The organism is Sporosarcina beigongshangi, from assembly GCF_033485195.1.
GTDB lineage: Bacteria > Bacillota > Bacilli > Bacillales_A > Planococcaceae > Sporosarcina > Sporosarcina beigongshangi.
Genome location: NZ_JAWLIR010000008.1, coordinates 1 through 57,671, shown reverse-complemented (window position 1 = coordinate 57,671; position 57,671 = coordinate 1). Strand labels below are relative to the sequence as shown.

62 protein-coding genes, 1 pseudogene, 1 riboswitch and 1 other annotated feature (1 of these 65 running past the window's edge) are annotated in these 57,671 nt (G+C 40.3%); of the genes and pseudogenes, 36 read left to right on the top strand and 27 right to left on the bottom strand.

Translation table 11 applies throughout. The annotated features are described in order from the left end of the window. Positions 1 to 81, top strand: the end of a protein-coding gene (locus tag R2B77_RS06090; protein WP_203247203.1) for a hypothetical protein. The gene continues 252 nt to the left of window position 1, outside the view; the window shows 81 of its 333 coding nt (coding positions 253-333); its start codon lies off the left edge, out of view; the stop codon is at positions 79 to 81. A gap of 100 nt (positions 82 to 181) precedes the next feature. Here the strand turns inward: R2B77_RS06090 and R2B77_RS06085 are convergent, their stop codons facing one another. From R2B77_RS06085 to R2B77_RS06070, 4 genes are all read right to left on the bottom strand, one after another. Further along, positions 182 to 1,345 (bottom strand): pyridoxal phosphate-dependent aminotransferase, encoded by a 1,164-nt coding sequence (locus tag R2B77_RS06085; RefSeq protein ID WP_203247204.1) that lies wholly within the window; start codon positions 1,343 to 1,345, stop codon positions 182 to 184. Between the two features lie 140 nt (positions 1,346 to 1,485). After that, on the bottom strand, positions 1,486 to 3,300 hold the full coding sequence (gene pepF, locus R2B77_RS06080) for an oligoendopeptidase F (protein ID WP_203247205.1): 1,815 nt from the start codon (positions 3,298 to 3,300) through the stop codon (positions 1,486 to 1,488). An 89-nt stretch (positions 3,301 to 3,389) separates the two neighbouring features. After that, a complete protein-coding gene (locus R2B77_RS06075; protein WP_203247206.1) occupies positions 3,390 to 3,695 on the bottom strand; it encodes a hypothetical protein in 306 nt (101 codons plus the stop codon). 65 nt (positions 3,696 to 3,760) lie between these two features. Next, positions 3,761 to 4,204: a hypothetical protein gene (locus R2B77_RS06070; protein ID WP_203247207.1), complete on the bottom strand. Its 444-nt coding sequence runs from the start codon at positions 4,202 to 4,204 to the stop codon at positions 3,761 to 3,763. Positions 4,205 to 4,304: 100 nt separating this feature from the next. Between R2B77_RS06070 and R2B77_RS06065 the strand changes: the two genes are divergently transcribed. The 6 genes and pseudogenes from R2B77_RS06065 (at position 4,305) to R2B77_RS06040 (ending at position 7,424) form a co-directional block, all read left to right on the top strand. Next, complete coding sequence (locus tag R2B77_RS06065; RefSeq protein ID WP_203247208.1) at positions 4,305 to 5,033, top strand: AAA family ATPase; 729 nt, start codon at positions 4,305 to 4,307, stop codon at positions 5,031 to 5,033. A gap of 50 nt (positions 5,034 to 5,083) precedes the next feature. Continuing rightward, positions 5,084 to 5,566: a PaaI family thioesterase gene (locus R2B77_RS06060; RefSeq protein ID WP_212391365.1), complete on the top strand. Its 483-nt coding sequence runs from the start codon at positions 5,084 to 5,086 to the stop codon at positions 5,564 to 5,566. Between the two features lie 207 nt (positions 5,567 to 5,773). Continuing rightward, positions 5,774 to 6,193 carry an SRPBCC family protein gene (locus tag R2B77_RS06055; RefSeq protein ID WP_203247210.1) on the top strand — a complete coding sequence of 140 codons (420 nt, stop codon included), beginning with the start codon at positions 5,774 to 5,776 and terminating at the stop codon, positions 6,191 to 6,193. Beyond that, the gene (locus tag R2B77_RS06050) at positions 6,194 to 6,526 is read left to right on the top strand and encodes an ArsR/SmtB family transcription factor (protein ID WP_203247211.1); all 333 of its coding nucleotides are present in this window, start codon (positions 6,194 to 6,196) and stop codon (positions 6,524 to 6,526) included. A gap of 45 nt (positions 6,527 to 6,571) precedes the next feature. Next, positions 6,572 to 6,759, top strand: a pseudogene (locus R2B77_RS06045) (histidine kinase dimerization/phospho-acceptor domain-containing protein); the annotation flags it as partial. Positions 6,760 to 6,803: 44 nt separating this feature from the next. Then, positions 6,804 to 7,424, top strand: a complete 621-nt coding sequence (locus R2B77_RS06040) for an NAD(P)-dependent oxidoreductase (protein WP_203247213.1) — start codon at positions 6,804 to 6,806, stop codon at positions 7,422 to 7,424. A 657-nt stretch (positions 7,425 to 8,081) separates the two neighbouring features. On the opposite strand, the gene R2B77_RS06035 is transcribed toward R2B77_RS06040, so the two are convergent. Next, a complete protein-coding gene (locus R2B77_RS06035) occupies positions 8,082 to 9,359 on the bottom strand; it encodes an erythromycin esterase family protein (protein WP_203247214.1) in 1,278 nt (425 codons plus the stop codon). A gap of 143 nt (positions 9,360 to 9,502) precedes the next feature. Between R2B77_RS06035 and R2B77_RS06030 the strand changes: the two genes are divergently transcribed. The 7 genes from R2B77_RS06030 (at position 9,503) to fabF (ending at position 15,556) form a co-directional block, all read left to right on the top strand. Next, the gene (locus tag R2B77_RS06030; protein ID WP_203247215.1) at positions 9,503 to 9,742 is read left to right on the top strand and encodes a hypothetical protein; all 240 of its coding nucleotides are present in this window, start codon (positions 9,503 to 9,505) and stop codon (positions 9,740 to 9,742) included. Between the two features lie 12 nt (positions 9,743 to 9,754). Continuing rightward, on the top strand, positions 9,755 to 10,144 hold the full coding sequence (locus R2B77_RS06025) for a DnaJ family domain-containing protein (protein WP_203247216.1): 390 nt from the start codon (positions 9,755 to 9,757) through the stop codon (positions 10,142 to 10,144). An 18-nt stretch (positions 10,145 to 10,162) separates the two neighbouring features. Continuing rightward, entirely contained in the window at positions 10,163 to 11,431 is a 1,269-nt protein-coding gene (nagZ, locus tag R2B77_RS06020; protein WP_203247217.1) for a beta-N-acetylhexosaminidase, read from the top strand. An 83-nt stretch (positions 11,432 to 11,514) separates the two neighbouring features. After that, complete coding sequence (locus R2B77_RS06015) at positions 11,515 to 11,820, top strand: DUF4870 domain-containing protein (RefSeq protein WP_212391419.1); 306 nt, start codon at positions 11,515 to 11,517, stop codon at positions 11,818 to 11,820. 119 nt (positions 11,821 to 11,939) lie between these two features. After that, on the top strand, positions 11,940 to 13,169 hold the full coding sequence (locus tag R2B77_RS06010) for a dicarboxylate/amino acid:cation symporter (protein ID WP_203247219.1): 1,230 nt from the start codon (positions 11,940 to 11,942) through the stop codon (positions 13,167 to 13,169). Positions 13,170 to 13,727: 558 nt separating this feature from the next. Continuing rightward, entirely contained in the window at positions 13,728 to 14,300 is a 573-nt protein-coding gene (locus tag R2B77_RS06005; RefSeq protein ID WP_203247220.1) for a TetR/AcrR family transcriptional regulator, read from the top strand. Between the two features lie 20 nt (positions 14,301 to 14,320). After that, complete coding sequence (fabF, locus tag R2B77_RS06000; RefSeq protein WP_203247221.1) at positions 14,321 to 15,556, top strand: beta-ketoacyl-ACP synthase II; 1,236 nt, start codon at positions 14,321 to 14,323, stop codon at positions 15,554 to 15,556. A gap of 200 nt (positions 15,557 to 15,756) precedes the next feature. Here the strand turns inward: fabF and R2B77_RS05995 are convergent, their stop codons facing one another. The 4 genes from R2B77_RS05995 to R2B77_RS05980 all read right to left on the bottom strand — a co-directional run bounded on the left by R2B77_RS05995 (position 15,757) and on the right by R2B77_RS05980 (position 19,584). Beyond that, positions 15,757 to 16,437 (bottom strand): hypothetical protein, encoded by a 681-nt coding sequence (locus R2B77_RS05995; RefSeq protein WP_212391367.1) that lies wholly within the window; start codon positions 16,435 to 16,437, stop codon positions 15,757 to 15,759. A gap of 15 nt (positions 16,438 to 16,452) precedes the next feature. Further along, entirely contained in the window at positions 16,453 to 17,469 is a 1,017-nt protein-coding gene (locus R2B77_RS05990) for an HAAS signaling domain-containing protein (RefSeq protein ID WP_203247223.1), read from the bottom strand. Beyond that, entirely contained in the window at positions 17,456 to 17,803 is a 348-nt protein-coding gene (locus tag R2B77_RS05985; protein WP_203247224.1) for a PadR family transcriptional regulator, read from the bottom strand. The genes R2B77_RS05990 and R2B77_RS05985 overlap by 14 nt, the downstream gene beginning before the upstream one ends. Positions 17,804 to 17,988: 185 nt before the next feature. Beyond that, a complete protein-coding gene (locus R2B77_RS05980) occupies positions 17,989 to 19,584 on the bottom strand; it encodes a catalase (RefSeq protein WP_203247225.1) in 1,596 nt (531 codons plus the stop codon). A gap of 161 nt (positions 19,585 to 19,745) precedes the next feature. Between R2B77_RS05980 and R2B77_RS05975 the strand changes: the two genes are divergently transcribed. Further along, complete coding sequence (locus R2B77_RS05975) at positions 19,746 to 20,360, top strand: YitT family protein (RefSeq protein ID WP_203247226.1); 615 nt, start codon at positions 19,746 to 19,748, stop codon at positions 20,358 to 20,360. A 117-nt stretch (positions 20,361 to 20,477) separates the two neighbouring features. Beyond that, positions 20,478 to 22,736, top strand: coding sequence for a putative bifunctional diguanylate cyclase/phosphodiesterase (locus R2B77_RS05970; protein WP_203247227.1), 2,259 nt, complete (start codon positions 20,478 to 20,480; stop codon positions 22,734 to 22,736). Between the two features lie 62 nt (positions 22,737 to 22,798). Here R2B77_RS05970 and R2B77_RS05965 read toward each other — a convergent pair whose 3' ends face one another. From R2B77_RS05965 to R2B77_RS05950, 4 genes are all read right to left on the bottom strand, one after another. Beyond that, positions 22,799 to 23,707 (bottom strand): ketopantoate reductase family protein, encoded by a 909-nt coding sequence (locus tag R2B77_RS05965; RefSeq protein WP_203247228.1) that lies wholly within the window; start codon positions 23,705 to 23,707, stop codon positions 22,799 to 22,801. Between the two features lie 121 nt (positions 23,708 to 23,828). Continuing rightward, positions 23,829 to 24,749: a DsbA family protein gene (locus R2B77_RS05960; protein ID WP_212391421.1), complete on the bottom strand. Its 921-nt coding sequence runs from the start codon at positions 24,747 to 24,749 to the stop codon at positions 23,829 to 23,831. A 10-nt stretch (positions 24,750 to 24,759) separates the two neighbouring features. Further along, a complete protein-coding gene (locus tag R2B77_RS05955) occupies positions 24,760 to 25,095 on the bottom strand; it encodes a winged helix-turn-helix transcriptional regulator (RefSeq protein WP_203247230.1) in 336 nt (111 codons plus the stop codon). A 112-nt stretch (positions 25,096 to 25,207) separates the two neighbouring features. Further along, a complete protein-coding gene (locus tag R2B77_RS05950) occupies positions 25,208 to 25,777 on the bottom strand; it encodes a nitroreductase family protein (RefSeq protein WP_203247231.1) in 570 nt (189 codons plus the stop codon). 137 nt (positions 25,778 to 25,914) lie between these two features. Here R2B77_RS05950 and R2B77_RS05945 point away from each other — a divergent pair, with 137 nt between their 5' ends. The 4 genes from R2B77_RS05945 to R2B77_RS05930 all read left to right on the top strand — a co-directional run bounded on the left by R2B77_RS05945 (position 25,915) and on the right by R2B77_RS05930 (position 30,141). Beyond that, a complete protein-coding gene (locus R2B77_RS05945; RefSeq protein WP_203247232.1) occupies positions 25,915 to 27,129 on the top strand; it encodes an MFS transporter in 1,215 nt (404 codons plus the stop codon). 110 nt (positions 27,130 to 27,239) lie between these two features. Next, a complete protein-coding gene (locus R2B77_RS05940; RefSeq protein ID WP_203247233.1) occupies positions 27,240 to 28,418 on the top strand; it encodes an MFS transporter in 1,179 nt (392 codons plus the stop codon). A gap of 126 nt (positions 28,419 to 28,544) precedes the next feature. Then, the gene (locus R2B77_RS05935) at positions 28,545 to 28,955 is read left to right on the top strand and encodes a MarR family winged helix-turn-helix transcriptional regulator (protein ID WP_203247234.1); all 411 of its coding nucleotides are present in this window, start codon (positions 28,545 to 28,547) and stop codon (positions 28,953 to 28,955) included. Positions 28,956 to 28,959: 4 nt separating this feature from the next. Further along, a complete protein-coding gene (locus tag R2B77_RS05930; protein ID WP_203247235.1) occupies positions 28,960 to 30,141 on the top strand; it encodes an MFS transporter in 1,182 nt (393 codons plus the stop codon). 43 nt (positions 30,142 to 30,184) lie between these two features. Here the strand turns inward: R2B77_RS05930 and R2B77_RS05925 are convergent, their stop codons facing one another. Then, positions 30,185 to 30,613 carry a protein-tyrosine phosphatase family protein gene (locus R2B77_RS05925; RefSeq protein ID WP_203247236.1) on the bottom strand — a complete coding sequence of 143 codons (429 nt, stop codon included), beginning with the start codon at positions 30,611 to 30,613 and terminating at the stop codon, positions 30,185 to 30,187. Positions 30,614 to 30,777: 164 nt separating this feature from the next. On the opposite strand from R2B77_RS05925, the gene R2B77_RS05920 reads away from it, so the two are divergent. After that, entirely contained in the window at positions 30,778 to 31,341 is a 564-nt protein-coding gene (locus tag R2B77_RS05920; protein ID WP_203247237.1) for a hypothetical protein, read from the top strand. A gap of 40 nt (positions 31,342 to 31,381) precedes the next feature. On the opposite strand, the gene R2B77_RS05915 is transcribed toward R2B77_RS05920, so the two are convergent. Continuing rightward, the gene (locus R2B77_RS05915) at positions 31,382 to 31,996 is read right to left on the bottom strand and encodes a DUF3298 and DUF4163 domain-containing protein (RefSeq protein ID WP_203247238.1); all 615 of its coding nucleotides are present in this window, start codon (positions 31,994 to 31,996) and stop codon (positions 31,382 to 31,384) included. Between the two features lie 148 nt (positions 31,997 to 32,144). Between R2B77_RS05915 and R2B77_RS05910 the strand changes: the two genes are divergently transcribed. Further along, entirely contained in the window at positions 32,145 to 32,579 is a 435-nt protein-coding gene (locus tag R2B77_RS05910) for a YkvA family protein (RefSeq protein WP_203247239.1), read from the top strand. 57 nt (positions 32,580 to 32,636) lie between these two features. Here R2B77_RS05910 and R2B77_RS05905 read toward each other — a convergent pair whose 3' ends face one another. From R2B77_RS05905 to R2B77_RS05890, 4 genes are read right to left on the bottom strand one after another with little or no spacing between them, the layout of a single operon-like run. Next, positions 32,637 to 33,467 (bottom strand): energy-coupling factor transporter transmembrane component T family protein, encoded by an 831-nt coding sequence (locus R2B77_RS05905; protein ID WP_203247240.1) that lies wholly within the window; start codon positions 33,465 to 33,467, stop codon positions 32,637 to 32,639. Beyond that, positions 33,457 to 35,172: an ABC transporter ATP-binding protein gene (locus R2B77_RS05900; protein WP_322555666.1), complete on the bottom strand. Its 1,716-nt coding sequence runs from the start codon at positions 35,170 to 35,172 to the stop codon at positions 33,457 to 33,459. Before R2B77_RS05900 ends, R2B77_RS05905 begins: the two co-directional genes overlap by 11 nt. 19 nt (positions 35,173 to 35,191) lie before the next feature. Then, positions 35,192 to 35,749: an ECF-type riboflavin transporter substrate-binding protein gene (locus R2B77_RS05895; protein ID WP_203247242.1), complete on the bottom strand. Its 558-nt coding sequence runs from the start codon at positions 35,747 to 35,749 to the stop codon at positions 35,192 to 35,194. A 36-nt stretch (positions 35,750 to 35,785) separates the two neighbouring features. Further along, a complete protein-coding gene (locus R2B77_RS05890; protein ID WP_203247243.1) occupies positions 35,786 to 36,646 on the bottom strand; it encodes an SAM hydrolase/SAM-dependent halogenase family protein in 861 nt (286 codons plus the stop codon). A gap of 84 nt (positions 36,647 to 36,730) precedes the next feature. After that, positions 36,731 to 37,008 (bottom strand) — a binding site (T-box leader). A 134-nt stretch (positions 37,009 to 37,142) separates the two neighbouring features. Between R2B77_RS05890 and R2B77_RS05885 the strand changes: the two genes are divergently transcribed. The 6 genes from R2B77_RS05885 (at position 37,143) to R2B77_RS05860 (ending at position 42,225) form a co-directional block, all read left to right on the top strand. Further along, positions 37,143 to 37,328, top strand: a complete 186-nt coding sequence (locus R2B77_RS05885) for a hypothetical protein (RefSeq protein ID WP_203247244.1) — start codon at positions 37,143 to 37,145, stop codon at positions 37,326 to 37,328. A gap of 86 nt (positions 37,329 to 37,414) precedes the next feature. After that, positions 37,415 to 37,789, top strand: a complete 375-nt coding sequence (locus R2B77_RS05880; protein WP_203247245.1) for a nucleotide excision repair endonuclease — start codon at positions 37,415 to 37,417, stop codon at positions 37,787 to 37,789. A 255-nt stretch (positions 37,790 to 38,044) separates the two neighbouring features. Next, positions 38,045 to 39,307, top strand: coding sequence for a hypothetical protein (locus R2B77_RS05875; protein WP_203247246.1), 1,263 nt, complete (start codon positions 38,045 to 38,047; stop codon positions 39,305 to 39,307). 372 nt (positions 39,308 to 39,679) lie between these two features. Then, on the top strand, positions 39,680 to 40,423 hold the full coding sequence (locus R2B77_RS05870) for a metal ABC transporter ATP-binding protein (protein ID WP_212391369.1): 744 nt from the start codon (positions 39,680 to 39,682) through the stop codon (positions 40,421 to 40,423). Then, positions 40,420 to 41,274 carry a metal ABC transporter permease gene (locus R2B77_RS05865; RefSeq protein WP_404830735.1) on the top strand — a complete coding sequence of 285 codons (855 nt, stop codon included), beginning with the start codon at positions 40,420 to 40,422 and terminating at the stop codon, positions 41,272 to 41,274. The genes R2B77_RS05870 and R2B77_RS05865 overlap by 4 nt, the downstream gene beginning before the upstream one ends. Before the next feature lie 18 nt (positions 41,275 to 41,292). Then, positions 41,293 to 42,225, top strand: a complete 933-nt coding sequence (locus tag R2B77_RS05860; RefSeq protein ID WP_203247247.1) for a metal ABC transporter substrate-binding protein — start codon at positions 41,293 to 41,295, stop codon at positions 42,223 to 42,225. Between the two features lie 83 nt (positions 42,226 to 42,308). Here the strand turns inward: R2B77_RS05860 and R2B77_RS05855 are convergent, their stop codons facing one another. The 4 genes from R2B77_RS05855 to tenA are packed head-to-tail and all read right to left on the bottom strand — an operon-like array spanning position 42,309 to position 45,445. Further along, entirely contained in the window at positions 42,309 to 43,283 is a 975-nt protein-coding gene (locus tag R2B77_RS05855; protein WP_203247248.1) for an ABC transporter substrate-binding protein, read from the bottom strand. Next, the gene (locus R2B77_RS05850; RefSeq protein WP_203247249.1) at positions 43,280 to 44,020 is read right to left on the bottom strand and encodes an ABC transporter permease; all 741 of its coding nucleotides are present in this window, start codon (positions 44,018 to 44,020) and stop codon (positions 43,280 to 43,282) included. Before R2B77_RS05850 ends, R2B77_RS05855 begins: the two co-directional genes overlap by 4 nt. Beyond that, the gene (locus R2B77_RS05845; protein WP_203247250.1) at positions 44,017 to 44,766 is read right to left on the bottom strand and encodes an ABC transporter ATP-binding protein; all 750 of its coding nucleotides are present in this window, start codon (positions 44,764 to 44,766) and stop codon (positions 44,017 to 44,019) included. Before R2B77_RS05845 ends, R2B77_RS05850 begins: the two co-directional genes overlap by 4 nt. Continuing rightward, positions 44,753 to 45,445 carry a thiaminase II gene (tenA, locus tag R2B77_RS05840; RefSeq protein WP_203247251.1) on the bottom strand — a complete coding sequence of 231 codons (693 nt, stop codon included), beginning with the start codon at positions 45,443 to 45,445 and terminating at the stop codon, positions 44,753 to 44,755. The genes R2B77_RS05845 and tenA overlap by 14 nt, the downstream gene beginning before the upstream one ends. A gap of 216 nt (positions 45,446 to 45,661) precedes the next feature. After that, positions 45,662 to 45,765: riboswitch (TPP riboswitch) on the bottom strand. 149 nt (positions 45,766 to 45,914) lie between these two features. Here tenA and R2B77_RS05835 point away from each other — a divergent pair. From R2B77_RS05835 to brnQ, 3 genes are all read left to right on the top strand, one after another. Continuing rightward, positions 45,915 to 47,072, top strand: coding sequence for an exonuclease SbcCD subunit D (locus tag R2B77_RS05835; protein WP_203247252.1), 1,158 nt, complete (start codon positions 45,915 to 45,917; stop codon positions 47,070 to 47,072). Continuing rightward, on the top strand, positions 47,069 to 50,158 hold the full coding sequence (locus R2B77_RS05830) for an AAA family ATPase (protein ID WP_203247253.1): 3,090 nt from the start codon (positions 47,069 to 47,071) through the stop codon (positions 50,156 to 50,158). The genes R2B77_RS05835 and R2B77_RS05830 overlap by 4 nt, the downstream gene beginning before the upstream one ends. Before the next feature lie 378 nt (positions 50,159 to 50,536). Further along, positions 50,537 to 51,895 (top strand): branched-chain amino acid transport system II carrier protein, encoded by a 1,359-nt coding sequence (gene brnQ, locus R2B77_RS05825; protein WP_203247254.1) that lies wholly within the window; start codon positions 50,537 to 50,539, stop codon positions 51,893 to 51,895. Positions 51,896 to 51,944: 49 nt separating this feature from the next. Here the strand turns inward: brnQ and R2B77_RS05820 are convergent, their stop codons facing one another. From R2B77_RS05820 to R2B77_RS05810, 3 genes are all read right to left on the bottom strand, one after another. Then, entirely contained in the window at positions 51,945 to 52,601 is a 657-nt protein-coding gene (locus tag R2B77_RS05820) for a GntR family transcriptional regulator (protein WP_203247255.1), read from the bottom strand. An 80-nt stretch (positions 52,602 to 52,681) separates the two neighbouring features. Further along, the gene (locus R2B77_RS05815) at positions 52,682 to 53,266 is read right to left on the bottom strand and encodes a VanZ family protein (protein ID WP_203247256.1); all 585 of its coding nucleotides are present in this window, start codon (positions 53,264 to 53,266) and stop codon (positions 52,682 to 52,684) included. A 27-nt stretch (positions 53,267 to 53,293) separates the two neighbouring features. After that, positions 53,294 to 53,809, bottom strand: coding sequence for a GNAT family N-acetyltransferase (locus R2B77_RS05810; RefSeq protein ID WP_203247257.1), 516 nt, complete (start codon positions 53,807 to 53,809; stop codon positions 53,294 to 53,296). A gap of 125 nt (positions 53,810 to 53,934) precedes the next feature. Between R2B77_RS05810 and R2B77_RS05805 the strand changes: the two genes are divergently transcribed. From R2B77_RS05805 to R2B77_RS05785, 5 genes are all read left to right on the top strand, one after another. After that, on the top strand, positions 53,935 to 54,519 hold the full coding sequence (locus R2B77_RS05805; protein ID WP_203247258.1) for a 3D domain-containing protein: 585 nt from the start codon (positions 53,935 to 53,937) through the stop codon (positions 54,517 to 54,519). Positions 54,520 to 54,640: 121 nt separating this feature from the next. Next, on the top strand, positions 54,641 to 54,994 hold the full coding sequence (locus tag R2B77_RS05800; protein WP_212391373.1) for a PadR family transcriptional regulator: 354 nt from the start codon (positions 54,641 to 54,643) through the stop codon (positions 54,992 to 54,994). Next, positions 54,987 to 55,667, top strand: coding sequence for a permease prefix domain 1-containing protein (locus R2B77_RS05795; RefSeq protein WP_203247259.1), 681 nt, complete (start codon positions 54,987 to 54,989; stop codon positions 55,665 to 55,667). Before R2B77_RS05800 ends, R2B77_RS05795 begins: the two co-directional genes overlap by 8 nt. Continuing rightward, entirely contained in the window at positions 55,657 to 56,214 is a 558-nt protein-coding gene (locus R2B77_RS05790; protein WP_203247260.1) for a DUF4825 domain-containing protein, read from the top strand. Before R2B77_RS05795 ends, R2B77_RS05790 begins: the two co-directional genes overlap by 11 nt. Continuing rightward, a complete protein-coding gene (locus R2B77_RS05785) occupies positions 56,215 to 56,937 on the top strand; it encodes an SDR family NAD(P)-dependent oxidoreductase (RefSeq protein ID WP_203247261.1) in 723 nt (240 codons plus the stop codon). A gap of 278 nt (positions 56,938 to 57,215) precedes the next feature. Here R2B77_RS05785 and R2B77_RS05780 read toward each other — a convergent pair. Further along, positions 57,216 to 57,671 (bottom strand): IS3 family transposase (locus tag R2B77_RS05780; RefSeq protein ID WP_322555661.1); only part of this gene is annotated, 456 nt, incomplete at its 5' end.

Genomic DNA, 57,671 nt, shown 5'->3' with positions numbered 1-57,671 from the left:
GATGTTAAAACGCTAGGTAAATTACTAGAGAGACTTGTAGATCGATTGGACGGAGAAGTGGATGAAAGAACGAAAAGTTAGTTCTGCAATGAACGTAGGGGCATTATTTGAATGAAAAACTGACGAACGAGTTGTGGTTCGTCAGTTTTTTATCAATTAATTTCGACTCAGTGTATTTCGTTTATGAAAATAATCCAAGTTTTTCAATACGTGCAACGGCTTCTCTCAAGCGCTCTTCCGTTTCCAATAATCCAACACGTACATAGCCTTCACCATAAGTACCAAAGGCGTGACCTGGTGAAACGGCTACATCGGCTTTATTGAGCAGGACATTTGTAAACGATTCACTTGTATAGCCCGTAGGAACGGGCAACCATGCGAAAAATGATGCGGTCGGCGCGATGACGTTCCAGCCAATTCGGTTGCACTCTGCAATTAAAACATTACGCCGACTTTCATACAGAGCGACGAGCTCATCGACACATTCTTGACTACTTGTTAACGCAACAGCGGCGGCACGTTGAATGGCTGGGAAGATGTCGATGAATAAATAATCTTGCAAGGTGCCAATGGCTTGAATCATATCGGCATTGCCAACAGCAAAACCGACACGCCAGCCGGCCATATTATACGTTTTTGACATGGTGTACATTTCAATTCCAACCTCTTTAGCACCTGTTGCCTGTAGGAAGCTGATAGGTTTTTGACCGTCGAAACCGATACCGCCGTATGCAAAGTCGTGCATAATAGCGATGTTATTTGCTTTTGCCAAGGCAACTGTTTCCTCGAAAAATGGAATGGATGCAGTAGCACTCGTAGGGTTGTTTGGATAGTTTAAATACATTAACTTAGCTTTTTTTTGTTCGTCGGATAATGTGCTGTAATCTGGTAAAAAATTATTTTCCGCCAGCAAAGGAATAGTATCGTAGCTGATATTTGCTAAGCTGACACTAGACAAATAATCTGGATAACCTGGGTCTGGTAGTAATAGCAATTCCCCTTCATTCATAAGGGCAAGAGGCAACTCGACTAAACCAGGCTTTGTGCCAAATAGGACAGCAACCTCGTTTTTTGGGTCAATATTGACATTGTACTCACGTTTGTAAAAGTCAGCAGCAGCCTGCTTGAATTCCGCGATTCCTCTGAATGGTGAGTATCCATGCGTTGCGGGGTCTTCAACAGCCTCCTGCAATGCTTTGACAATATGAGGCGGTGTTGGTTGGTCGGGATTGCCTCGACCTAAGTTAATCACATCTCGCCCCTCAGCAAGTGCTTGTTCAACATTTCGAACGAGAGAAGAAAAGAAGTGTGGCGGTAAATTTTTTAATCGATTTGACAGTGTCATAGATTAACCTCTTTCTCTTAAGTAGTCCCTATTTATACGTTAGTATACATTAATTGTCCCATTAGTAGTACTAGTCTGTTATTTTGTTCGCGCGAAAAAAGTGACCCCACTCAAGGAGTCACTTTACAATGTGAGGAAAATTAGTTGCTTGCCTCGATTTCTTCTGTTAATACAACTAATTGATCAATTAGCTCACCAATATAAGCGATTGTGTCACGTAACGGTTGCTCGGTTGTAATGTCAACGCCGGCCATTTTGGCAAGGTCGGCAGGTGATTTTGTACCACCAGTCTTCAACACTTCCAACCATTCATCGACGGCTGGCTGACCTTCTGCTAAGACACGCTTAGATACTTGTGTTGAAATCGTCAGTCCAGCACTGTATGTGTATGGATACAAGCCCATGTAGTAGTGTGGCTGACGCATCCATGTCAATTCAGCGCCTTCTGTAATGTCAACGTCGTCTCCCCAGAATTCTTCTAGTACGCCACGTTTTAAGTTATTCAACACGCCTGCATTGACACTGCCACCTGCATCGATACGCTCATAGACTTTACGCTGATAAGCGGCTTCTAGCAAATGTGTTACAAAGTTATGGTAGTACGTGCGTGCCACGATAGAAGAAATAACCCAACGTTTAAACTTCGGATCATCCGAGTTTTTTAACAGATGATTGGCGACTAGCATTTCATTCATCGTTGAAGGTGCCTCAATGAAGTATAAAGATGGACGCGCATTGAAAATATTTTGCTTGCGATTGGCATTATAGAAATGTCCAGCATGCCCAAGCTCATGTGCTAGGACGAAGACGTCTTCCATGCTACCTGTCCATGAAATCAGGATATACGGGTGATTGCCGTAAGGGCTTGAACAGAAAGCACCTGTGGATTTGCCTTTATTTTGCGCAAAATCTATCCAGCGTTCGTCGTAAGAACGTTGCACCATGTTCAAGTAATCATCACCCATAATCGCAAGAGCATCGTCAATATACTTTTTCGATTCCTCCACAGTGATTGTCGGCTCATACGTAGGATCAAGCGGGATTTTCAAGTCAGCGAACGTCATTTTATCCAAGCCATGCACTTTTTGAAGCAGTTTCGCATATTTACGCATATGCGGTGCGAGTTCTGTCGTGATCAAATCGATCTGACGGTCATACATAGATTTATCGACTTCCTGATTAAACAATAAATAATCAAAAATCGTGTTGTAACCACGTAAATCAGAGGTTGTCTTTTCAATTTGCAGGTGCATATCGTACGTTTTTGCAGTTGTATGTTGATAATCCTTCAATTTAGTAGAGAAGGCTTCAAATGCTGCACGGCGCTTGGCAGTATTTGCTTCAGACTCCCAGTCACCTTCGAATGATACATAGCTTAGCGGATACTTTTGCCCCTCTGCTTCAAAATCATCGAATGACATATCGACCATTTTTGTTGTGTTATACAAGCCATATGGTCCATTGAATGTTGAAGAAAATGCGGCAAGTGTTTTCTCGACTTCAGGATGCAGCTGATAATCTTTTTGGCGAATTAATTTTTCTAAGTAATTCTGGTAATCAGCGGATTGTTGCATTGCTTCTTTTAGAATGTCAACAGGCAATTCAGCCAGTTCGCTGTCGACAAAAGACAGTTTGCTATTAATTTTTGCAGCAATCGAACCGAATTTACTGGAACGCATTTGTGCTGTATCATCCGTTTGGTCTGTACTGGATGATAGGCTTGTATACGTGCCGATAGGAACTATTTTTTCGTAAAGTGTCGCATAGCCTTTTAATGCTTCAATGACTGTTATTGGATTAGATATGTTGCCAGCGAATTTCTCGACAAATACATCTACGGCAGTTTCGAGCTCTGCGATGGCTGCATTGTAGTCTTCCTCAGTTTTGAAAAGATCTTGTAAATTCCACGTTTCTTCTAGATTAACTTCCGAACGCAGTGGTAAACTTTTAACCAAATCTCATCTCTCCCTTTTATTACGGATTTCGAACTAATTAATAGTATATAGTAAAATAGAGGGAAAGTAAAAAGAATATAAATATTCAGTTATTGGTGTTTTTTTGCAAGCAGTTCAATTTCATTGGCAACGATAAAAGCCAGCTCTTCATTACCGAAGAGCTGGAGCACATCGAGCATTGTTTCGTTATCGATGTTGATGTCATCTTCGGCATCAGCTTGTTCGATGATGTTCTTCATGGCTGCATTTTCCTGTTGGTTTGGATAGGCACGTTTGTATAACTCGTGGGGGTCCAACTGATGATTAGCACACCATTGCACGAATAGACGAATCATTAACTGTTCATCTTCCTGATATTTTTGAATGACTTGTTCTTCGATATTTTTAAAATCCATAATTATGCGCTCCTTTTTTTAACGCTTATGACTAGTATATAGGATGAAGCACATTTTGGAGGAAATCAAAGTTTATTGCTAATAAAAAAATGAACCAACCACTCCGCATCAAGTGGACCATCAACAACTTCGTAGTAGAGTAAAGAGTTTTGGATAATTAGATTTTCATTGATGATGATGCTTAAAGTATTTCCGTCCTCGTCTTGCAACTGAATACTGAATTGCATGGTTTCGTCACTCGTATTTATTTCTTCGGGCTTTAATTTCCGGATATGGTAATCTTGAAGGAAGTCCAGTAAGCTGTTAATTTCGGAATGCTCATCGACATGCCATGTTTCACTGGTGTTTCCCGAAGTGGATGGTTTTGTAAAGAGTGCTGTGATGAATGATGGATTCATGGTATTAAGAAGGTCTGTGAACTGTTTTTCGTTGTAGTCGTTGAACGACTGTATCATCGTATAGCAACCGCCAATGAGAATGACAATGAGTAGGAATGCTCTCATTTTCATATTGAATACCCCCTGCATTTCGTTTCTGTAGTATACGCAGACGACGGTGGTTAGTATCGTACTTGTGACCATAAAGGTGTAAGACTGGAGGGATGAACGATTGGTTTTGAGAAGAATAACGCTGCTTCATGAGGAAACTGCAGGGAATGAGGAGTATCCTTTCTCGATTCCTTCTATTCAATCCATGACGGAATTGGATTTAACAAAGAGAGTAACATTTTTTGTAGGGGAAAATGGTTCTGGGAAGTCAACATTGCTAGAGGGAATTGCAGATCTATGTGGGTTTAATCCAGCGGGTGGGGGTAGGAATAATACGTATGACGTCGATGCGTCGGAAAGCGCATTGAGTGAACATCTACGATTGTCATGGATGCCGAAAGTGACTAATGGCTTCTTTTTACGTGCCGAATCCTTTTATCATTTTGCGTCCCATGTCGATGATATGGCGAGACAACCTTACGGCTCTTATCAAGCTTACGGCGGAAAATCACTACACGAGCAATCTCACGGTGAATCATTTTTGTCTTTATTTTTAAATCGATTTGGAGGAAAAGCCATCTACTTACTCGATGAGCCGGAAGCTGCATTATCACCCCAAAGACAATTAGCATTTTTACGCGTTATGCATGATCTTGTTCAGGAGGAAGATTGTCAATTCATCATCGCCACACATTCACCAATTATTTTAGGTTATCCAGATGCGACAATCCTAAGTTTTGATGATGGGGAAATTAAAGAAACGGACTATGAATCAACAGAACACTATCAGATTACAAAATATTTTTTGGATCACCGAGAAAAGTTTTTGAAAGATATTTTGGGTAATTAATTTAATGTTATAATTGTTTTGATAGACTGTAGAATGGGAGGATGATGACGATGCCGAAAGAAGTTTTGCATGCCATTCAAGACGAATACCCAGATGATTTTGCCTGGTGCTTTGGCTGTGGACGATTGAATGAGGATGGCTATCATTTTCGGACAGGCTGGCAAGGTGAAGAAACGGTGACGTTTTACGAGCCATCATCGAAGCATATTGCCATTCCAGGTTTTGTTTATGGGGGACTAATTGCTTCACTTGTTGACTGCCATGGAACAGGTTCTTGTGCACTGGCACTTCATCGGAAAAATGGACACGAGCCCGGGAATGGCGAGGAAGTACCGCGTTTTGTGACAGCATCATTGAATGTTAATTATTTGAAACCAACACCCCATGGTACTTTGTTAAAAGCGGTTGGGAAAGTGGAAGAAATTCATCCGAAGAAATTTAAAGTGCAGGTGGAAGTATTTGCAGATGATTTGCTTTGTGCAACTGGTGAAGTCGTAGGAGTCGTAATGCCAGCATCATTTGCAAGTAAATAATAATTGAGTTTAAAAGCTGATTGCTAGATGCAATTGGCTTTTTTCATGAATAAAAAATTGACATACAACCATTTGGTTATATATAATTTAATGTGAAACCAAATGGTTGTATTTATCAGGGGTTTTAAAGGAGAGCTTTTCAAGCGAACTCGAAAAATTTCGGATGCAATTACGCGAGGCATAATGGATTGTTTAGGAGGAATTTATATGTCAATTAATGAAAGTTTTGCAGAAGTTAGAAAAAATATTGTTATCAATGCGCCAATCGAAAAAGTATGGGGATATGTTGCAACAGCGGAAGGGATTTCTGCATGGTTCATGCCGAATGATATGCAACCGATTGAAGGAAAAGAATTCATCCTGCAAGCAGGACCATGGGGGAATTCAGCATGTAAAGTGACGGAAGTGAATCCGCCAAATCGTCTATCATTTGAGTGGGGGTCGGATTGGCTTATCACGTTTGAATTGAAGGAACGAGACGGTCAAACTGAATTGACATTGATTCATGCAGGATGGGACGAAGGAAAACAGACGGAGTTCGGTGAGTCACATACAGAGGTACGTTCACGTATGGCGGGCGGATGGGATGGACTTGTTCTAAAAATGAAAACTGTTGTTGAAGCCTAAATGACTGAAGAGTCGCAGAGATACGATGTTTTTCAAGCCATTGCTGATCCGACACGGCGCAAATTACTTGAACTACTCGCGGGCAAAGAATTACCGATTTCGACGATTAGTAGCCATTTTACAATGAGCCGAACAGCTGTAACAAAACATTTACATGTTTTAGAATCAGCGGGCCTCGTCACTACACAAAAAGTAGGACGGGAAAAGCGATATCGGTTGGAGGCTAAGCCGTTGCAAACATTACAAACCTGGCTGGACTTCTACGAACAGTATTGGGACAACAAGCTTTCTAAACTTAAGAAAATTGTTGAAGATGATCTACATGCAGAATGATAACAGTTGAGAGTCGGCTTACCACCGGCTCATTTTTGATAATCAAAATTAAAAGACGCGGCAAACTTGCAAAGCAAGTATGAACAGAATCGAAAAGAATTGATTGCAAATATTTCACATGATTTGAAGACACTTATCACATCCATCAAAGGATATGTCGAGGGGATCAGGGATGGAGTTGCAAGTACCCAAAGAAAATGGAGTGTTATCGTAAAACCATTTACGTCAAGGCAACCGACAGTGTAATGTTTGAATTCGTAAAAGGAGGTTAATTTTAATGAATATATTAATTTTAGGTGGAACTGGACGAGTTGGGAGTCAAATAGTTACTCATGCTCTTCATGACAAACATCATATTACTGTACTAGTTCGCACCCCGGAGAAGATTCAAATAATTCATGAAAACTTAACTATTATTCAAGGTAATGTTTTGAATAAAGATGATATCGTACGTGCAATGCATGGAATTGATGTCGTTATTAGTGCACTCAATACTGATGGGGCAACCACTCTATCAGAAAGTATGCCGTTTATTATCGGAGCAATGGAAATTGAAGGTGTTCAAAGAATTATCACTGTAGGAACTGCTGGAATCCTGCAAAGTAGAATTACCCCAAATTTATTACGTTATCAGTCAAGCGAATCAAAGCAAAAGTCAGTCCGTGCAGCCGAAGAACATAATAAAGTCTACGGTATGCTTAAACAATCAAAACTCGAATGGACGATTGTCTGTCCTACATATTTGCCAGATGGAGAAAGGTTAGGTAAATATCGAATAGACCGTAATTTTTTGCCTGAGGGTGGTATTAAAATTTCAGTGTCAGATACAGCGGAATTTACATTTAGCCAAATAAACAGTAGCGATTATATAAAAACGCGTGTAGGTATCGCCTACTAATAATGTCCTCTTATACTATTTACTAATCGAACTACAGAGGGCTTTATTTTATATTTTGTACCACTCAACTGAACAGGTTATCAATTGTATCTACTGTGTTTTTTTTATAAGGTTAGAAAGTATATTTTTTCAACCTTAAACAGTGTCTAGCTTCAGCACCTAGGGACTCGGGTCATAAGTTAGCCTAGCTATGCGGCAAAAGAACGCCACGTCGCTGGTCCGCCTTATGCCTGTCGTCCCTGATCAAGGCACTCGCGCTTTTCTTATTTAAGAAATTACTAATATGAAGTTTAGAATCTCAATGTATTTTATAGATAAGGTTAATGATTAGGAGTGGAATTGCATTTTCAAAGGAGTCAGAACAACTCTACAAAAACAACAGACATGATGGATAACTCCAATCATGTCTGTTGTTTTCAATATAACTTGATTCAGCAAATTCTTTTGTACTGAAAGCGAAGCGTCAGCTACAGAAGTCCCCCACTTCTATAAGTGGTGGGGGGAATGCCAGAAAAGCATTTCAATCAGAGGGAGTTCAAACTGCATGCTGATTCAAGTTAAGCCTCCGGCGGATGTTAGGGATTTTGAGGGGAGTTAATTGTGCTGTGCACAATTCAAAATCCCAACGCAATTACGCCGAGGCGTAATTGATTTACATCACATTCCGTTCGTCATTTCTTGCACAGTAATTGGTTCCACTGCATTTGTCTGATCAATAAATATAAAAGCATCGTAGCGATTGCCAATTTGGGTTGGCACGTAATTCCCATAGGCCTCAAATTCAGGATTGTACACGACCCCAATTGCTCGGTGACCAATCCACGGAGTAAAATATTTTCGGTTATCTTCATTGAAAATAAATAATTTATCGACAGCACCCGAGTTATGCAAGAGGTCTTCCCATGAATGTTCTCGGGCGGGAGGCACTACAATATTTTCGAAAGGCACACCCCATTTTTCAGCTGCGATAACAGTGCCGCGGTGTGTGCCAAATCCAACAGCATAAACCTCTTCCTGCTGAAACTGTTCGCGAAGCAGTTGACCGACATTTAGCATGCCGTCCTCTGGCATCGTCGTTGCCCGGGCATCGCCAATATGTGTATTATGCTCCCAAACGATGATTTTTGAATCTTCTCCGTAATGATTTCGTACTTCATGAATTGCCTCTACCATATGTTCGTCCCGAATATTCCAGGAACCCGCATTATCCTGAAGCATAATACGGTAGTATTGTTCAGCATTTTTAGCAACTAATGCATTCATTTTTAAATTTAGATCGGATTCCTGATCGTCTGTATAAAGATCTTTATGGGATCGGATGGATGATAATAAATGGCTAACCTCATCAATGCATACTTCTGAAAAATGTGCAGTTGAAATTGCGTAATGTTCTGGTAGGCCGTTGAAAGGCTCGAAACAGGAAAATGCTTTGCGTGCTAGTTCAAGATCTGCACCTGTCGGATTGGTTTCGGTTAAGTATTTAATAATCTCATCAATGGATTCCCATAGACTATACATATCAATCCCGTAAAATCCTACTTGCTCATTGGGGGTTTTATAATTATTGCGCATTTTCAACCAGTCGATGAATTGAGCTATTTCTTCATTAGCCCACATCCATGTAGGCCATCGATTAAAGGCTTTCAAGACTTCTGGGGCAGTTTTTGTTTCTTCACCATACCTTTTTATATACCGATTTACATGCTGGGCGGAGGGCCAATCGCCTTCAACTGCAATAGCGGAGAAACCTTTTTGCTCAATTAACATCTGAGACAGCTTTGCCCGAATGGTATAAAATTCTGAAGTTCCATGACTAGCTTCGCCTAGCAGGACAACTTTTGCATCCCCGATAGCTTCGAGTAAAGGCAGAAGATCGGCTTCTGATTCAAAAGGAAGTGCATATTTTTTTACAGCTTCTTTGAGTGTATCATTCATTAGAAAACCCCATTTCCTTCAGGTTATTGTGACAGTATGCCCAGCTATTCATTTAGTAGCCCTACGATGTGATTGAAATTCCTATGACAGACAATTGCAATAATGTACAATTGATTAGACTATAGAAATAAGGGGAGATAACTATGTTGACTGCCGTATTAATCGTTGGAATGGTCATGGCTGTGCCGATTACCGCAATTATTACAGATCATAATCGTCGAGTTGTGAAACTGAAAGCGGAATTTATTCGTGATGAAATTGAGTTGGAAAAATTAAAACAGCAGAACTTTATCGTAGAAACGGAGAAAATGAAGCTCGAATTGGAAAGAATGAAGCTAGATTATTCTGCAGAGCAAAAGCATATTTTAGAACTTAAAAAATAAGGGGGAAAAGTGATGAAGGATGATCATTTCGCTCCACCATACAATGACCTTATGGGAGATATTCTAAAAAAGCATACGGCTGAGGGCGGTATGGATAACTTGAAAGGACAAGGGAAACCGCTTCCGCAAGAGTATTTCTCTGGTGATACTTTTCAGCATTTTCAACGAATCGCCAAAGATGCGGGATATAAGCCGCAGTGGTTGAGACTGCAGCATGACATTCGTGATGAAGTGATGGCCATTGCAGAAGGTTATGTAGCTAATCCGGTGGCAGATTGGGATAATCGGATAGACGAATTAAACAGTAAGATATTCGCATACAATCAATCATGCCCACCACCACTGCAGAAAGGCTCTGTGTCGCTTACGACGATTCAATCCGCAATTGAACGGTGGAAATAAAATCGAGGGGGAGTGAGGATGAAACGTCATGGACTATTCATATTTGGGGTTATCTGTTGCTTATTGTTATTATCAGGATGTTTTCAATCAGCGCCGAAAGACAGCAGCCCAGATGAAAGTAAAACAACTCCTCCGACGGTAGGGCCTTCTGAACAAGAGCCGATTATCGTCGAGCTACCGGAAATTATTGTCTCGCCGATAGATGAGATGATTGATCAAATGACATTGGCAGAAAAGATTGGACAGCTTCTGGTGATAGGAATAGATGGAACGTCGTTTTCGGACGAAATGGACAATTTAATCCGAAATTATCATGTCGGTGGCGTAATTGTAATGGGTAAAAATGTCTCGACGACAGCCGAAATGTTACAACTCATTAATGATAGCAAACAAGCGAATGAACCGAATAAAATCCCTTTATTCATATCTGTTGACGAAGAGGGTGGAAGAGTTTCAAGGTTGCCAGCAGGGATTCCTAAACTGCCCGCAAGTGCACAAATAGGTAAAAGAAATGATAAAACAATTAGTTATCGCGCTGGTAATTATGTAGCTGAAGTTCTTCATGAATTTGGCTACAATATGAACTTCGCGCCTGTGTTAGACATCAACAACAATCCGAAAAATCCGGTGATTGGAGATCGTTCACTTGGTGCAAATCCCGAATTAGTTGGAAGGTTAGGCGTCGCCACAATGCATGGCATGATGGACGATGGCATCATTTCAGTTGTGAAGCATTTTCCTGGACATGGGGATACGGTCGTTGATTCGCATAAGGCATTGCCGAAGGTGGAAGCGACACTGGAAAAGCTACGAAACGTGGAGCTTGTCCCTTTTCAACAAGCCGTTGATGAAGGTGCTGATGCTGTTATGGTTGCTCATATTTTATTTCCAGCGCTTGACCCAAACTATCCGTCGTCTATGTCCGAGTCTATTATCACGGGCTTGCTGCGTGACGACATGCAATTTGACGGTGTTGTTATTACCGATGATTTAACAATGGGCGCCATCGTGAATGACTATACGGTACCTGAAGCGGCCGTTCAATCCTTCATTGCAGGAAGTGATTTGTTACTCATTGTCAATGGCTATGATAATCAAATCAATACGATCAATGCGCTTGTAACAGCTATTGAAGCCGGAGAAATTACAGAAGAACGGCTGAATGAAAGTGTTAAACGAATTTTGACTCTTAAAGAGAAATATGATGTGTCGGATGAGGTCAAGGAGTCCGTAGATGTAGAAAAACTGAATAAGCTTTATCAGGAATTCATCATCCGTTTGAAATAAATGAAACTTCCTTTTCACTCATCCGTATAATAAGATACTAGAAAGAGTAGGAGGTTTTTTATATGGAAAGTAAGAATGATTCTTTGGATAATAAAGGATTAAAAATATTGGTACATGCTAGTGCATTTTTCATGCCCTTTTTAGTACCATTTATTATTTACCTAGTCGTTGCGGATGCAGCGGTGAAAAGAGTGGCGATCCAAGCGATTTTGTTTCAAGTTGTAATGGGGATATTGATTACGATTTCAATTGTGTTGAGTTTCATCCTCATAGGTATTCCGTTCCTCATTATCTTTGGTTTGATGACGATTATCATTCCAATCTTGGGGATTATCAAGACACTTAGTGGCGAAACGTATAATTACCCGATTGTCGGAAGATGGATTTAATTGAATAAATAGACGCCCACCGCGAAGTGTGATTCATGCGGGGGGCGTTTTTTGTTTAGGCATGTTCCAGCTCTGATTTGTATAGGATGAATGAAGTAGAAAAAAGAAGGGAGAGGAACATGAAGGTAAAGCTCAATCTTGTGACGCAAATTTTTATTGCATTTGTCTTAGCTATTATTTTAGGGAGTCTTTTCGGTAGTTCGATTGATTTTTTGAAACCGTTTGGGGATTTGTTTTTAAGATTAATTAAATTTATTATTGCACCACTTATTTTATCGACATTGGTCGTTGGAGTTGCGGGAACTTCTGATGCAAAACAGCTAGGAAGAATCGGAATTAAAACCGTTGCTTACTATTTGGCGACAACCGCAGTAGCAATTGTCATTGGTCTTGTGGTTGCATTTATGATCTCCCCAGGTAAGGGTGTCACGGTTTCGACGGAGGGATTGGCTATTCCGGAAGCAGCCGCACAAGAACCACAAAGTGCGATTACAACAATCTTGAACATAATTCCAGAAAACCCGTTTACGGCATTAGCAGCAGGAAATGTATTGCAAATTATTTTTTTCGCGTTATTCATCGGCTTGGCTATCACCTTAGTTGGAGAAAAAGCACAGCCGGTCTATCGGTTTTTTGAAGGTTTTGCAGAGGTCATGTACAAAATTACCGGCATCGTCATGAAAGTGGCACCCATCGGTGTTTTAGGCTTACTTGCGCCAGTTGTAGGTCAGTATGGTCTTTCCGTATTATTACCTCTCGTAAAAGTGATACTAGCAGTTTACATTGCGTGTATCCTACATGCTACTATTGTGTACTCGGCAGCTGTGAAAACATGGGGGAAAATGAGTCCTCTTAAATTCTTCAAAGGAATTTCACCTGCAGCCCTTGTCGCTTTTAGTACAGCAAGCAGTTCAGGTACATTGCCTGTAACGATTAAAAATACGAATGAAAATCTTGGTGTTCCTAATAAGATTTCAAGTTTTGTTCTCCCACTTGGGGCAACGGTTAACATGGACGGAACGGCTATTTATCAAGGAGTAGCAGTTATTTTTATTGCACAATTTTATAACTTGAATTTGTCTTTTGCTCAACTGTTAACGGTGGTCTTAATCACGATTTTGGCATCAATTGGAACAGCTGGCGTTCCTGGAGCCGGAATGATTATGTTGGCAATGGTGTTAACCTCTGTCAATATGCCACTCGAAGGAATCGCGCTAATTGCCGGAATTGACCGGGTTTTGGATATGATGCGTACATGTGTCAACGTTGTAGGTGATGCATCTGCCGCAGTCGTTGTGGCAGGTACGGAGAAAAAACGAAATGAAATTGAAGTAGTGCCTACAGATTAACTTACTTGCGGCATTTTCCACGCCTGTTGATTAACGAAAAAATAGCTTAATCAAATACTAGGCGCTCTATGTTCAATTGCTCTTGGGTTGCTTTGGATTGAACGACTTCTATACAATATCCGTGTTATTTTATGTCTAGGGATGCGACTTCGCCGCATCCCTAGACATTTTTTCGGTAACCGTATGGCGGCCGTTCATCCGTCGCTCACCAAAAACGCTTGTACACGGAATGTTACTGCTTTTGGTGACGAGGGAATAGAGGGCTTCTTAACTGGAGAGGGCCGCCAAAGATACAATTTTGGCGGCTGAATCCTTCGTCATAGTCTTTTCTTGATACATCCCCTCCCAAAGGAGGAATGAACGCCAATTCCTCCCCGATCATCATGTCCTAACTAGTTAGCCGAAAGCAAATCGAACATAATCAAGTAAAAAAGGTAGTTTTTCAACCTGTGTTTACCTGTTTTTTTTAGTAAATGGTTAATCAACAGGTGCGGTAATATGTATTGATAATGATTTGAAGTAATTGACACTTACCTATTAGTAAGTTAGTATGGAAATATGGAAAATAGAAAATCACAAATTATTGAGCTAGCACTCAGAAATATTCGAGAAAAGGGCTATTTATCTTTTAGTTATGATGATTTAGCGAAAGAACTTGGTGTAACGAAAGCAAGCATTCATTATCACTTCATGAAGAAAGAGGATTTAGGTTTTGCTTTGTGTACAAGAATAAAAGAAGGACTAGAAAAATCTTATTTATACATTGATCAAGCTCAAATAAATCTTGAGGATAAACCGTGGGAATTTATTTCAAGAAGAGTTAAACAAATAGGAAATAATGAGGTATGTCCTTTATCGTCTTTACAGGCTGACTTTAATTTTTTACCAGTTTCTATGCAAGAGAGTATACAACAAATAAGTCAGATGGAAATAGACTATCTCAAAAAACTACTTGAAGATATTAAAAAAGAGGGGAAGCTTCTACCGACTATTGATACAGCAGCATTAGCTACAGTGCTTATATCTAGCGTAAAAGGTGCACTACAATATAGACGTGTAGTGGAAGAAGATTTAGTTTCTACGGTATTTGATCAATTAAAACAGCTTGTTTATGGAAATAGTAAATCATGACGAATTTATTGGAGGTATATATGAAACGTCGAGTGGTTGTAACGGGTTATGGAGTCGTATCGCCATTAGGAAATGATGTTGATACGCTTTGGAATCATATTAAAGAAGGTAAATCTGGCATTAAGAAAATTGAGTCCGATGAATTCAAAGAAATTAACACGCAAATTGCTGGGATTGTAAATGATTTTGATGCAGAAAGCTACTTTGATAAAAAAGAATTAGGGAAATATGATTTGTTTGCGCAGTATGCCTATGCAGCGGCAAAACAAGCGATCGATCAATCTGGAATTGACCTTGATACTGTGAATAGGGAGCGCATCGGAGTTTATGTCGGATCAGGTATCGGTGGAATTGATACTGTAATGGACAACCATAAACTTTTATTAGAAAAAGGAGTAAGGAGAGTTTCTCCATTTATGGTACCCATGATGATCAGTAATATGGCGGCGGGTATTATCGCGATTAAAAATGGTTTTAAAGGTCCGAGCTTTGCGCCAGTTTCTGCTTGTGCAACAGGGAACCACGCTATCGGTGAAGCTTACTTAAATATTTTGCACGGCTATTCTGATGCCATTGTAGCAGGAGGGGCGGAAGCTTCAATCAATCCGTTATCTTTTGCCGGATTCTCAAGAATGAGAGCCATGTCTACGTTAAATGATGCACCCGAAAAGGCGAGTCGTCCTTTTGATGGTGAGCGCGATGGCTTCGTCATGTCAGAGGGGGCAGGTATTTTAGTACTTGAGGAATATGAACATGCTAAAAAACGAGGTGCAACCATCCTAGGTGAAATCGTAGGCTACGGTTCAACAACGGATGCCTTTCATATTACGTCTCCTGATTTTGATGGCGCGGCACGAGCCATGAAGTTAGCCTTAGAAATGGCGCAAATTGACCCTACTGCTATTGATTATATAAATGCGCATGGAACGAGCACACCTGAAGGAGATAAATCAGAAACGAAAGCCATTAAAGCTACATTTGGTGCCCATGCTTATCAATTAAAGGTCAGCTCTACTAAATCAATGACAGGACATTTATTCGGAGCAGCAGGTGGAATTGAGGCGATAATTACGCTTAATAGTATAATGGAAGATATTGCACCTGCCACGATTAATTATGAAAATCCAGATGAAGAATGTGACTTGAATTACGTTCCAAACGAAGCTATTAACTTAGAGATAAACTATGCACTTTCAAATGGTTTCGGTTTCGGTGGCCATAATGCAGTACTTGCTTTCAAGAAGTTCAAAAGTTAACTTGGAACGACGTCTATTTTACGGAGAGGCTTCACCAATGTAGTGAAAAGGTGATTGAATGGATGTGAAGTGATATTAATGTGCGATACATCCCAAATCTTTTTCAAATGTATAAAAACGAGATTCCGCTGACATGGGATCTCGTTTTTATGTAGATAAGTTTTTGTATATGGTATTACATTGAGCTGCTATTCATTTGCCTATGGAGTGTTCTTCTCTGCCTTCAGTTGGCGAACAATGGAAGTTACTAAAGGAGTCAGTGGATTCATAATAGTTGTAGCTGTCTCAGATTCAACTTGCCGAGCTGCATCCACCATTGAGAGTTGCGCCACGGACATAGCGATCATATTGTCTTGAATAATGTGCGTTAAAAATTTGACGATTTCTTGATCATATTCTTCTTTTAGCCCCTGCATGATCAAGTCAAATGTATCATCAATTACAACAATCTCTAGATCTAACGATTTTTGGAGACGATATGCATGACGATGAAGCCGCTCCATTGTGCCTTCGACAGTGGCCGGATTCGTAAAGAAGATTTTCTGGGGTTGCTGAATATGACAAATAGCATCAAAGTAAGGCTCGTCAATTTTTATAATCGGTACTGTTATCGACAGTTGGTCTTCACGTAAAAGGGCAATATAGTTTGTACACGTAATCAGGATAGCCTCCACATTCGCTTGGGCAATCCATTCAAGTTGTTCTTTGACTTTATGTTGAGCATCGGATTCCTTGAAATTGGGATCGGAAGTGACTCGATGCATGAGTCCTGGATCAACAAAGTGGATGCATTCAATATCAAATGGAGCAAGTGCCTGTTCGATATAGTCTATATTTGAATAATGGGCGTGTAAACATCCTAATCTTTTGCTCAAAGCCATCCCTCCTTTACGCCGTTATTTTATCTTTGCTTTACGAAAACCTGTATAGCAGTCTAGTAAACTCGTCACAATGACAGAAGCGACAATGATTCCGTAAATCCAGCTAAGCGCTGAAGACAAATTATCTTGTGAGTTGTCTAGTAGCTCGGAGAAGTAAGTGACGAATGCAGGATTTACTAAATTGGGATTGCTGACGATGATGATGAATCCAATGACGCCGACTAATTGGACGACTGTATTAGTTATCGCAAGTTTGAACGTCCATTGACCTAGCTTGGCTTTGTAGGCAAGTAACAGTAGCTCCAGTACGATGAGCAATGATACAAGTGGCCAATAGGAGAGAAGGATATCATGTTGGAAAACAGGCGTGACAAATTCTAACCCACTTTGACCTTCTCTTGATTCATAAATGCCTATGAGATGTGTAGCTCTGAAATAAACAACAGCCCAAATGACTGTCCAGAGGAGCCCAGCACCAATTTCACTTGTTTTAATGGCCTTTTTCAACGGGACGTTAGGAATATTTTTCAAATCATCCGGTTTCCAAGGAGTACCTGATAGCGTTAACGGAACGTGAACGGTAGGTGATATGGTGCGTTCTAAGATGATAAAAGTGATGGTTACCCAAAAGAAGGTTTGGGCAGCAGCTCCTAACAGAATTGCTATTGCTTCAACGATAAAACCAGAGACAGTGAGTAAGGATAGCGTGTCAACATTTGAAAGTGACGCGACTTTCTCGATAATAAATACCGATAAAACAACGATGGATACAATGGTCAGTGTCAGTTTTAGTATTGAAATGTAGATGTCATAAAATTTAGGTCCTATCAGATGCATCGGCCGGTCTCGATATTGGGCGGCAAGTGTTGCGGGATTGCCAAGCTTCTCAAGCGCTTGTGTCACATTGTCCTCCGTATAATCGTCTGGAAGCATGTCTTCGATTGTCGAGCGCAATTCCAATGCGATATCATTACGCATTTTTTCGGGCAACCTACGCGTCACCTCTCGTACATAGACCTCAATCAGTTCCATTTGTGTCAGCTCCTTTTAACACGATTGTCAGTTCCTTCGTCATTTTTTCCCATTCTGCTTGTAGCTGTTCAAAAACCTCAATGCCAACATCGCTAATCAAGTAATATTTTCGCGGTCTGCTTTCCGTCGTATCCCAGCTACTCGATAATAGTTCTTGTTTTTCAAGGCGTCGTAGTAAGGGATATAAGGTGCTTTGGTCAATTTCGATTCCGGATTTCTCAAGAAGCTGAACGAGTGAATAACCGTATTGTGGTGTTTTTAGCTGACTGAGTACAGCTAATGTTAGTGTTCCTCTCCGCAATTCTGTCGTTAAGGAATTCAATAGATCACTCATTAGATCACCTCACTCTTTATAGTGTATATCATACACTACTGTTTGATGCATATCAATTGAAAATATAAATATTGATTTTAGTGGGGGATGCCGGTCCGTACCATATGAAAAAGGAATAATGTCAGAAAGTAAAACAAAAAACCAGCTCACTCCAATGGATTTTCTCCATGGAATGAGCTGGTTTGTTAATAAGGTTCTGCGTTATGACCTTTGTCAACGGCTTCTTCAGGTGCTTTGTCGCCATCTCGATTGCCAAGTGGCTTCCGACTAGATCCACCTGTTGTTGCATGTGCCAATCCGTCACGTAAACGGCGTCCATATTCCGCGTCAGCTTCATCAGCAAGGGCCATTATTTTATCTTGAATGCGAGGATCACAATTTGAAAGGTCTGCTACCAAATTTGAAATTAAATCTTCACGTTCCCACTCCTCAAACATGCGGTAGGTTTCTCCAGCTTGTTTCGTATTACTTTGGCGATCAATCGACTCGCGTACGAGATGTCCTTCTATAAAAGGCGTGTATTCTTTACCATCTTGTGTGGCTTCTTTTAAACCACCTAACATCGATGGCTCATAGTTAATATGCGGATTCTGACCAGGAGCTCTATCTAGTTTATATTGCATCTGCCCGCCACTCTGATTTGTCGCAACACGCTTTTTGGGTGAGTTGATAGGGAGCTGTAAATAGTTGGCACCTACACGATGGCGCTGTGTATCGGAATAGGAGAAGGTCCGCCCCTGCAGCATTTTATCATCGGAAAAATCGAGACCGTCCACAAGAACCCCGGTACCAAATGCCACCTGCTCTACTTCAGTAAAATAATCGTCAGGGTTTTTGTGTAACACCATTCTACCAACAGGCAGCCAAGGAAATTGATCCTCCGGCCATAATTTTGTATCATCGAGCGGATCAAAATCGAGCTCTGGATGGTCATCGTCGCTCATTACTTGAACGAGTAGCTCCCATTCAGGATAATCACCGTCTTTGATAGCGTCATACAAGTCTTGTGTCGCATGATTGAAACTCGACGCCTGAATATCACTAGCTTCTTGCTGCGTTAAGTTTTTAATCCCTTGTTTCGGCTCCCAATGATATTTCACCAGCACTGCAACACCCTCTTCATTGACCCATTTGTACGTATTGACGCCAGAGCCTTGCATCATACGGTAGTTGGCAGGGATACCCCAAGGTGAATAGACAAAAGTCACCATATGGAATGATTCGGGTGAGCTAGCGCAAAAATCGAAAAAGCGCTCGCTATCTTGAATATTCGTAATGGGATCCGGTTTAAAGGCGTGAATCATATCGGGAAATTTAATGGCATCGCGGATAAAGAAAATTTTTAAATTGTTGCCGACTAGATCCCAGTTACCGTCTTCTGTATAAAACTTAACTGCAAAGCCGCGGGGATCGCGCAACGTTTCCGGGGAGTGACCGCCATGGATAACCGACGAAAAGCGTACAAAGACGGGTGTCTGTTTACCTTTATTCTGAAAGAGTTTGGCACGCGTATACTTGGAAACGGGATCATTACCTGCTGTTCCATAAGCTTCAAAATAACCATGAGCTCCAGCCCCACGTGCATGGACAACGCGCTCTGGAACACGCTCCCTATCGAAATGGCTGATTTTTTCTAGAAAATCATAATTTTCGAGTACGGCCGGGCCTCGATTACCGACCGTTCGTATATTTTGATTATTGGTGACGGGGTGTCCCTGTCGGTTGGTTAGTGTGTCTTCCCGCTCCTCGTCGGACTGAGTAGTGGATGGATCTTGCCTCAAATGATTTCCTCCTTAAGAAAAATATTTAGCTCTATGCGTAGCACTTGTACTCACTCTGTGTCATTCCGATAGAATTCATTCCAATTGATAATTTTTATTTGAAATGAATTGTTCATGCCCATCATATAGTTCTAGAAAGTATTTGAAGTAGGTGGGGAACTATGTACTTTTTTAAAAGAGCGTTAGTGATAGTAATTGGTAGTACATTTATTGCAATTGGTTTAAATGGATTTCTCATCCCTTTTGGGTTGTTAGAAGGCGGTGCACTTGGGATTAGCTTGATATTTCATTATTTAATCGGTATTAAAGTTGGGTTCACATTTTTATTAGTGAGCATTCCGATTTTTATAGTAGCCTGGATATTTTATCGTCCGTTCTTTTTTAACGGTATTCATGGCATGCTGTTGTCATCTCTTATCATTGACGTGCTATCTCCATTGCAAAGCATTGGTAGGGAATTTGTCATTTCTACGTTAGCGGGTGCCATTTGCGGTGGAATCATCATTGGAATAGGAATCGGTATCATGCTTTGTTTAGATATTAGTATTGGTGGAACGGACTTGTTGGCGCAAATGCTTGCAAGGAAGCTTACTGTTAATCCCGGAATAATGATTTTTTGCTTAGATGTGTTAATTGTAATTTTGGGGAGCTATATTATACCTGCAGTTCAGCTAAGTACATCATTAGTCACGGTATGTTGTGTTGGAATTACAACTAGTCTACTTATTACGACAGTAAGCAAAGCGCGAAAAAGAAGGTTTTTTGATTGTGACTAGTGAAAAGGTACTACCTAATTAAAAGTGCGAATAATGTCGAACTCTATACTGCGTTTTATATTCTTCCGTGGTATGATAAAAAGAATAAGTTGGTAATTTTTTGAGGGGGGAGGGGAAATGGAAGTGAAAACAATTGCTGAATTCATTGCTGAAACAAATGAATTTTGTCGACAAGCAGGAATGAATCCAGAAGAGTTACCTTCTGTAGCAATTCCTTTTTCTGACACAAATAACTCGGCGAAATTAGGTTTATATGAAGAAATCATTTCGGTCACTCGCCTTTTTAGCGGAAAGATTACAGAGTTGTTGGAGGGCATTCCGTTACTAATAGCAGTCTCAGACGAGCATGGCGTTATATTAGACATGGTCGGGGATGATACTATACAACAATATGTGGATAAATTTGGTGTCAAACAAGGTGTTCAGTTTTCGGTTAATACGATGGGAACAAACATCATTAACTTATCATTGGCTCATCACTGGGAGCCTGTTGAACTCATAGGTGCTGAACATTATTACCATTACCTGCAGTCGACGGCTTGCTATGGTGTAGCATTTAAAAATACGGATACAGAAGAAATACTTGGTTCACTGGTCATCCTAACGGACTTGTCACACCAAAATCCGATGATAACGATGTTGCTGGCAACAATGGTCGACTCAATTGAAAGAGAATTGGTATTGCGAAAGCAAAATAGGCAGTTGAATATGCTGCACCAAGTGATGATGGATAATAGTCAATATGGCGTTATCACGACAGATTTAGAGGGAAACGTATTAGAATTTAATATTAGAGCAGAAATCCTTCTTGGCAATAAAATTCGTGACGTCATCGGAAACCATGCAAGGCACTTGACTGGTATTGGACAGTATATGGAAGCTGTGTTGAGTGAAAAAAAACGGTTTGACGATGTGTATATTACGATTGGCAATGAAGGGGACCCCGCGCAACGATATTGTCTGTTTGATGCATTTCCTATCTACGATGATAGCTACCAAACGATTGGTGTGTTTGCGCAGTTACGTGATATTACAGAGGTTTACAATGTACAACAGCGTTTTAACTTTTTGGCAAATCATGATGAACAGACCGGTTTACCAAACCGCAGATTTTTACTGGCTAATTTAACAAATATGATTGAAGAACGTGACAAGAACAAAGCGAATGGTCAACTTGCTGTAATCCATTTAGATTTGGATCGCTTTAAGATCGTCAATGATACATTAGGACAAAAAGATGGCGATTTTATATTAAAAAGAATTGCAAATCGTTTAGCCAACTATTCTGGAGAAAATAATTTCATAGCAAGAGTGGGTGGGGATGATTTTGTCTTAATTTTTCGCTTGCAGGAGCAAGATGATGTGCAGCAAATTGGTCAGCAGCTTCTTACTCTATTTAACAATCCTTTTGCGATGAAAGGCTATGATTTTCACATTACAGCTAGTATTGGTGTTGCTGTTTATCCAAATAATGGACGAACAACGGAAGAACTGCTGGTCAAGGCGGATACAGCTATGTTCCAAGCTAAAAAACAAGGGAAAAATCAATTTGTTCTCTATTCAGATGAGCTGGATCCGAAAACACATGACAAAATTCTACTGGAAGCTTCCTTGCGAAAAGCGATAGATTCAGATGAACTTGTTCTTTACTATCAACCACAAATTGATATTAAAACAAATACAATGATTGGCGTAGAAGCCCTCATTAGATGGGAGCACCCGACATTGGGGACGTTGCTACCGAGTGAATTTGTACCTTTGGCGGAAGAAACAGGCCTAATTAATCAAATGGATGAATGGGTGTTACGGACCGCGTGTAAGCAAAATAAGAAGTGGCAGGACATGGGAATCCGACCCTTTAGTGTAGCGATTAATTTATCTTCCAATCAGTTTGCAAGTAATAAGTTGCCGGAGTTAGTTCAAAGGGTTTTATGCGATACGGGGTTAAAGCCTGAGTACATAGAGCTTGAAATTACTGAAACCATGACAATGGATGTAGAACATGCAATTCCAACTTTGAGGGAATTAAATGAGCTAGGAGTTAAAATTAGCATTGACGATTTTGGTACAGGTTATAGCTCGATGAATTACTTGACGAAGTTTCCAATTGATCGATTAAAGATTGATCGGTCATTTATTTGGAATATCGATAATAATGATAGTGATTCAAACATTGTCATTACGATTATCCGGATGGCCCATAATCTTGGACTAAAAGTCATTGCTGAGGGAGTTGAGAATGATAAACAGCTTCAGTTTTTATATGAGCATGACTGTGATGAAGTGCAAGGGTTCTTCTTTAGCAAACCATTGTCAGTAGAAATGATTGAATCGAGTTTTGTCGAGATTCAGGGAGCACTAAGAGGAAATAAATAAGAAGATTTTTGTATACATTGAAAACAAGACCGAGTCAGTACTGATTCAGTCTTGTTTTTCTATTAGTTATTTTTTTCGTAAATCCTTAGCTTTGTATAGATTGTTTCGAGTATCGGAACTGCCATGCCATTTGCATGTTGTAGCAGGTATCCTTGTAGATGATCTGCTTCCAACGGTAGGGATTTTTCCAAGTCACGTTGCATTGATGATTTCATGTTATAAGGCAGCGAGCTTATTTTATTGGCCAGGTCAGTTGTAATCGTTTCTTGAATAGGTGCACCCATTTTACGCATGATCGCTGCAAGTTCCTCCAAAAAGGATTCGACCGTATGTCGTCCCGTATCTAGCTCCATAATGGGTCCGATTGGTGATTCCATAAGCGAAGTGATTCCAGAAAGTGTTGTGATGAAGAGATATTTATGCCACATTTCTTGAGTGATTTGCGTGCTCAATTCGAATGAAGCGTTTGCTCCATTGAAAACATCCCTTACTTTTTCAATCCGAGGTGTGCGTTCACCGGATCTTTCGCCATAAATCAGTTGGTGACTCGGGCTTTTTTGAAGGATCTTTCCCTGATCGTCAAGTGTCGTTTCAATAAAGCAAAGTCCTCCAATAACAGCATCTTCCCCAAAAGCCTCTATTAATTGATCGAGATGGGCTATACCATTCAATAGAGGTAAAATAGTTGTTTCGTTATTTACAAATGGACGGATATCCTCGATTGCCTGTGCCAGGTGATAAGACTTCGTTGATAGGAGAATCAAATCAAAGGTTTCTCCACTATCGTTTATTGTAATGAGACGAGGCACTAGCTTGGCATTCCCGTTGATACTTTCGATTTGTAGGCCGGTTTTCTCGAGCGCTTGTTTCCTACCCTCCCTTACTAGGAAGGTAACATCCTGTCCCTTTTCCAACAACCTACCACCAAAGTAACCTCCAATTGCACCTGCTCCGACAACTAGGATTTTCATGCTTTGTTCCCCCTTATATACGTTTTGTCCATTCTAGTATACACGAGTTAGATTAATAAGAATATTCGTAGGAGAAACAATGGCAAGCTGGAATGTGTTGATCCAACTTGCCATCAATTAGTTAACCAATCATCGTAATATACTGTTCGCCAAGTATTTCTTTCATTTCGTAATCAGCCGTGGACAATTGATTATTTATAAACGCTTTGACATCATTTTGTTCGATTGAATAAAACTCTTCAATTTCACGTGAGAATAATAATTTTTCCTGTTTGAGCAATGTTTGTAAATTTGGTTGTTGCTTTGGAGTGATATTTTCACTAGGAAGCATTTGTTGGAGAGCTGAAATATAGTGTTCTAGTGCACGAGCACCAACGATTTTGACACCTTTTTTCTCCTCGTTTAACAGAACGATTGTTGGGAATCCGCGAGCACCTAATTGACGAACAAGCTGAAAATCCTCATGCAACGAAGTATCTGCTTCAGGAAGTTTGGATTGTTTAATGATTTCTTCTCCGTTGAGTCCGACCTGATTGACAAGATCAATCATCGTGTCATCTTGTGCAATATTTTGATTGAAAGCGAAAAGGGCTTCGCGTGCACGGCGTAAAAATGCATTCGCGAGATCTGGATTTTGTTTGTGAATTACTTTGAAAACGCGGGAAGGGATGAATGATGATTCAATAGGATTCGTGAGCCATACAGTCCCGTCAATTGGCATACGAGAATGTTCACCGACTTCTCTCCAGTGATCGGCTACATCTGCTGGTCCGTTGATGCCGTTGGCGACATCCGCAAAGCCGTCCCATTTTTCTAGTAAGCCACCCATCAATGTATGTGTATTAAAGTATTGTCCATACTGCTCTGTGAACTTACGGAAAACGGGTTCCAATGCCCAACAATGTGAACAAATTGGATCCGTTATATAGTATAAATCGATCGTTTTTTTCGGTGCTGAGAGGTCGATGAATTGCATTACTTCGTCATCACCACCAGGTCCACATACGCCTGTTTCCAAATCACACATCATATTGTTTTTCATATCCATTCTATTACCTCTTTTCATTAGTATTGTCAAAAACGATATTTTTTAGTGCCCATTTATGGACAGGCTGCAAGGCGATTGCTAGTTGCTGACCTTTTTCAGATAGGTGATAGGAAATCGTGACGGGAGACTCAGCTGTCACTTTTTTAATAATTAAATCATGCTCAGCAAGTTCCGTTAGCTTTAATGAGAGAGAACGGGGAGTAATATCATTCAAATCTCGCTTCATATCGGAAAAGTGTGCAGTGAAATCCGGGCAATTCGATAAGTAATGGATGATAAGTCCGTTCCAACGTCTACCTAAAATTTCAAAGCATGATTCTAAATATGGGCAAACTTCCAATTCAGTCACCTCTTCTATCGACTATACTTTTTATATCTAGTATATAAAGTATATCGAATGTAAAAGTATAGTCAATAAAAAAGCCCTTATCAAATTTGATAAGGACATTTGGTCAATCAATCCAAGTTGTTAATTCTTTGAAATGAGTTCTTGTATAAGGTTTTGGTTCGAAATCTGAATAGCCTAGGTAAATAAAGGCGGCAATCTCACCTTTTTCGGACAGACCGAAGAAGTCGCGCACATCTGGATGGTAACAAATCGCACCTGTTCGCCAAACTGCACCGAGACCAAGAGCGTGTGCGGTTAACAGCATGTTTTGGACAGCGCTACTGACAGCGGCAAATTCCTCTTTTAAAATGATGTTATCTTTGGTTCCAGGTTCAACACCCACTGCAATGATGACGGGAGAGCGAAGGGGATTGCGTTCACTTCTTTCGATTTTCGTCTGGCTCTCTTCTGACTGGGGATCTTCTTGTTGCGCTGTTGTAATTTTTTTAAATACTTTCCCTAATTTCTCTCTACCTTCGCCGCGTAGAACGAAAAAGCGCCACGGTTCTGATTTATGGTGATTGGGTGCAAATGTACCTGCCTCAATAATTTGTTCAATCAATTCTTTCGAAACGGGTTGTTCATTAACTAATGAGATACTTCTCCGCGTTTGAATCGCCTCATGTATGTTCAAATTAAATCTCCTCTTTCTCTAAGTGATTATGATTCTATTTGTTAGTATAGCAGGTATAAAAGGAAAGTCATTGTTTTCAACTTTGCGAAAATTGAGCTATACTAATTCAAGTACTCGATGAAGGAAAGGAAGATTAAATGACAACGATAAAAGAACCAACGACACTCGGTAATCCTGTCTATCCAGTTATGTTTGCCATCGCTGGTTGTCATTTACTGAACGATACGCTTCAAGCGGTGATTCCAGCCATTTTTCCAGTGCTGGCAGAGGAGAAGGGACTCACCTTTACCCAACTTGGTTTTATCGCCTTTGCACTAAATATGGTCGCCTCTGTTTTACAACCTGTCGTCGGCTATATTAGTGATAAAAAGCCGATGCCTTATGCACTACCGACGGGGATGTTATTTTCGCTTATCGGAATTGGGGGGCTTGCTTTTGCTCCAGACTATTGGATGATTGTTGTTTCGGTTATGCTACTAGGGTTTGGTTCTGCAGTATTTCATCCAGAAGGATCGCGTGTGTCGTTTATGGCGGCGGGTTCGAAACGAGGACTATCGCAGTCCATTTACCAAGTGGGTGGAAATTCGGGGCAGGCACTTGCTCCATTGATAGGTGCATACATATTGGTTCCTTACGGACAAAAAAGTGCGGCTTTATTTATGATGGTTGCGGCGCTTGGTATTTTTATATTGATGAAGATTTCAGTATGGTATAAAAAACAGTTGGATCAGGAGAAATTGAATAATCGTAAAAAAGTACTCTTATCAACTATTGGAGATTTAACGAAAAAGCAAGTTGGAATCGCATTATCACTACTTCTTGTACTTATTTTTGCTCGTTCGTTTTATGTGACTAGTATCACTAGTTTTTTCCTCTTTCATTTGATGGAGAAGTATAATTTACAAAGTGAGGAAGGGCTACTCTATATCTTTCTCTTTTTAGCACTTGGAGCAGTCGGTACATTTTTCGGTGGACCTATTGCGGATAAAATTGGGCGGAAGAATGTTATTGTCTTGTCTCTAGCTGTCCCAATTCCCCTTTGTATTCTTTTGCCGTATTCTCCATTATGGGCGGTTATTGTATTGCTTATGATTATTGGTTTCTTTATTATGCTTAGTTTTTCAGTAACGGTCGTGTATGCTCAGGAGCTTGTGCCAAGTAAAATTGGTACAATGGCAGGGCTGACAGTTGGCCTTGCATTTGGCATGGGGGCTATTGGGGCTGTGGTCATTGGGATATTAATGGATCAGCTTGGCATTTATACGACGATGATTATTGTGTCATTCCTGCCAATCATAGGGCTTGTTGGACTGGCGCTACCGCGTGATGGGAAAATTACTGCCGCTAGTTGATCAAGGAAAAAAGATAGTATACGTGAAATAAATAAGTAGCTTATTCTTTCAAATCTCATTATAATGGGGAGTCGGCGTAAATAGGCTGATTAGAAAGAAGGTTAACTAATTTGACTCGAGATCAACGTAAGAAAATGCTTATATTAATGATTAATATGTTTATTGCGATTGGAAGTTTCGGCATTATTATTCCTATTTTACCTGCGTATCTATTATCGATTGGACAAGCAGGAACCGCAGCTGGTCTGATGATAGCTATATTCGCTGGTGCGCAGCTTATCATGTCTCCGATTGCAGGAAAGTGGGCAGATAAGTACGGACGAAGAGTTATGATTATTTCAGGGCTTAGCGGATTAGCTTTGTCGATGTTTGTTTTTTATTTTTCTGATTCCATTTGGATTCTCTATCTGTCGCGTGTCATCGGTGGAGTTGGAGCGGCGCTATTAGTCCCTGCAATTTTTGCTTATGTTGCTGACATTACAACGTTGGATCAGCGTGCGAAAGGGAATAGTTTTATTTCTGCATCGATGTCGCTAGGTATTGTGATTGGACCGGGGATAGGTGGATTTTTAGCCGATTTCGGTTTGAAAATGCCACTCCTTATTTCAGCAATTGTTGGAGTAGGAGCTGTACTCTTTTCAGCAGTGATGTTGAAGGAAAGTAAAGATACGACGGTTGAAGCGTCAGATAAGAAGCCTGAACCGATGGTGAAAGAAATTGCACAGTCATTTAGCAAACCGTACTTTATTCCATTAGTAATCACACTTGTAATGAGTTTTGGATTAATGGCGTATGAATCGGTGTTAGGTCTTTTTGTTGATAATGTATTCGGAGCATCTCCAAAGGATATTGCGATTATGGTGACGTCTACGGGTATTATTAGCGTAATTATCCAATTGTTTGCGGTCGATTGGGTTGTCCGTCGATTTGGAGAAGCAGCGGTACTCAGTATTTTTCTAGGTGTTGCCGCAGTTGGATTTTTCCTGTCCATACTTGCACCAAGCTACATCATGTTTTTCGGTGTAACGATGATTATTTTCCTAGCAACTTCTATTTTGAGACCTGTTTTGACGACGCTTATATCTAAATTGGCGGGGAATGAACAGGGATTTGCGATGGGTATGAACAATGCTTATATGAGCATTGGGAATGTACTTGGACCGCTCTTGGCAGGATTGCTATTTGACGTTCACATTCTGTATCCGTTCATCCTTGGGTTGATCGTACTTGTTGTGACAACCTTCGTGTCGATAAAGTGGAAAGGGCCAGGGAAGATGTTAGCTAAGTAATAAAGTAGTAGAGAGGCAGGCCATGCAAATTTGCGGGCCTGTTTTTTTGAATTCAAATCCTTTACAAGTTTCGATTACCGAAGTATAATTATATAGTTACCTAGCTAAATAAAAGGAGTTGGCAGCGTGAATCCGTTATTCCATGATATTTTCCAAAAAACACGACTGTTGAGTAAAGAATTAAACTTAGTATTGAAAAAGTATGATTTGTTCGCGGCCCAATGGACAGTCTTATTTTGTATACATCAACATGGTGAAATGACGTTAACACAAATATGGAAGTATTTGAACGTTGAAGCGCCCACTATTACTCGGACGGTCAATCGGTTAGAAAAATTGGGATGGTTGACGATGCATGAAGGAAAAGATCGTCGGGAGAAAATTGTACGACTTTCGGAAGATACAAATACTAAATTTCCGGAAATCAAGTCGGCAATTATCCGTTTTGAAAATGAATTTCTAGAAGGCTTGTCTGATGAAGAGCAAGTGCAATTGTCAGCATTGCTGAACAAGATGGATAAGGAAGGGCGTGTGTAATTCAATGAATAAAGAACCGATTTGGACAAAATCTTTTATCAGTTTGTTTATTACGAATATAGCTGTTTTCATTGTTTTTTATGGTTTAGTTACTGCATTGCCTCTTTATGCGGTAGGTGTGTTGGGTCGGACAGATCAAGATGCAGGTTTATTGATGACGGTCTTTTTACTTTCGGCTATTGTCGTTAGACCGTTTACTGGGAAGATACTAGATGTGGCAGGAAAGCGTAAAATGCTATGGATTAGCCTCGTCCTCTATTTGTTTTGTACAATCCTCTATTATTTTATACAGCCATTTGCAGCATTGTTAGTCTTGCGTTTTGCGCAAGGCATCTGGTTCAGCATTATAACGACAGCAGCCGTCTCGCTTGCTGCAGATATCGTCCCGGTTGCAAGAAGGGGAGCGGGACTTGGTTATTTTACAATGTCGACAAACTTATCTGTTGTCCTCGGTCCACTCATTGCATTATCCATCATTCAAACGTTTTCTTTTGATGTATTATTTATCGTGTTGAGTGCTTTAATGGTAATCGGAGTCCTGATTTCAGCTATGGCGCCGGTGGGTACATTACCAGAAAAGACTGTTGGGAAAAAGAGATTGTCAATTGGCGATCTCTTTGAAAAAGGTGCAATGCCAGTTGCGCTATTTGGTAGTATGATTGGGCTATCCTATGCGAGTGTTTTATCGTACTTATCCATTTATGCACAGGAAAAAGGGCTATTGGCATTGGCGAGTACTTTCTTTCTTGTGTTTGCTGCAATTATGCTAATGACACGTCCCTTTACAGGAAAGCTTTTTGATGAAAAAGGACCACATTATGTGATTATACCTGGCTTTATCAGTTTCGCCATCGGACTTGTCCTTTTGGTCAATATGGATTCCGCTTTTTCATTTCTAATCGCGGGAGTATTTGTAGGATTTGGATATGGGGCACTTGTTCCGAGTTTCCAAACTCTTGCGGTGCAGTCGACAAAACATGAAAGAAGCGGTTATGCAACGGCTACATTTTTCACGTTATTTGATTCGGGACTGGCACTTGGTTCGTATGTATTGGGGCTAATTGCAATCCATTTTGGTTATCAAAATGTCTATTTAATAGCAGCGGCACTCATCATCCTCGTTTTCTTTAGTTATTTGTTTATCAAACGAAAACAGAAGGGGCAGGAAGCAATCCAAAGTAGTTAACTAAAAAAGCCAGTCTCCGCTCACGTTCGGAGGCTGGCATTTTTTAGTTGTCGTATAGTCGTTTTAGGGCTTCTTTGAATTGTGGTTTTACATTGATTGTTGGACGGATTGACATCGCTTGTTGTTCGGCTTCATCTACGGAATTGGCTAGGCCCAATTCTAACAATGCGGCAGTTGCGACAGTGCCAGCACGTCCACGTCCAGTATTACAGTGGAAGTAGACATTTTTGCCAGCTTTATAGGCATTGACGACCTCTGATACAGCCGTTTGTATTGATTGATCTTGATGTTCAGCATCATCAACGATAGGTTGGTGAATACTAAATTCACTTGAAAGTGGACCTTTTACTTCTGCACGTAAGTCATAGATGACATCGATTTTTTCGTTAGCAAGAAGATCGTCAATTGCATCTACCCCTCCAATGAAAATGCGATTGGGAACTAGTTCTTCATAGTTTTTATGAGCTGTCATAGCTTATCGCCTCCTAACAAAGTTTAGATTAAATGTACATGAACGGCGAATTAAAGTACATGGATTTGGCCCGTTATTTCCCGGAAAATAAATAGCTCGGAGTTTTGAAACTTCATTAGGTGTGAAACGAACTAATAGGAAAGGAAAGAAGGGGGTATGTTATTGTGGAACGAAAAAGATTTTTGTTATCGCTTTGCCTAATTGTATTTTTTGTGTTGTTGCAAAATCCTATGCCTACAGCGGCTTGTTCTTGCGCGATGATGCCGTCTCCCGAGCAAGGATTTTCAGAGGCTCAAGCAGTATTCAGTGGCGAAGTAATTAGTATTAAAGATAATAGCAGCTTGTTAGGGGGATATGGCAAGACCGTCCTTTTTGCTGTGAAGGAAACATGGAAAGGGACAGATGGGATGGAAGTTGCAATAACGACAGGTAGTGGTGGTGGAGATTGTGGCATAGCATTTGTTACAGGGCAAGACTATTTGGTATATGCCCATCTTTCCGATATGTATGAGAAGCAATCATTATCTACTAACATTTGCAGTCCAACAAAAATACTTGCGGATGCTACTAAAGATTTATCGGTTTTCGGCGAAGGACAAATACCGTCAAATAACGAAGTCCCTATAAAGAGTGGGAAAACAACTTACTTAATTATCGGTGGAGTTGTATTTATTGCAGGATTATTTACGATTATCGGATGGATGAGATATAAGAAAGTTAAATCGTAAGGAAATAGCCTGTTGCCGATGTTTCAGCAACAGGCCTTTATCATGTAAATGCCATCATTCGATCAAGTGGACCATCTGGTTGAATAATATCCTTAAGGTCCAAAATCGGAATCGGGAAATAGGGGAATCCCCATACATAGGCTGTAATTTCATACAACTGAAAGTAAATAACGAGTGTTGTATCCCCGATATAAAAATCCTGATCACTACGAATTTCTTTGAATGGCGGATCTAACAGTTCGATATCCCAGTCTTTGATGCGTTGTCGAATAATATCCGATAGCTGTTTTACATAGTCACTACCTGGTTTGAATAAATCATTCAACTCATATTGTTTTCCAGTTTTTATATCGAATGTTAGTGATTTAATGACAGTCATGCCATGTGCACCACCAGTGAATGAATAGACAATCAGATTCAAACTGAGGAGGCCACGCTGATTAGTCTTGAGTTCAAAGTAGGCAAGTAATTCTACAAGACTGGGTTCATAGTAACTTTGTTCAACGAGTAATTTATTCAAAGCTGTGACGATGGCATGGTTGATTTTACTTTGCACGTGGGCATTTGGTAAATGGACGACAACGGGGTAATAGACAGTTACATTTGGTGATGCATGAGGTAATTTCTTCGATACAATTGACACAGGAAGTTCCATAATAAATATCCTCTCTTTTCACTAGAATAGTTCATCGTATGAAGGATGGAGTTAAAAAAGAAGAGGAATCGTTCTAGGCTAACAAATGACTTTATGGTTTATTCCATGTAGAATTAATGTACTAAGTGCACATCAGGGAGGTTACACGATGCTTAATAAACAGCAGAGTCATGAAGAAAAATTGAAGAACTTTGATCCGGAATCCCAACTTGCAGCAACGGACAACCATTATTCCGATAAAAAGTTTTGGGACAAGGTCAAGAGCTACGGTAAACAGGCCGGTAAGCAGACGATCTATTATAGTTTGCTGTTGTTCTACACCGCGAAAAGTCCTACAGTGCCGAAATCGTCTAAAATGATTGTCGTGGGTGCACTCAGCTATCTGATTTTTCCTGTGGATCTTATCCCCGATTTCATTCCTGCAGTTGGTCTTGTAGATGATGCCAGTGTGATTGCAGCAGCTGTCATGAAAATCATTCAGCATATTGATGATGATGTGAAAAATAAGGCGAAGCAGCAATTGATCAAGCTTTTTGGTGATGATGGAGATTATGGAGAGATTGATAAGCAATTGCTAGGGTGAAAAAGGTGAGTGTCTGCTTTCAAATGCAGACACTCACCTTTTAAAATTTCTTATAGGCTATAAGAAAGGGTTATAAAATCGCCCTTGATTGACAAACATAAAGGCGATCATGAGCAAGAAAATAACAAGTGAAATCACAATGGCAATGATGTCCCTTTTAGCGATCGGTTGAAAACTGTACCAAGTCCGTTTTTTATGTTTCCCAAATCCGCGCAATTCCATTACGTTGCTAATGGTTTCTATTCTATCCAGACTTGAAAGAATAAGAGGCAATAAAATTGAGCCAGCATTTTTAATGCGCGCTGTTATTTTTGCTTTTTTAGACATATCAATGCCGCGAGCTTGTTGTGACAGTGCAATCGTCTTGAAGTCTCGCTGAATATCAGGAATATAACGAAGCGCGATTGAAACGGAATAGGACAATCGATAACTAACACCAATTCGATTTAAGGATGCTGCAAACTCACTAGGTTGTGTTGTGACGATAAATAATAGGGCGGGTGGAATAACCGCTATATACTTGAGTGAAATATTGAATTGGTAAAACAATTGTTCTAGTGTAAGCGAATAGCGTCCAATCGAGCCAGTAATGGGATGCGAAGTTCCGTAAATAAGTGTTCCTTGCTGGGGTGAAAAAAGAAATATGGCGATATTGTTCAGTATGAGAAAGAACAGTATAAACGCAAGAATAAACCCGATTTCTCCGATGTTCACTTTGGATATGATGAAAATAATGATACTCATTACGACAATGCTCAGGAGGACACGCGTATCGTACGTAAGCATGGCGGCACTGGACAATAACAGAAAACAAATTAGTTTTGCTGAACCAGTCAACTGATGGATGATCGAATCACGTTCGATATAGCTTAAAAGCTCACCGCTCATTGAAACGCACCTCCCGGTCATACTGAATGAATTTTTCGATGAATAGTGCTTGATCTGTTATATCGAGTCTATTCGCTAACGTATAGAGTGACGATTGCTTTAAATTTGCTTGGTCAATTAAATCGTGATTAGCAAGAATACGAGCAGGGGAGCTGTCCGCAATAATTGAACCCTTTGACAGAACGATTGCTCGTTTTGTATATTCCATCATAATATGCATGTCATGGGTGATTAAAATAATCGTAACTCCACGTTGCTGTAAACTTTCTAGAAACATCATTAATTCGGTCGTATGTTTAAAATCCTGACCAGCTGTTGGTTCATCCAACAAAATAACAGAAGGTTCCAATACAAGAATGGATGCGATAGAGAGTCGTTTCTTTTGTCCATAGCTAAGAGCAGAAATCGGCCAGTTTCTAAATGGATAGAGCCCACAAATCTTCAAAGTCTCCTCCACACGTTCTTTTATTTCAGATGTAGGTAAGTTTTTTTGTTGTAAACCAAATGCTACTTCGTCGTAAATCAGCTGTTTGGAGAACATATGATTAGGATTTTGTAAAACAAAACCAATTCGTTGCCCGCGTTCTTTGATCGAGTCATTTGCACTGTTCAACCCATTGAATTCAATCGAGCCAGTTGTCGGTTTTACAAAACCACATAATAGTTTACCAAATGTAGATTTCCCTGTTCCATTTGCACCAACAATACTAATCATTTCTCCTTGATGAATGTCCAAGTTAATATTTTGGAGAATCGGATTATTTTCCTGGTAGTGAAATGATAGATCTTTCAGTTGGAGTAGTGGTGGAGACTGTTCGTTATCTTTTTCTACGATTTGAATACTCTCTGTCCATTCCCGTATTTTCGGAGCGACCGATTTTACGTTCAACTGATCGATGTTTGTGACGTCTATTGTTTCGTCCAGCATATAGCCGGCGTATTTCAATGCTTTTATGTACAGTGGTTCTCGTATGGAATGTTTAGGGAGTAATGAGTTGGTTAAAATCTCATTAGGTGTTGTGTTGGCAATGATTCTACCCTGATCCATCAAAATAATGCGGTCAACCGATTGGGATAGAACATCTTCTAAGCGATGCTCGACAATAATAACGGTTTTCTGTTCTTTCTTTTGGAGTTCATCTATTAATGCGATGGCGGATAAACCAGAGGCTGGGTCAAGATTTGCTAACGGCTCATCAAACAATACGATATCAATATCATTGACGAGTACACCTGCTAACGCAACACGCTGCTTTTGCCCACCTGATAATTCATGGATTCGGGCGTGTAAGAACGATGACATGTCCACAATGGTAGCTGCATGAGTAACTCTTTCTCGCATTTCTTCCAGTGGAATCGTATTATTTTCGAGTGCAAATGCAATGTCCTCTCCGACGGTTATGCCTATAAACTGGCCGTCTGTATCCTGTAATACGGTTCCGACGAGAAGTGAAATGGAAAAAATATCGAGCTCTTTCGTTTCTTTTCCCCGAATCTTCAAGCTCCCTGTAAGCTCGCCTTCATAAGCAAAAGGAGCAAGCCCGTTCAATAAATGAACGAGCGTACTCTTTCCTGAACCAGAAGGCCCAACTATACAAACCTTTTCGCCTTCGTAAATAGTTAAATTGATATCTAGTAAAGTAGCTTCAGCCTGACTATTATATTTGAAATGGACATTTTTAAATTCGATTAATGGTTGTTTTATCATGTTTGTCATCCTTTTTTTATTCCTCGTAATTCAAGCTCCCTTTTTTAGTTCTTGTTTTAGCATAAGCGATTAATAAAAATGTTCCAAGTACCCCAACCGTTATTATATTGCTGGCCCCTGCGACGAATCCCTGTGTAAACACTTTGTTAGCTGGTTCCGCATAAATGATAATGTCGAGTATGGGTGCAATAACAAACCATCCGATAGCCTGTACAGAGGCCTGCACAATATTAAATGTTATGATTTTCTTGCGACTAAACTCACCGTTCTGAATGCTAAAAGTGTTTTTGAATAACCCAATTCCAAATCCTATGAATGCGGAAACGATGACCCAACTCCACCAAACAGAACCATATGAAATGGCATCTTTGAGTGCGTGACCAATTAAGCCGATAAAGAGTCCTGCTATTGGTCCGAAAATCGCTGAAATAAGTGCAAGAAATGCATAATTTGTTTCAATAGATGTGTTTGGAATACCAGTAGGGATAGAAGCAAACCGGCCTAAAATAACGAATAAGGCCGTTCCAATCCCGATAGCAACAATTGTTTTTGTCGTGAAAATTGATTTGCTCATTTATGAACACTCCTAATTAGTTTTTTGTAATGCTACCTATTCGTAAACAATCCGAGGAGCTTTGCGAATCGTAACTTGCCAATTCGTGCCTGTTCCAACGCGATAAGCATCAGCAAATGATCCTTGGTTGATGGCGATACCGATATTGTCGAGAGAATTGACGTAGACGAGTGGTTCACCAATGTGTAAGTCTGCAAATGATCGACCGAAAGTCATGATGTTGTTGTAAATGGTACGTCCGTCTGTTGTGATAGCGACTTCAAATGAGTCACCATGCTGTTTTGCGATTTCTTTGAATTGTTGCCTGCTAATATTGGTCCACAGATTTCCGAAAGGTCTATCAATGATATCGACATTACCTGTGATGACTTCATTGCTGATTTTAGAGATTTGTAGTGGTAAAGCAATCACTTTTTTTGTATCAAGAATTGGACCAATATCTTCAAATTGAATCACGCCGGAAGCGAGTCGTGCACCAGTATAAGCGAAAATGTCACGTCCGTGGAATGTATGGGATTCACCAGAGTTTGGAAGGCGGTTGACGGTTTCGTCAATTTCTCGAACTTCGCTAATGCCGATGAATTGTGCTACATGCGTTAACGTACCATTATCGGGTGTCACGATATAGTGATTGTTGACTGTTTTAGCGACAATCCCACGCCGTTCCGAACCTACACCTGGGTCAACGATGGATACAAAAACAGTGTTGTCTGGCCAATAACCTATTGCTTGCAATAGACGATATGAGGCCTCCCAAATATTATATTGAGGAATCTGATGTGTAATTTCATAAATAGGAATTCCACGTTGAACGGAGTTTGCCACACCATGCATCGCACTAACCGCCCCATCACTTTTGCCGAAATCTGATTGAAAAACTAATAAACCTGTTGTCATACTAAACACTCTCCTCATTTTTATAATGTATGAAACTAAAAAACAAAAAATCTCGCCCATCCAATCATTAAGTATTAAATGATTGAAAAGGACGAGATGAACATTCGTGTTACCACCTTTTTTCGTTGTCTACTCACATAGACAACCTCAACAAGTACAAAATCCGAACGTAATGGATTTTAGACTGTGGTATAGATAACGGGTACCAATTCCCGCTGCTCATCTACTGATGCAATCAGCTTGCACGTTCAACGCAGAGCTCAGAGGCCATTGTTCAAGTGGAGTCTTTCTGCTTCTTTTCAGCTACCGAAGCTTTCTGTGAGAAATCCTATGCACTTTACTTTTCTCTTCAACGCTTATAAGTTATTAGAGAGTACTTTACATGAAGATAAAAGAAAGGTCAATCTTTTTAGAGTATTCTTTTTAAAAGAATTTATAAAATGGTTTATTCAACAACCTTCCTCTTGTTAAAAATCGGGTGATATCCGATAATTAAGTGAAGAGTGATGTGGTATGGATGAAGGAAGAGGATTCAAGTATCAAGCAAGAAATGAAACAAATGAGTGGGAAAATTGAGGCGATTCATGACTTAGCGATACGAATCGACGATAAAGTAACGACTCTAAATGGTGAATTTTTAGGTATTCGTGCTGATGTACTAGCACTGCAACGTGCAAGATAATAGCAAGTGCCTTCTACCCAGCTTCGCTTTTCAAGTGGTTTTGTGGTACTATTTATGCTTAGATTAGAAGAGGACGTGAAGTTGAAATGATTACAATTACAGTACCGAATGCAGATGTAACTATTGTACAACGTAAACAAGAAATGGCTCCGGGTGTTGCACCAATAAAACCTATTTATGGCTTTATTGATTTACATGAAATCCCACGCGACAAAGGCGGTATCATTTTATTTTATAATAATAAAGATGAATTGCTGTTTGCTGGGAAAGCGCGTAAACTTCGCCAACGTGTCAAGAAGCATTTTGAAGACACAGTGTCACCGATTAAAGATCACCGTAATGAGGTTAAGCAAATTTCCGTTATTTTTGTGGAAGATCCAATGGAACGTGAAATTTACGAAACGTATATTATTAATACGCAACGTGCGAAATATAACGTCGACAAAGTGTTTTTCGAATGAACTTGAATCAGCGTTGACCCTGCTGATCCAAGTTCAGCCTCCGGCGGATGTCACAAATTTTGAAGGGAGTCAGAAGGCAACCAAAGAGCGCCGCGTCCTGCGGCAATGGTTGCATACCTGCATCCTTCAGGCACAAGTGCAATTCAAAATTTGGACGTAATTACGCCGAGGCGTAATTGATTAAGATTCAGAGCTGACTGCCATGTGCAATCGGCTTTTTCTTTTTGACTACATACATTAGAAAAGGGTGGAAGCATGGACGAAAGATTACAACAAATTGTTGAAGAGGCGCAAGTGAAGTTTGGATTGGATGCGTATAAGTTGGAAAGACACTCGATTGCTAAACAAAGAGATGCAAAAGGGGCAGCGTATTATGTTGTGAATATGGAATGGTTTCCGAAAGAATTGAATGAACCCGTAGAGGAAGATATGAATCCAGAAGGTACCGCATGTCTTGAATATAATATTCAAGAACAGTGTTTTGAAAGTGTTATTTTCACCCAAGGGCAATCATTTTCAACGCTAGCGCTATTTGTAAGGAAAACAGCTGAAGAAGTGTCAGCTTGGGTTGAAAAGGAAACAGGGTTAACATACGGGCTGGATTTTAAACTAACGCAAGCGAGTAGTGATGAGTTCCAATTTGAAATGGATATAGAAGGAGTTAGAATGTCTCCAGGTTTTATGATAAATGTAAAATTTGATGAAATAGGTAAACTTACTTCATATTCTAGGTATGGTACATCGCCTCGACAGTGGGAGGTTGAAAAATCTAAATTCACACTTACGCTAGAAGAAATCGAACCACTTGTAAAAAAACAGTTACAGCTAGTGGAGTTTCCATCTGAATTAGAAAATCGATTTGTTCCGGCCTATGCGATGGAGGAAGTATTTGTGACAGTGGATGGAAAGCGGATCATTCCATTTTTTGTACATGAGCGTACAATCGTTAAAGTGAGCGAAGTATTGGAATGGAATCAGTCGCTAACGCAACCATTTAAGCGAGAAGAACTAACTTTCGTTTCTGAATCAACTGTCGAAGAGGCGTTTGGTGAAGTAGATATTGATGATAAACTACTCTTGACTGATGATCAAATTGAACGCAGTAAAGAGATTGTACGTGATGTCTTACGATTAGAATATCCAGATGAATCGGGAAAATGGCAGCTTGCGGAACTTCGACGCCAAGAGAATTTCATTGAAGCGCACTGTAGATTTATGACAGCAAACTCGACGGTATTTAAACGCAAATTGGTTGTATTCATCAAACCAGACAATATGTCTGTCTTGAATTTCGTAGATAATGGAGCAATGATGGAGATATTTGAGACATTTGCCCCAGCAGAACAAGCTGTTGTTACACATGACGAAGCGTTTGAGAAAATGGTGCCGTATATCACACTCGATCCGACTTATGTCTATGATGAGCTGACAGGGAAATATATTTTATGTGGATTGCTGGATGCTGCGGAGGCAGTGGATGCAGTAACAGGGGAAGTTATTTCGTTGAGTGATTTATAAGGTGAATCGTATAGGGGAAATGAGGACGCCGCGACAATGGTGTCCTCATTTTTTTAGTTGAGTTTCTCATTGGGTAGTCGAGTTTCTCTTTCGTAGTCCAGTTAGCCGAATACGTAGCCTAGTTCCGTTAGAAAGTAGTTGAGTTTACCACTTGTCAACCAGCTCTCCGTAGAAACAAAAGTAATCTCAAAACTTTTACTTTACATTTCATCTAGAATCTTTTAAGATGAAGACAGAAAGTTGCCCGCGGGAAAGAATAGGTGAGATTATTTTTTTTTGCTCATTAAGTTGCCCTAGGGCAAAAAAATTTACATTGCAAGTTTCCTTAAGGAAACTTATTGCATATTAATATCTATATGGAGGTGCTGTGAAATGAAAAACGCAATGACTGTGTCAAATTTACATGTGTCGTATTACGGAAAAGAAGTATTACATGATATTGGATTTACAATTCCTACGGGGAGGTCTATTGGAATTATCGGTCCAAATGGAGCAGGAAAGTCGACTTTGTTGAAAGCGATTTTGAATTTGATTCCAAAAGATTCGGGTGAAATAGATATTATGGGTTCTACGCTGAAAGAAGTTCGTAAACGGATGGCTTATGTTCCGCAGCGAAGTGCAATTGACTGGGATTTTCCAATTCGGGTGAAAGAAACGGTTCTGATTGGTACGTTTCCGTCCGTTAGCCTATTGAAAAGACCAGGTAGGAAAGAAAAGGAATTAGCTTTGAAATGTCTGGAAAAGGTAGAAATGTTAGCATTCCAAGATAGACAGATTGGTGAATTATCAGGGGGACAACAGCAAAGAGTTTTCTTGGCACGAGCGCTCGCTCAGCAAGCTGATCTATTTCTTCTTGATGAACCGTTCGTGGGGATTGACGTAGCAAGTGAGGAAGTAATTGTGAGGATTTTAAAAGAGCTAAGGGACGAAGGGAAAACGATTATTGTTGTGCACCATGATTTAAGCAAGGCAGAAAAATATTTTGATGAGCTTCTGTTGTTGAATAAGGAGCTGATAGCAAGTGGGGATGTGAAAGAAGTGTTTACTCCGCGCAATATTGCAAAAGCATATGGTGGACAGTTATCCTTTTTGGAAGAAATGGTGATGGCAAAATGATGAATTTTATGAACTCATTAATCGAATATGGATTTTTACAAAAGGCTTTACTGACATCAGTGATGGTCGGCGTGATTTGTGGAGTTATTGGCTGTTTTATCATATTACGTGGAATGGCATTGATGGGCGATGCTATATCTCATGCTGTATTACCTGGCGTGGCTATATCTTATATGTTAGGCATCAATTTCTTTATAGGAGCAGTGGCGACAGGTATTTTAACTGCTGTCGGGATTGGTTTCATCAGCCAAAATAGTCGGGTGAAAAACGATTCCTCAATCGGGATTGTTTTTACGGCAGCGTTTGCCTTAGGTATTCTGCTTATCACAGCTCTGAAGAGTAGCTCAGATTTATATCATATTCTGTTCGGTAATGTATTAGCGGTAAGGCCTTCAGATATGTGGATTACGCTCATCATTGGAATTCTCGTCTTGGGAAGCGTTTATCTTTTCTATAAAGAATTACTAGTCAGTTCTTTCGATCCGGTTATGGCACAGGCTTATGGTTTACCGACGAAGGTGATTCATTATTTTCTCATGACGCTGCTGACACTTGTGACAGTTGCCTCGTTACAGACGGTTGGCATTATCCTCGTTGTTGCGATGCTTATCACGCCAGCTTCAACGGCATATCTATTGACGGATCGCTTATCGGTCATGATTGGTTTGTCGGCACTTTTCGGCGCAGTTTCTGCAGTAGGTGGGTTGTATTTAAGCTTTACTTATAATCTTGCATCAGGTGCAACAATCGTTCTCGTAGCGACAACGCTGTTTATCTTATCCTTATTATTTTCACCGAAACAAGGGATTCTATTGCGAGCGCTTCAAATGAAAAAAACAATCACTGATTAAATGAGAGGGAGATTATTAATGAAGAAATTGATTTTACTGTTGGCGACAATGGCTATTGCGGCTTTGGTATCCGCATGTAGCCAAGGGGAGACTCCACCAAAAGAACAAAATGAAAAGTTGGAAATTGTTACGACCTATTCAATTATCTATGATATGGTGAAAAATGTTGGAGGAGATTATGTAGAGGTGCATAGTTTAGCACCCATAGGCTCAGATCCACATAATTATGACCCACTCCCTGAGGATCTTGTATTGACAACGGATGCGGATGTTATATTTTATAATGGTTTGAACTTGGAAGAAGGAAATGCTTGGTTTAATGAAATGATTGAAACTGCCGGCAAATCAGTTACAGATGATAATGTTGTCCGTGTCAGTGAAGGTGTCGAGCCGATGCTGCTTAGTTCGGATGAACATAAGAATGAAGAGGATCCACATGCTTGGCTCGATGTTCGGAATGGTATCCAATATGTTGAAAATATTCGTGAGGCATTGAAGAAGAACGATCCTGCTCACGCGGATGATTATGATGAAAATGCAGACAAATATATTGCTGAACTGAAGGAACTTCATGAAGAAATTCTTGGAATGATGCATGCGATTCCTGAAGACAAACGCATACTTGTAACGAGTGAAGGGGCATTCAAATATTTCTCGGCTGCCTACGACTTCCAAGCAGCTTATATTTGGGAAATCAATTCACATAGTGAAGGGACTCCAGAGCAGCTGAAAAGCATCATTCGTATAGTGAAGGAGGGTGGTGTTCCATCGCTTTTCTTGGAATCTAGTGTTGATCCGCGAAGTATGGAGATGGTATCGAGAGAAACAGGAGTACCAATCCACGGTAAAATATTTACGGATTCATTAGGGAAAGCTGGTAGTGATGGAGACACATACATCAAGATGATAAAATGGAATGCTGATATGATTGCCGATGGATTAGGAAAATAAAAAACAAAAGAGTCATGCATCATCTTCTGATAGACGCATGACTCTTTTGTTAGTGTCTTGCATACTTATAGCGAGTTCTGTTCTTATTTCATATTGACATAGATACCTTCTAGGTTTGCTTCTTTTTCCAATAAACCCGTTGCCTTCATCCATTCGGCAGTTACTTTCCATATCTCTTCGTCTTGTTCGCCAAATGCACTAGGCGACTTCATTTTTGGAAGCAGTACGGACAGGGATTTTCTTTCTACCTCTTCGACGAGTGGGAAGTTGGCTTCATCTTGATGTTTTAGCAAGATAGATAACGCTTCTTCCGGATCATTTTCCATATCGATGAAAGCTTTGCCAACTGCGCGCCAAAATGCTTCAATGTTCTGTTGTTCTTTCTTCCATGTGTCGTCACTTGTCACGATGACAAGCTCGTAAAATGATGGCACGCCGAAGTCTGTCGGGTCGATATAGCCTGTAGGGAATCCTTCATATTCGAGCAAGGGTACTTCATGATTTATATACGCACCGATGACGGCGTCCGCTTTCTTTGCAATCAATGAAGAATTCAGTTCGAAACCAACGTCGACCATATTCACTTTGCTATAGTCAGCACCGTCAACATTCATCATCGTTTGTAGCATTGCTTCATTTAAGGGAATACCTGTATAGCCGACGTTTTTACCTTCCAAGTCCTTTGGTGATTCGATACCGCTTTCTTTTAAGAATGCGACATGATTCAGTGGAGAACGAACAAGGACCCCGATCGATTTGACACCAATGTCTTGTTCGGACCGCGCAATAATGACATCAGGCTGATAGGTAATCCCAAGCGTCACTTTTCCTGCAGCAGCAAGATTGATAGGATCAGTTGGGTTTGCAGGGAACTGAATATCAAGCTCAATTCCTTCGTCTTCAAAATAGCCTTTTTCCTCAGCAACATAGAGGAAACTATGCACAGCATTTGGGTACCAATCGAGCATAATGCTCACTTTTTTCGTTTCATTTTGATTGCATGCGCAAAGTAGTAGAATTAATGCGATGCTCGTTAATGATAATGTAATCTTCTTCAACTTTTTGACCTCCATTTTAACAGACGATTTTCCATATATGTCACGCTACTAAATAAAACAATTCCGACGACAGTTAGTACTACAATGGGTGCAAACACGGCGGCACCATCAAATTGCGTCATCATTCGACGGCTAAAGTATCCGAGCCCCGCTTGTGCACCAAGCCATTCTCCGATAGCTGCACCAATTACGCTGAGTGTTACAGCGACTTTCAAGCCTGAAAAGAAGTGCGGCAGTGCGGTTGGTACGGAATATTTCAAGAAAATATCTTTTTTCGTAGCACCCATCGTTAAAAAAAGTTCGTGCATGTCTTTTGTTCCGGAAGATAGTCCGTCAAATGTATTGACGGTAATCGGGAAAAAAGTGATTAGCACGGTGACGGCAACTTTACTCCAAATGGTATAACCGAACCATAAGACAAAAATAGGTGCCAACGCAATAATGGGAATCATTTGGGATGCTATCAAAATTGGATAGAGTGCCTTACGAACATTCGAATTGGCAGACATCCAGACAGCAATAGCAACGCCTAAACTAATCGACATAATGAGTCCAATGACAATCGTTAGCAAGGTGATAGGCAAATGTTTCAGTAAAAGAACGTCCTTCAGCTCCCAAAATCGAACAGCAATTTGACTAGGTGAAGGTAGGATGAACGGTTTATTGAATAGCCGTGCACCAAGCTCCCAAACACCGGCGAACAAGACAATAATGAGAAGGGAAGAGGTGTTTCTCATGCGCGGACCTCGCTTCGTAGCTGACAAAGCAACTGCTCTTTCAACGCAATCATTTCCGGGTGATGACTATCACTTCTCATTCGCCGTCTTACAAGCGGGATGTCGATTTCTTCGATTGAAGTGACCGGTTTATTTTTTAATAAAAAAATACGATCAGATAGAAATAAGGCTTCTTCGACATCATGGGTAATGAATAACACGGTAGCTTGTCTTTTTTTCCATTGGCCAATTAACCATTCCTGCATGGATAGCCGTGTAATCGCATCGAGTGCTGAAAACGGCTCATCCAACAATAGAAGGGGGCTACCGGAAAGGACGGCACGTAGAAAAGCAACGCGCTGTTTCATGCCACCTGAAAGTTCAGCAGGAAAGCTGTTCTCTGTTCCAGCAAGACCGAATTCTTCTAATAAAGGCAGTACTTGTTCACGTGCCGTGTGCTTAGTCATCCCTGTTATTTCAAGAGGCAGACAGGCGTTATCTGCAATCGTCCGCCATGGTAGAAGCAAATCTTGCTGTGGCATATAGCCTACCTTGCCGAGTCGATTTCCGTTTGTCTCTCCAGCAAGTGAAATGGAGCCAGTGGACGGTTCTTCTAATCCGGTAACGAGGCGGAAAATTGTGCTTTTTCCGGAACCACTAACTCCAACAATCGAAATAAATTCCCCAGGATGAATCGTAAGGCTCAGCCCATCGAGAATCATGCTACCGGATGGATAGCCGAATGAAACCTTGTTAAACGCCAGCATGTAAGGTTTCCGACCCTGGCCACATCTGTTTGTCATTGGCCATATCCCAAAACATGTATTCAAAGCGCGTCGTATTAAGGAAGATTTCTTCCAGCTTCAGTAATTCATGTTCTGGTTTTCCAGCCACCGCTTTATCCATCAAATCGATACACCAACTAGCCAATTCTCCGAATTCCTCTGATGCATACATACGCACCCAATCCCCGTATAAAGGATGATCAGCAGCGCCTGGAATGGCGTTTAGTTCCTTACCAATTTCCCAGTAACTCCATGCACAAGGCAACAATGCCGCAATCACTTCAGCAGTTGTCCCATTTTGACAAACATGCAGCATGTAGTGCGTATAAGCAAGAACAATTGGCGAGGGCTTAGCTGTTTCAAGTTCTTGTTCAGAGATCCCAAAGCGTTCTGCATAGCCCCGATGTAATGCCATTTCGGTGTTGAGTGTACCATCGAGGAGTGCTGCAAACTTACCCATCGTTTCCAAGTCATCCGCTTTCACAGCCCCAATAGCAAATACTTTTGCATAATCAATTAAATACAAGTAATCTTGCACCATGTAAAATCTGAATTTATCCGGATCGAGTGTCCCATCGCCTATTCCTTGGACAAATGGGTGACTATGATTCTGTCTCCAAATTGGTAATGTCTTTTCAAGCAAGCGGTCAGTGAATTTCATAACTAAAACACTCCCTAAAATTTTAATCTAAACACTCAAATTCGCCTTGGCGTATTTGAGCCCAAATTTTTATCGAGCTTTCTCGATAAATTCCTCTGAAAATCTGTGGCATCCGCCGGAGGCTTTCACTTTATTCGGAAGAATAAAGTGAAAAACCCACTCCTTGAAGAAGTGGGTTGTAGACAGTCAAAGCTATCCGGAAAACAGACCGGCAGAATTATGTCAGCACCTCTTCCTTACGCTGGTATTAACCAGTTCAAGTTATAAGGGTTAAGGCACATGCCTCTCTCAGCTCTGTTCGAGCACCCCTAGCGGTGAATCTTATGCAATTGGATTTGCCCTATTATAAGCATACCTAGACTATAAGGTCAACTACTAGTTTGGAAATAGGAGGAAAGGGGGAAGGAATTCATTTTTACGTCTCAGTCCTGTAAAGTAGTAGAAAAGAGCATTGAAAGGGGACATGAAATTGAAATTTTTTCATACAGCAGACTGGCATTTGGGCAAGCTTGTTCAAGGAGTCTATATGACGGGCGGTCAGCGCTATGTGCTTGATCAATTTATTGAGGCAATAAAGGAAGAGCAACCGGACGCTATCGTGATTGCGGGTGATTTGTATGATCGCGCGGTACCCCCAACAGAAGCGGTTGCACTATTGGATGAAGTACTGGAAAAAATTATTATGGAACTGAAGATACCTGTTTTGGCCATTGGTGGAAACCATGATAGTCCAGGCCGCCTCAATTTTGGAAGTGGATTGATGCGGGCCAACGGATATCATATTGCTGGTCAAATGACGAAGCACATTGAGCCAGTCATTTTATCAGATGAACACGGCGAAGTTCATTTCCATCTAGTGCCGTTTGCAGACCCGTCTGTTGTGAAGCATCTTCACGGTGATGAAGAGATTTCGAATCATAACGATGCGATGAAAAAAGTAATAGAAGGAATTCAAGAAAACTTGCAAAAAGATACACGTCATGTTTTTGTAGGACATGCATTTGTCACTTCACACGGAGAAAGTGAAGCGAATACGAGCGATTCGGAACGGCCATTAGCCATTGGTGGTGCAGAATATGTTTCAGCGCAGTTATTCGAGCTGTTTCATTATACAGCACTAGGTCACTTGCATCAGGCGCATTTTGTGCTGAATGAAACGATTCGTTATGCGGGCTCACCTATGAAATATTCAATTTCTGAGGAACATCACAACAAAGGTTTTTTCATTGTTGAACTTGATGCACAAGGTCAAGTGACGGTTGAAAAACGGGAGCTAATACCTCAGCATGATATGAGGACAGTCGAAGGCACGATGGGGGATATTTTATTGCATCCAATCAGTGATGATTTTGTCTTTGTTAAATTGTTAGATGACACGCCGGTTTTATTCCCAATGGAAAAAATACGGTCGGTTTATCCAAATGCTATGCATATAGAAAGAAAAATTCATATCCCAAGAAGAAAGACAGAGGATGAATCCCGAATTGAACATGAGAAACAGGATGACGTTGCTCTATTTAAAGCATTTTACGAGGAAATGAAGGGCGAAGCCGCAGATACAGAGACGGAGACCTTGTTTGCGCAAGTGCTTCACGAAGTTATGCATAAGGAGGGGCTTGAGAAATGAGACCTATCCAATTAACGATGACGGCATTTGGACCGTATAAAGGGACGGAAATCGTCGATTTTAGGGAGTTAGAAGATAATCGATTGTTCGTAATTTCAGGTGCAACGGGTGCTGGGAAAACGACGATTTTTGATGGGATTTGCTTTGCTTTATATGGACAAGCGAGTGGTGAAGACAGGACGGATAGTGGAGCGATGCGTAGTGACTTTGCGGACGATGCTGTACCGACAACAGTTGAGTTGTTGTTTGATATTCAGAACCGAACGTATCGCATACTGCGTCAAATTCCGTATGTCAAACAAGGTAATAAAACGAAAACGGCTGCCCGTTATGAGTTTTATGAAGTGACAGCTGACGGAGAAGTCCCGATTGTCGATCGGCAAATTGTGTCTGAAATCGATAAGAAAGCTGAAGAACTAATTGGTTTTACACAGGCTCAATTTAGCCAGATTGTCATGTTGCCACAAGGGGAGTTTCGAAAATTTTTAACATCAGATACAGAAAATAAAGAAACAATTATGCGGAAAATATTTAGAACAGAACCCTATCGTGAAGTTGTAGACAAGTTGAAGGGTAAGAAAGATGAGGCACAAGCTAAACTAATCAGCGAAAAGCAACAAAAAGATGGACTGATTAAGCAAATCCCATCATTATTACCACAGCGCGATTCTGCTATTTTTAATGTATTGGCCAATGATAACTTTAATGATCATCAAGTGATGAGCGCATTGAGGACGGAGCAATTATTTTATGATGAAAAAATAGTAGTCGATAAACATCATTATGACACGGCTGTCCAACAACATGCAGAGATGCTTGAAAAGTACCATGCAGCCAAAGGAGTAAATGAGCGATTCGAGGAGTTGGCCAAAAGACAAGCGCTCTACACAGATCTATCGAATAAGGTCCCATTTTTGGAAAAAGAAGCGAAGCGACTTGGGGATGCGGAGCGGGCAGTGGCGGTTGAACAATTAGAAAGGCAATTTGTAGAGCTTCAGAAGGAGGTTGGCACTAAAACAGGGCAACTTGAAAAAGCTGTTCACAGTGTTCAACTGATTGCAAAAGAAGTAGAAGAGATTGAAACCCGCTATATAATAGAAGAAGGAAAAAAAACTGAGCGGGAAAAATTGGCGGAGAGCTTGATTCGGTTACAGGATGCATTGCCGAAAGTTGCAGAGCTGGCATCTAAAAAAGAGGCGCTTGTTCTTCTAAAAAAAGAATGGCAGACACGCCAGGCAAGCTTGCAGACAACAAATGAAAAATCAGCCACTGAAATAGAAAAAGTAAATGCCTTCAAAAATCAGATAGAGCAATTAGAAAAGAAGCTAATTGTATTTGATGATCAAGTTGAATTACTAGCAGTTACAATCGAAAAATGCCGGATTGTCGATGAATTTATTGGATTGGCAGCACAAACGTCTACATTTGCCAACGAGCGAAATAAACAGGAAGCCTTTTATCAGGACAGTAAAAAAGAATACGAAACACTAGCGCAAGATTGGCTTATGAACGAAGCGGCAACATTAGCAGCGACGCTTCATGACGGAGAAGCTTGCCCTGTATGTGGAAGTGGAGATCATCCACAGAAAGCGCATCGTGGTGAGGTTGAGGTTACGAAGGAAGAACTTGAAAAGGCAAACGACAATTTGGCGCGCATCGAGAGTAAGTACCGGACAGCGGTAGCGAATTATGATAGTTCTTTCAAGCAAGTAATCGTGAAAAAGAGTGAGCTTGTCAAAATTGATGTTGATGTGGAGCAGGTTGAAGCTGAAAACAGCAAATTGCATACACTTAAAAAGCAGTTGGAAGAGGAAGTTATGTTACTTCGTACGACGCGACAGGAACTAAGCCAATTGAAGGACAAGCTAGCACAGCAGAGCAAAATAGCAGAGGAATTGATGCAAAATAAGGCAATTATCGAACGTGCAGTGTTTGAATGCCAAGCTACCTATGAAAAAGAACATGCCCTTTTTGAGCAGATATTGAATGCGATTCCAGAAGAAATTCGAGAACTAGACATACTTGAGCAACGTATTGCCGCCTTAACGCAACAAAAAAGAACATTAGATAATGCATGGGAAACGATTCAGAAACGTCGTGAAGAAGGAAGAGAACGTCTAACAACTAGTAAATCTGCTGAAGTTCATGCGAAACAGGCACTTGATGAAGTGGAAGAAAAACTGCATACTGCAGAGCAACGATTTGTAGAGGCTCTACAAAAATCAGAATTTCCAACGGTGCAAGCTTATCAAGAAGCGAAAATGGATGAAGTGTCAATTGCAATGTTAAAATCTGAGATTGAGGACTTTAAGCAACAATTTTATGCTGTACGTGAGGCTGTAAAAGAGCTTTCGGCATTACTAGATGGGAAAGAAAAGATTGATATTAGCGGGATAGATCAAGCCCTCGTTTCATTAAAAACAACATATGAAACGGCTTTAACCGCGTATAATAGCTCAGTGGAATTCGTGAAAATAGCTACCCAATTGCAAGTGAAAATGGGCGAGTCCATGACAATCGTTACAACGCTTGAAAAAGAATTTGGAAAAGTGACTGATTTATATGATGTTGTCAGAGGGCATAATGGATTACGCCTATCATTTGAACGCTTTATTCAAATCGAATATTTAGAGCGAATTATTCAGTCTGCGAACATACGACTAAAAGAAATGTCGGCTGGTCAGTTTGAATTGATCCGCAGTGATCGTCAGGAAGTTCGAGGTAGACAAAGTGGGTTAGGACTCGATGTTTATGATGCCTATACGGGACAAATGCGCGATGTAAAAACATTGTCGGGCGGTGAAAAGTTTAATGCGTCTCTTTGCCTAGCACTTGGTATGGCTGATGTTATTCAGAGCTTCCAAGGTTCGGTATCTATTGATACGATGTTTATCGACGAAGGCTTTGGTTCGCTCGATGAAGAGTCACTGAACAAAGCAATTGATATACTGATTGATCTACAGAAGTCGGGTAGAATGATTGGCGTCATTTCACATGTAGAAGAACTAAAAGCAGCATTCCCAGCTATTCTCGAAGTGAAAAAGTCGAGGGAAGGTCATAGTCAAACGAAGTTTATCCTTAAATGAATAGCCAGTAAGTCCGTCTGCATATTGTTCGATGCAGACGGACTTTTTTTGCGGTCTAGCAGTCCACACTTACATAGTGTTTGATGGCATTAATAAGCACATAAGGTTGTGAAGTGAATCACTAGATTTCGAAAACTATTTAAATTTCAAAAGATTCATAAATTACAAACGTTTTATTGGTTATTTAATAATGCGTAAATAGATAATAATCAGAATAAAACGGCGTATTCAAAGGGGGAATGAGGATATTCTTTGTTGCGGGAAAAAATAAAGTTATCAGAAATATATTGCTTTTTTCAGAAAAAAAGAGTATCATTATTCTCGGCAATATATTGCATAAACGTAATCGGATTTGACATCGAAGGGGGAACTGAAAGTATGCAGAAGAAATTAGCATTTTCATCATATCTGATTATTGGTGTTATGTTATTCGCATTGTTTTTTGGAGCAGGAAATTTAATTTTCCCTGCACAGCTTGGACAGTATGCTGGGACAAATCTTTGGCCCGCAATCATCGGATTTTTAATTACGGGCGTCGGGTTACCATTCCTTGGTATTTTGGCTATGGGCTTCTCAGGGAGTCGTAATTTACAGGACTTGGCAAGTAGAATTCATCCTGCCTATGCTGTGGTTTTTACGTCGCTCCTTTATTTAACAATCGGGCCGTTTTTCGCAGCACCTCGTACGGGTGCAGTTGCATTTAATATTGGGATTTCTCCTTTCATCAGTGAAGAAAATATGCAGATTGCATCGATTATTTTCACATTATTGTTCTTTGGACTGACATTATGGTTATCTCTGAACCCAGCGAAAATTGTTGATCGAATCGGTAAAATTTTATCGCCAGGCATTATAATCCTTCTTCTTGCCCTGCTTTCGATGGTTGTTTTGAAGCCGATGGGAGCTATTGAAGCACCTCAGGAAGCTTACGCAAGTGGAGCATTTATGAAAGGATTTACAGAGGGATATAACACGATGGATGCTCTTGCATCACTCGTTTTTGGGATTATCGTCATTAATGTTCTTCATTCGATGGGTGTGACATCCAAGCGTGGAATATTAGCAGCTACAGCAAAAACCGGTGCAGTTGCAACAGCATTTCTTGCGATTATTTATGTTGGGATTGCTTACTTAGGAGCTACAAGTACAGAGAAATTAGGTCTGTTTAAAACAGGCGGACCTGTTTTAAGTGAAGCGTCCTCACATTATTTCGGATCACTTGGTCTTGTATTGTTAGCAGTCGTCATCATTCTTGCTTGTTTGACAACAGCTATTGGTTTGATTACAGCATGTGGGGAATACTTCCATACAATCATGCCTAAAATTAGCTACAAACTATTCGTTGTGATTTTTACGACATTCTGTTTTGTTATTGCGAATTTCGGATTGGCAAACATCATTACGTATTCAATTCCAGTGTTGATGTTCCTTTATCCACTGGCGGTTGTATTAATGCTTCTAACGTTTACATCACCGTTGTTTAACCATTCCCGCATTGTCTATGTGGCGGCGACAGCAGTTGCATTCTTGATTAGTATCATTGATGGATTGAAAACACTGTGTCAATTACTTGAAATTGATTATTTCGGCTGGTTGGCTCCTATCGTTTCGTTCTATGAACGTGCACTACCGTTCTACAATGAAGGACTAGGCTGGCTATTGCCTGTACTAGTAATTATGGTCATCACAGGTGTATTTGCCCGTTTTGTGTTCAGAACATCAACTGTAGATGCATAATTAAAAGCCGGTTTCCTTATGAAAAGGAGCCGGCTTTTAATTTTAATCTTTAAGGGAGCGAATGGAATTCATCAATGGCTCGTAGCCAATTATTTCGCATCGTAGTAGAAACAGTTAGGGCATCTCGTTCTTTTAGTAATTGAATAATTTTACGGTGCTCTTCAATCGATTGTTCCGTTAAGACAATCGAGTTGTGGAAAAAAAGTCTCCTAACATGTGCTTGAAGGGAGGCGACCATTGAAAGAATATAGGAGTTGTCGGCGATATCAACAACAATTTGATGGAATTCTTCATCGATTTTCAAGGCGGAAAAATAATCTTTTATATACACTGCTTTTGCAAATTTTTCATTCGTGCTTTCAAGCAATGAAATCGCCTCGTTGGTCAAATGTGGGATTGCCAGTTCGGCTGATAATGCTTGTAATGCAGCTAATGGGGGGAGGAGTTCTGTAATTGAATTCCTATCCACTTCTGTTACTTGTGTCGCTTTTCCAGGGAACATTTTGACGAAACCTTGTACTTCAAGCAATTGCAAAGATTCGCGGATTGGCGTCCTGCTTACGCCTAGCGCCTCGGCGAGTTCGGTATCATTAAGTTTTTCACCTGCTTGCAGCGTGCCGTCAATAATCCATTGCTGCAGCTGGTTGAATGCATTTTCCTTCGCAGTAACACGAATCGGCTTTGCATGATCTGTAGGTATCGGCATTGTGAATCACCATCCTGTATAAGTTATTATGTAAGTAGTATACAGTAAAGTGAATGATATTGATATATGCAATATATCGCTTAGAAAGATTTGATTTTTGTTAGCCTACCAACCAATAGTGGATAAAGTCTTCTACTAAGAAGGTACATGGCGTAACCAATCATACTTCCTAATGTATTCAACCACAAATCGTCTACATCTGTGCTTCTTGCCTGTGTCAATTGCATTGTTTCAATAAACAGAGAGATACCGAATCCAATAAGTGCGACCTTCCAAAGTCGATTGAATCTTTTCCATAATAACGGAATCATAAAACCAATCGGTATAAAGATGCAAATATTGCCTAGAAAGTTAATGATAAAAGGTTGCCAATAATTTAATTCAGTTATCGCATAATAGTTATCTTGAAAAACTCTAAAGGGGATGACATTGATATTCGCAAATGTACGTGTAACAGTGGGACCGGTATATAAGAATGTCAGTATCGTTTGTGAAAATAAAGCAGTCATAAATAGTAGAAAGCCGATAACTCCGATTTCACGAGATAGGCAAAGCTTGTCGAATCCGCGTAGTCTATTATAAATGAAGCGAAAGATAAGAATGACAGGTAAAACCATAATCATATATGGGATCATTTCACTAATATAACCAATGATTGCAGTCATGATATGCTCCTTTCAAGGTTGGTCACCTTAAATTTCACGTCTATATTTTAAGGATATGTCTTGATCTTCTTCCATTGTACCGTATGCCAATTCCTCATGGTGGAAGATAAATCCACGGGCCTCGTAGAAAGGGATGCCATAGTTGTTTCCCTTTGCAACTGATACCCATTGTTCTTTAGCGCCGTATGTGTGTTTTTGGATTTTTGTAAAGAAGTCAAGCAGTCGCGTACCAATACCCTGTCCTAGTAGAGTAGGATCTAAATAGAGTACATACACTTCACCTGCTGTTTCATCGTTCATCCCACCTCCAATTGCTCCAACAATTCTACCGTTCTTTTCTGCAATAAAGTAACCATGCCACTCTTCGCTAATAAAGACGATTTCCTGCTCAATACGTTGCGCATTGTAATATTGTTCAATAAGTCTTTGAATATAATCGTTACTGTAAAGTTTCTCATATGTAAACCACTGGCTCTTTGTAAGTACGTCTGATAGGGCTTTTGCATCACGCTTGTATGCCTGGCGAATGGAAACGATTGTCATACTGGTACATTCCCCTCATGTAATATTCTGACCATTTTTGTAACGGGAAAGGTGGAAGATTGTAATATTGTTGTAATATAAGCCTGCTAAGATAAGTATAGACTAAAAAGCAGGGAGTAGAGTACTTGAGAAAAATTCTTGGAACACTCATTATTACGATTGCATTATTGGTCAGCGGGTCGAATGAAAGCTGGGCAGCACCTTCAACTTATACAGTGAAGAGTGGGGATACGTTATTCGGAATTGCAAAGAAGCATCATATATCCATAACTAATTTAAAAGCATGGAACAACTTGAAGTCAACTACCATTCATCCGAACCAGAAGCTAGCAGTTGTTTCTAAAGGGAATGCAGCAAAACAGGCAACTACATCGAAAGCAGTGGCAAAAACACCGTCACGTTCTACTACAGACAAAGTGGTTAAAGAATTCACAGTGTCGGCTAGTGCATTTACAGCAAATTGCAATGGTTGCTCGGGTCTCACAGCAACAGGCATTAATCTAAAAAGCAATCCTGATATGAAAGTGATTGCTGTCGATCCAAACATTATTAAACTTGGGACAAAGGTTTATGTCGAAGGCTATGGCTATGCCGTCGCAGGAGATACAGGAGGTTCTATCAAAGGCAATAAGATAGATGTCTTTTTTCCAACAAAAGCAGAGGCTTATAAATGGGGCCGCAAAAATGTGAAGATTAAAATACTAAAATAAATGGACAACCAACTTTCCTTCGGGGAGGTTGGTTTTTTTATTGAGCATTTTTTATTACACCAAACAAAGTACTTTGACAGGCATAGTACTTTGCTGTATATTGTGAATTGAGGTGAAAATAATGAATGACAACGGGATAAGTGCAGATTTAATCCGTGGGAATATCGATACAATTATCTTACGTGTGTTAAGGGACGGGGATAATTACGGCTATGAAATTATGAAAGCTATTTCTGAAGATAGTTCAGGTGAGTACATTTTAAAAGAGCCGACATTGTACAGTAGTTTGAAACGATTAGAAAAAGCGGGTTACATAATGGCTTATTGGGGTGACCAATCGCAAGGGGGGCGTAGGAAGTACTACACGCTTACTGATGAAGGCACTTCGGCATATATGGAAAATTTGGAAGCATGGAATCGAGCAAAAGAATTAATCGATCGGTTAGTACAAGAGAGGGGGAAAGGGGATGAATAATGTTAGAAAGCATATGGATAAATTGTTTGCTAACTATCCTAAAACGAATGAGACACTTGAGTTGAAAGAAGAAGTGATCGGAAATATAGAAGCGGAAATTGAAGATTTACAAAGTCACGGTTTGTCGTTTGAAGAAGCATTTCGTAAAAGTATAGGGAAGATGGAAAAGTTAGATGGACTTATCGACGGAGTAAAGTCTGTACGGATTAGCAAAGTATTGATGGAAATGATGCAGTGGACGTTGATCTACACACTAATTGCGTGGATAATAACAATCCCACTGAGTGTATTCTATATGTTTAGAAGAGCTTCTTGGGCTTTGTTTTTGATTATTATCGTGATAGGGCTTAGTTATTTGATCAATTATACAATCGGTAAATTGCTGTCGAGAGATTATGTACAAGTGAATCTTTATAAAATCTCGGCAGTGAGAAAATATGTATGGATTATCTGGTCGCTATATATCGTTGCTACATGGGGGATTGTTACGGCGATGCTATTCGGAAGCAATATCTGGTTTGGACGTCCGATTACAATTGATGGGCCGTATGAGTTTGCAACTAGTTGCGTGATGTACGTTTCTCCAATCATAACGATTATTGTTCCGCTCCTTATGAACAAATATCAAAAAATCATTATGAAACAAGGGGAGGGTAGTCCAGATGAAGAATAAGATTATAGTTGGGTTGCTCGCGGTAGGACTTGTTCTATTCACTTGGATGCAAATAGTTTATTTACCTGGTCAAGAAAGAATGCAGGAAGAAGAGGAGCTTGAGCAGCTTAATCCGGAAACACATCATTTTGATAAAGTACTGCAGTATGAAAATTTATATATGGGAAATGCCGGGAATAATATGAACTTGGTCAACCATTTACCGATGAGTGATGTCCCACGATCATTCCGACAGAACCCTGATGAATTTAGATTTACGGTGCACTACCAAATGACTGTTGAGGGCGTTGGTAAGGAACGGGTAGAAAAGGCTGTTCTATATAATGCAACAGCTATTTTTGTACTTATAAAGAACATGGAAATAGTAGAATTTATGTTTGTTGACCGTACATATACCGTGACCCGTGAGCATGTGAATAATTGGTTTGGTGAAGATATCGCTTCATATAAAAATGAAGAAGTATTTATGGAAAAAGTACAACAGCCGATTATTGAAAAGAGTCAACTTGACGAATGGTTTTCTGCATATACGAAAGGAGAAATTTGAATGGATGTTTTTATCATTACAGGTGCTTCAAAAGGAATTGGATTGGAACTTTCAAGGCAGCTTCGAGCGAAAGGGAATAAGGTAATTGGAGTTGCGAGGACGGTGCCTGCAGACGTAGAGGATTTTGTTTCTGCCGATTTAGCGCAAACAGCAGGTCTAGTTGAGCTGATGGATGCACTAATTGACGAAAATCGTGAGGCGGCGACTAGTTTTACGCTTGTTAATAACGCTGGTATGGTTGACCCGATTGGAATGATAGGGTCTGTGAGTGCTAAGGAAATGACAACAGCGATGGCTGTCAATTTAACTGCGCCGATGATTTTATCGAATGCTTTTATTGCAAAACTGAAGAATTTTACAGGCCCTAAACGAATCGTTAACATATCTTCTGGAGCAGGGCGCAATGCGTACGAAGGATGGGGAACCTACTGTACAACGAAGGCGGGGCTCGATCATTTTTCGCGAGTTGTTGCACTTGAACAGGCAAATGCTGAGTATCCCGTTGCGATTGTCTCGATTGCACCGGGCATCATTGACACGGGGATGCAGGAAACGATTCGGGCGAGTCAGGAAGAGGCATTTCCATTACTGGAGCGGTTTATTGATTATAAAGAGCAGGGATTGTTAAGTAGTGCGGAGCAAACAGCGGAGAAATTGATTTTATTTATGGAACATGAAGATTTCAAAGTAGTTGGTCCGATTATGGATATACATAACTATTGATTGAAAAAAGGTTTCCATTGTTAAATAAATCCTTTCAATTGAGCAGTACAAAATACACCATGTGACAAACAAATTGGATCTATGTCAATATCCTGGACACAAAAATGTTAAGTCGTTGTCAGAAACGGCATCCATTCATGGATGGTCCTGTATCCAGCGAAACCAGTCAAGTGGAAGCCCGCACTTGACAGCTTTCGCTGGATACAGGAAGTACAGCCCATGGATGTCGTTCCTGAAAAATGTGTAGGTAGAATCGAAGTCCTAATGTCTTCCTCCGATCAAGCAGCTGCCTGTCTGCACTGATCCTCTAATTGTTGCGGCGTTAAGTAGTCAATTGCCCCATGAATCCGTTTCCGGTTATACCATGATTCAATGTACTGAAAGAGGGCAATTTGTGCTGCTTCAAAGTCTATATAGGTCGTTTGATAGACTTCTTCCTTTTTTAATGTGGCATGAAAAGACTCGATGCAGGCTTTGTCATAAGGGCAGCCTTTTCGACTGAAAGAGTGTTCAATTTCCACTGCTTTTACGGCTTTTTCAAAGTCTTCGCTTGTAAATTGGCTGCCTAAATCGGTGTGAAGTATCAGCCCCTCTTCAGGCTTCTGGACCTCGATTGCGTTCGTTAATGCTTGTAAGACAAGTTCGGTTGTCATGGACTTGGAAAAAGAATAACCGACTATTTTTTTCGTATGTAAGTCAAGGACAGAAGCTAGGTAGCACCAACCATTTTTCAG

Coding starts and splice junctions, on each gene's coding strand:
- R2B77_RS06085 (WP_203247204.1), bottom strand. CDS start 1,345: ATGACACTGTCAAATCGATTAAAAAATTTACCGCCACACTTCTTTTCT.
- R2B77_RS06075 (WP_203247206.1), bottom strand. CDS start 3,695: ATGGATTTTAAAAATATCGAAGAACAAGTCATTCAAAAATATCAGGAA.
- R2B77_RS06070 (WP_203247207.1), bottom strand. CDS start 4,204: ATGAAAATGAGAGCATTCCTACTCATTGTCATTCTCATTGGCGGTTGC.
- R2B77_RS06060 (WP_212391365.1), top strand. CDS start 5,084: ATGCCGAAAGAAGTTTTGCATGCCATTCAAGACGAATACCCAGATGAT.
- R2B77_RS06055 (WP_203247210.1), top strand. CDS start 5,774: ATGTCAATTAATGAAAGTTTTGCAGAAGTTAGAAAAAATATTGTTATC.
- R2B77_RS06050 (WP_203247211.1), top strand. CDS start 6,194: ATGACTGAAGAGTCGCAGAGATACGATGTTTTTCAAGCCATTGCTGAT.
- R2B77_RS06040 (WP_203247213.1), top strand. CDS start 6,804: ATGAATATATTAATTTTAGGTGGAACTGGACGAGTTGGGAGTCAAATA.
- R2B77_RS06035 (WP_203247214.1), bottom strand. CDS start 9,359: ATGAATGATACACTCAAAGAAGCTGTAAAAAAATATGCACTTCCTTTT.
- R2B77_RS06030 (WP_203247215.1), top strand. CDS start 9,503: ATGTTGACTGCCGTATTAATCGTTGGAATGGTCATGGCTGTGCCGATT.
- R2B77_RS06025 (WP_203247216.1), top strand. CDS start 9,755: ATGAAGGATGATCATTTCGCTCCACCATACAATGACCTTATGGGAGAT.
- nagZ (WP_203247217.1), top strand. CDS start 10,163: ATGAAACGTCATGGACTATTCATATTTGGGGTTATCTGTTGCTTATTG.
- R2B77_RS06010 (WP_203247219.1), top strand. CDS start 11,940: ATGAAGGTAAAGCTCAATCTTGTGACGCAAATTTTTATTGCATTTGTC.
- R2B77_RS06005 (WP_203247220.1), top strand. CDS start 13,728: ATGGAAAATAGAAAATCACAAATTATTGAGCTAGCACTCAGAAATATT.
- fabF (WP_203247221.1), top strand. CDS start 14,321: ATGAAACGTCGAGTGGTTGTAACGGGTTATGGAGTCGTATCGCCATTA.
- R2B77_RS05995 (WP_212391367.1), bottom strand. CDS start 16,437: ATGGCTTTGAGCAAAAGATTAGGATGTTTACACGCCCATTATTCAAAT.
- R2B77_RS05990 (WP_203247223.1), bottom strand. CDS start 17,469: ATGGAACTGATTGAGGTCTATGTACGAGAGGTGACGCGTAGGTTGCCC.
- R2B77_RS05985 (WP_203247224.1), bottom strand. CDS start 17,803: ATGAGTGATCTATTGAATTCCTTAACGACAGAATTGCGGAGAGGAACA.
- R2B77_RS05975 (WP_203247226.1), top strand. CDS start 19,746: ATGTACTTTTTTAAAAGAGCGTTAGTGATAGTAATTGGTAGTACATTT.
- R2B77_RS05970 (WP_203247227.1), top strand. CDS start 20,478: ATGGAAGTGAAAACAATTGCTGAATTCATTGCTGAAACAAATGAATTT.
- R2B77_RS05965 (WP_203247228.1), bottom strand. CDS start 23,707: ATGAAAATCCTAGTTGTCGGAGCAGGTGCAATTGGAGGTTACTTTGGT.
- R2B77_RS05960 (WP_212391421.1), bottom strand. CDS start 24,749: ATGAAAAACAATATGATGTGTGATTTGGAAACAGGCGTATGTGGACCT.
- R2B77_RS05945 (WP_203247232.1), top strand. CDS start 25,915: ATGACAACGATAAAAGAACCAACGACACTCGGTAATCCTGTCTATCCA.
- R2B77_RS05930 (WP_203247235.1), top strand. CDS start 28,960: ATGAATAAAGAACCGATTTGGACAAAATCTTTTATCAGTTTGTTTATT.
- R2B77_RS05925 (WP_203247236.1), bottom strand. CDS start 30,613: ATGACAGCTCATAAAAACTATGAAGAACTAGTTCCCAATCGCATTTTC.
- R2B77_RS05915 (WP_203247238.1), bottom strand. CDS start 31,996: ATGGAACTTCCTGTGTCAATTGTATCGAAGAAATTACCTCATGCATCA.
- R2B77_RS05910 (WP_203247239.1), top strand. CDS start 32,145: ATGCTTAATAAACAGCAGAGTCATGAAGAAAAATTGAAGAACTTTGAT.
- R2B77_RS05905 (WP_203247240.1), bottom strand. CDS start 33,467: ATGAGCGGTGAGCTTTTAAGCTATATCGAACGTGATTCGATCATCCAT.
- R2B77_RS05895 (WP_203247242.1), bottom strand. CDS start 35,749: ATGAGCAAATCAATTTTCACGACAAAAACAATTGTTGCTATCGGGATT.
- R2B77_RS05890 (WP_203247243.1), bottom strand. CDS start 36,646: ATGACAACAGGTTTATTAGTTTTTCAATCAGATTTCGGCAAAAGTGAT.
- R2B77_RS05880 (WP_203247245.1), top strand. CDS start 37,415: ATGATTACAATTACAGTACCGAATGCAGATGTAACTATTGTACAACGT.
- R2B77_RS05875 (WP_203247246.1), top strand. CDS start 38,045: ATGGACGAAAGATTACAACAAATTGTTGAAGAGGCGCAAGTGAAGTTT.
- R2B77_RS05870 (WP_212391369.1), top strand. CDS start 39,680: ATGAAAAACGCAATGACTGTGTCAAATTTACATGTGTCGTATTACGGA.
- R2B77_RS05865 (WP_404830735.1), top strand. CDS start 40,420: ATGATGAATTTTATGAACTCATTAATCGAATATGGATTTTTACAAAAG.
- R2B77_RS05860 (WP_203247247.1), top strand. CDS start 41,293: ATGAAGAAATTGATTTTACTGTTGGCGACAATGGCTATTGCGGCTTTG.
- R2B77_RS05850 (WP_203247249.1), bottom strand. CDS start 44,020: ATGAGAAACACCTCTTCCCTTCTCATTATTGTCTTGTTCGCCGGTGTT.
- R2B77_RS05845 (WP_203247250.1), bottom strand. CDS start 44,766: ATGCTGGCGTTTAACAAGGTTTCATTCGGCTATCCATCCGGTAGCATG.
- tenA (WP_203247251.1), bottom strand. CDS start 45,445: ATGAAATTCACTGACCGCTTGCTTGAAAAGACATTACCAATTTGGAGA.
- R2B77_RS05830 (WP_203247253.1), top strand. CDS start 47,069: ATGAGACCTATCCAATTAACGATGACGGCATTTGGACCGTATAAAGGG.
- brnQ (WP_203247254.1), top strand. CDS start 50,537: ATGCAGAAGAAATTAGCATTTTCATCATATCTGATTATTGGTGTTATG.
- R2B77_RS05820 (WP_203247255.1), bottom strand. CDS start 52,601: ATGCCGATACCTACAGATCATGCAAAGCCGATTCGTGTTACTGCGAAG.
- R2B77_RS05815 (WP_203247256.1), bottom strand. CDS start 53,266: ATGACTGCAATCATTGGTTATATTAGTGAAATGATCCCATATATGATT.
- R2B77_RS05810 (WP_203247257.1), bottom strand. CDS start 53,809: ATGACAATCGTTTCCATTCGCCAGGCATACAAGCGTGATGCAAAAGCC.
- R2B77_RS05800 (WP_212391373.1), top strand. CDS start 54,641: ATGAATGACAACGGGATAAGTGCAGATTTAATCCGTGGGAATATCGAT.
- R2B77_RS05795 (WP_203247259.1), top strand. CDS start 54,987: ATGAATAATGTTAGAAAGCATATGGATAAATTGTTTGCTAACTATCCT.
- R2B77_RS05790 (WP_203247260.1), top strand. CDS start 55,657: ATGAAGAATAAGATTATAGTTGGGTTGCTCGCGGTAGGACTTGTTCTA.
- R2B77_RS05785 (WP_203247261.1), top strand. CDS start 56,215: ATGGATGTTTTTATCATTACAGGTGCTTCAAAAGGAATTGGATTGGAA.